Annotated in this window: 44 protein-coding genes; 24 read left to right on the top strand and 20 right to left on the bottom strand. The window is 54.9% G+C overall.

Going from position 1 to position 50,344, the window contains the following annotated elements:
• Positions 1-145 precede the first annotated feature (145 nt).
• The 4 genes from glmM (at position 146) to KK078_RS26030 (ending at position 4,451) form a co-directional block, all read left to right on the top strand.
• The gene (gene glmM, locus KK078_RS26045; protein ID WP_254093273.1) at positions 146-1,528 is read left to right on the top strand and encodes a phosphoglucosamine mutase; all 1,383 of its coding nucleotides are present in this window, start codon (positions 146-148) and stop codon (positions 1,526-1,528) included.
• Between the two features lie 66 nt (positions 1,529-1,594).
• Entirely contained in the window at positions 1,595-2,734 is a 1,140-nt protein-coding gene (locus KK078_RS26040) for a cysteine desulfurase family protein (protein WP_254093272.1), read from the top strand.
• Positions 2,735-2,771: 37 nt separating this feature from the next.
• Entirely contained in the window at positions 2,772-3,716 is a 945-nt protein-coding gene (locus KK078_RS26035) for a beta-propeller fold lactonase family protein (RefSeq protein WP_254093271.1), read from the top strand.
• A gap of 291 nt (positions 3,717-4,007) precedes the next feature.
• On the top strand, positions 4,008-4,451 hold the full coding sequence (locus KK078_RS26030; RefSeq protein WP_254093270.1) for a cold-shock protein: 444 nt from the start codon (positions 4,008-4,010) through the stop codon (positions 4,449-4,451).
• A 4-nt stretch (positions 4,452-4,455) separates the two neighbouring features.
• On the opposite strand, the gene KK078_RS26025 is transcribed toward KK078_RS26030, so the two are convergent.
• On the bottom strand, positions 4,456-6,243 hold the full coding sequence (locus tag KK078_RS26025; RefSeq protein ID WP_254093269.1) for a MutS-related protein: 1,788 nt from the start codon (positions 6,241-6,243) through the stop codon (positions 4,456-4,458).
• Positions 6,244-6,255: 12 nt separating this feature from the next.
• Positions 6,256-6,738, bottom strand: coding sequence for a GAF domain-containing protein (locus KK078_RS26020; RefSeq protein ID WP_254093268.1), 483 nt, complete (start codon positions 6,736-6,738; stop codon positions 6,256-6,258).
• Positions 6,739-6,764: 26 nt separating this feature from the next.
• On the opposite strand from KK078_RS26020, the gene KK078_RS26015 reads away from it, so the two are divergent.
• Positions 6,765-7,475 carry a CTP synthase C-terminal region-related (seleno)protein gene (locus tag KK078_RS26015; RefSeq protein ID WP_254093267.1) on the top strand — a complete coding sequence of 237 codons (711 nt, stop codon included), beginning with the start codon at positions 6,765-6,767 and terminating at the stop codon, positions 7,473-7,475.
• Here the strand turns inward: KK078_RS26015 and ribD are convergent.
• Entirely contained in the window at positions 7,456-8,502 is a 1,047-nt protein-coding gene (gene ribD / locus KK078_RS26010) for a bifunctional diaminohydroxyphosphoribosylaminopyrimidine deaminase/5-amino-6-(5-phosphoribosylamino)uracil reductase RibD (protein ID WP_254093266.1), read from the bottom strand. The two genes, KK078_RS26015 and ribD, sit on opposite strands and share 20 nt — an antisense overlap.
• A 46-nt stretch (positions 8,503-8,548) precedes the next feature.
• Here ribD and prmC point away from each other — a divergent pair, with 46 nt between their 5' ends.
• Complete coding sequence (gene prmC / locus KK078_RS26005; protein WP_254093265.1) at positions 8,549-9,388, top strand: peptide chain release factor N(5)-glutamine methyltransferase; 840 nt, start codon at positions 8,549-8,551, stop codon at positions 9,386-9,388.
• Between the two features lie 8 nt (positions 9,389-9,396).
• Here the strand turns inward: prmC and KK078_RS26000 are convergent, their stop codons facing one another.
• From KK078_RS26000 to KK078_RS25965, 8 genes are read right to left on the bottom strand one after another with little or no spacing between them, the layout of a single operon-like run.
• Positions 9,397-9,750, bottom strand: coding sequence for a 2Fe-2S iron-sulfur cluster-binding family protein (locus tag KK078_RS26000; RefSeq protein ID WP_254093264.1), 354 nt, complete (start codon positions 9,748-9,750; stop codon positions 9,397-9,399).
• A 9-nt stretch (positions 9,751-9,759) separates the two neighbouring features.
• Positions 9,760-10,494: an iron-sulfur cluster repair di-iron protein gene (gene ric, locus KK078_RS25995; protein ID WP_254093263.1), complete on the bottom strand. Its 735-nt coding sequence runs from the start codon at positions 10,492-10,494 to the stop codon at positions 9,760-9,762.
• Between the two features lie 36 nt (positions 10,495-10,530).
• Entirely contained in the window at positions 10,531-10,935 is a 405-nt protein-coding gene (locus KK078_RS25990; RefSeq protein ID WP_254093262.1) for a group III truncated hemoglobin, read from the bottom strand.
• Positions 10,936-10,957: 22 nt separating this feature from the next.
• A complete protein-coding gene (locus KK078_RS25985; protein WP_254093261.1) occupies positions 10,958-11,365 on the bottom strand; it encodes a cytochrome C in 408 nt (135 codons plus the stop codon).
• Entirely contained in the window at positions 11,362-11,628 is a 267-nt protein-coding gene (locus tag KK078_RS25980; protein ID WP_254093260.1) for a hypothetical protein, read from the bottom strand. The genes KK078_RS25985 and KK078_RS25980 overlap by 4 nt, the downstream gene beginning before the upstream one ends.
• A 4-nt stretch (positions 11,629-11,632) precedes the next feature.
• Positions 11,633-12,661, bottom strand: a complete 1,029-nt coding sequence (locus KK078_RS25975; protein WP_254093259.1) for a cytochrome c — start codon at positions 12,659-12,661, stop codon at positions 11,633-11,635.
• 12 nt (positions 12,662-12,673) lie between these two features.
• A complete protein-coding gene (locus tag KK078_RS25970) occupies positions 12,674-14,455 on the bottom strand; it encodes a cbb3-type cytochrome c oxidase subunit I (RefSeq protein ID WP_254093258.1) in 1,782 nt (593 codons plus the stop codon).
• Positions 14,456-14,501: 46 nt separating this feature from the next.
• On the bottom strand, positions 14,502-14,936 hold the full coding sequence (locus KK078_RS25965; RefSeq protein WP_254093257.1) for an RrF2 family transcriptional regulator: 435 nt from the start codon (positions 14,934-14,936) through the stop codon (positions 14,502-14,504).
• 158 nt (positions 14,937-15,094) lie between these two features.
• Here KK078_RS25965 and KK078_RS25960 point away from each other — a divergent pair, with 158 nt between their 5' ends.
• Positions 15,095-15,871, top strand: coding sequence for a Rossmann-like and DUF2520 domain-containing protein (locus tag KK078_RS25960; RefSeq protein ID WP_254093256.1), 777 nt, complete (start codon positions 15,095-15,097; stop codon positions 15,869-15,871).
• A 120-nt stretch (positions 15,872-15,991) separates the two neighbouring features.
• Here KK078_RS25960 and KK078_RS25955 read toward each other — a convergent pair whose 3' ends face one another.
• Positions 15,992-17,779: a M2 family metallopeptidase gene (locus KK078_RS25955; RefSeq protein WP_254093255.1), complete on the bottom strand. Its 1,788-nt coding sequence runs from the start codon at positions 17,777-17,779 to the stop codon at positions 15,992-15,994.
• A 472-nt stretch (positions 17,780-18,251) separates the two neighbouring features.
• On the opposite strand from KK078_RS25955, the gene KK078_RS25950 reads away from it, so the two are divergent.
• The 7 genes from KK078_RS25950 (at position 18,252) to KK078_RS25920 (ending at position 31,751) form a co-directional block, all read left to right on the top strand.
• Entirely contained in the window at positions 18,252-19,532 is a 1,281-nt protein-coding gene (locus tag KK078_RS25950) for a sensor histidine kinase (protein WP_254093254.1), read from the top strand.
• A gap of 128 nt (positions 19,533-19,660) precedes the next feature.
• Positions 19,661-21,199: a glycine--tRNA ligase gene (locus KK078_RS25945; RefSeq protein ID WP_254093253.1), complete on the top strand. Its 1,539-nt coding sequence runs from the start codon at positions 19,661-19,663 to the stop codon at positions 21,197-21,199.
• A 162-nt stretch (positions 21,200-21,361) separates the two neighbouring features.
• A complete protein-coding gene (locus KK078_RS25940) occupies positions 21,362-22,687 on the top strand; it encodes a deoxyguanosinetriphosphate triphosphohydrolase (protein WP_254093252.1) in 1,326 nt (441 codons plus the stop codon).
• Between the two features lie 560 nt (positions 22,688-23,247).
• On the top strand, positions 23,248-25,710 hold the full coding sequence (locus tag KK078_RS25935; RefSeq protein WP_254093251.1) for an efflux RND transporter permease subunit: 2,463 nt from the start codon (positions 23,248-23,250) through the stop codon (positions 25,708-25,710).
• A 149-nt stretch (positions 25,711-25,859) separates the two neighbouring features.
• Positions 25,860-29,333, top strand: coding sequence for an isoleucine--tRNA ligase (gene ileS, locus KK078_RS25930; RefSeq protein ID WP_254093250.1), 3,474 nt, complete (start codon positions 25,860-25,862; stop codon positions 29,331-29,333).
• 22 nt (positions 29,334-29,355) lie between these two features.
• Positions 29,356-30,048, top strand: coding sequence for a lipoprotein signal peptidase (locus tag KK078_RS25925; protein WP_254093249.1), 693 nt, complete (start codon positions 29,356-29,358; stop codon positions 30,046-30,048).
• Between the two features lie 191 nt (positions 30,049-30,239).
• Positions 30,240-31,751, top strand: a complete 1,512-nt coding sequence (locus KK078_RS25920; RefSeq protein WP_254093248.1) for an APC family permease — start codon at positions 30,240-30,242, stop codon at positions 31,749-31,751.
• A 74-nt stretch (positions 31,752-31,825) separates the two neighbouring features.
• Here KK078_RS25920 and KK078_RS25915 read toward each other — a convergent pair whose 3' ends face one another.
• The gene (locus KK078_RS25915) at positions 31,826-32,245 is read right to left on the bottom strand and encodes a nucleoside-diphosphate kinase (protein WP_254093247.1); all 420 of its coding nucleotides are present in this window, start codon (positions 32,243-32,245) and stop codon (positions 31,826-31,828) included.
• A 153-nt stretch (positions 32,246-32,398) separates the two neighbouring features.
• Here KK078_RS25915 and KK078_RS25910 point away from each other — a divergent pair, with 153 nt between their 5' ends.
• The 7 genes from KK078_RS25910 to secDF all read left to right on the top strand — a co-directional run bounded on the left by KK078_RS25910 (position 32,399) and on the right by secDF (position 40,110).
• On the top strand, positions 32,399-33,418 hold the full coding sequence (locus KK078_RS25910; RefSeq protein ID WP_254093246.1) for a DHH family phosphoesterase: 1,020 nt from the start codon (positions 32,399-32,401) through the stop codon (positions 33,416-33,418).
• 48 nt (positions 33,419-33,466) lie between these two features.
• Positions 33,467-34,369, top strand: coding sequence for an FKBP-type peptidyl-prolyl cis-trans isomerase (locus KK078_RS25905; RefSeq protein WP_254093245.1), 903 nt, complete (start codon positions 33,467-33,469; stop codon positions 34,367-34,369).
• Positions 34,370-34,386: 17 nt separating this feature from the next.
• Positions 34,387-35,328, top strand: a complete 942-nt coding sequence (locus KK078_RS25900) for an FKBP-type peptidyl-prolyl cis-trans isomerase (RefSeq protein WP_254093244.1) — start codon at positions 34,387-34,389, stop codon at positions 35,326-35,328.
• Positions 35,325-35,927, top strand: coding sequence for an RdgB/HAM1 family non-canonical purine NTP pyrophosphatase (gene rdgB, locus KK078_RS25895; RefSeq protein WP_254093243.1), 603 nt, complete (start codon positions 35,325-35,327; stop codon positions 35,925-35,927). Before KK078_RS25900 ends, rdgB begins: the two co-directional genes overlap by 4 nt.
• A gap of 10 nt (positions 35,928-35,937) precedes the next feature.
• Positions 35,938-36,567 carry a uridine kinase family protein gene (locus tag KK078_RS25890; RefSeq protein ID WP_254093242.1) on the top strand — a complete coding sequence of 210 codons (630 nt, stop codon included), beginning with the start codon at positions 35,938-35,940 and terminating at the stop codon, positions 36,565-36,567.
• A gap of 126 nt (positions 36,568-36,693) precedes the next feature.
• On the top strand, positions 36,694-37,044 hold the full coding sequence (locus KK078_RS25885) for a hypothetical protein (RefSeq protein ID WP_254093241.1): 351 nt from the start codon (positions 36,694-36,696) through the stop codon (positions 37,042-37,044).
• Positions 37,045-37,140: 96 nt separating this feature from the next.
• Positions 37,141-40,110, top strand: a complete 2,970-nt coding sequence (gene secDF, locus KK078_RS25880) for a protein translocase subunit SecDF (RefSeq protein WP_254093240.1) — start codon at positions 37,141-37,143, stop codon at positions 40,108-40,110.
• Between the two features lie 294 nt (positions 40,111-40,404).
• Here secDF and KK078_RS25875 read toward each other — a convergent pair whose 3' ends face one another.
• The 3 genes from KK078_RS25875 to mltG form a co-directional block, all read right to left on the bottom strand.
• Positions 40,405-41,406: a YihY/virulence factor BrkB family protein gene (locus tag KK078_RS25875; protein WP_254093239.1), complete on the bottom strand. Its 1,002-nt coding sequence runs from the start codon at positions 41,404-41,406 to the stop codon at positions 40,405-40,407.
• A gap of 75 nt (positions 41,407-41,481) precedes the next feature.
• Positions 41,482-41,886: an acyl-CoA thioesterase gene (locus KK078_RS25870; protein ID WP_254093238.1), complete on the bottom strand. Its 405-nt coding sequence runs from the start codon at positions 41,884-41,886 to the stop codon at positions 41,482-41,484.
• 2 nt (positions 41,887-41,888) lie between these two features.
• Positions 41,889-42,944, bottom strand: a complete 1,056-nt coding sequence (gene mltG, locus KK078_RS25865) for an endolytic transglycosylase MltG (protein ID WP_254093237.1) — start codon at positions 42,942-42,944, stop codon at positions 41,889-41,891.
• Between the two features lie 72 nt (positions 42,945-43,016).
• On the opposite strand from mltG, the gene KK078_RS25860 reads away from it, so the two are divergent.
• A complete protein-coding gene (locus tag KK078_RS25860; protein ID WP_254093236.1) occupies positions 43,017-43,646 on the top strand; it encodes an L-threonylcarbamoyladenylate synthase in 630 nt (209 codons plus the stop codon).
• A gap of 62 nt (positions 43,647-43,708) precedes the next feature.
• Entirely contained in the window at positions 43,709-44,593 is an 885-nt protein-coding gene (locus KK078_RS25855; RefSeq protein ID WP_254093235.1) for an SMP-30/gluconolactonase/LRE family protein, read from the top strand.
• Positions 44,594-44,737: 144 nt separating this feature from the next.
• Here the strand turns inward: KK078_RS25855 and recO are convergent, their stop codons facing one another.
• Genes recO through KK078_RS25840 form a run of 3 tightly spaced genes read right to left on the bottom strand, consistent with a single transcriptional unit; the run spans position 44,738 to position 48,213 of the window.
• Positions 44,738-45,406 carry a DNA repair protein RecO gene (gene recO, locus KK078_RS25850; protein ID WP_254093234.1) on the bottom strand — a complete coding sequence of 223 codons (669 nt, stop codon included), beginning with the start codon at positions 45,404-45,406 and terminating at the stop codon, positions 44,738-44,740.
• A 1-nt stretch (position 45,407) separates the two neighbouring features.
• Entirely contained in the window at positions 45,408-47,606 is a 2,199-nt protein-coding gene (porZ, locus tag KK078_RS25845; RefSeq protein ID WP_254093233.1) for a type IX secretion system anionic LPS delivery protein PorZ, read from the bottom strand.
• 13 nt (positions 47,607-47,619) lie between these two features.
• Positions 47,620-48,213, bottom strand: a complete 594-nt coding sequence (locus KK078_RS25840) for a thymidine kinase (protein WP_254093232.1) — start codon at positions 48,211-48,213, stop codon at positions 47,620-47,622.
• Between the two features lie 111 nt (positions 48,214-48,324).
• Between KK078_RS25840 and KK078_RS25835 the strand changes: the two genes are divergently transcribed.
• The gene (locus tag KK078_RS25835) at positions 48,325-49,431 is read left to right on the top strand and encodes a hypothetical protein (protein ID WP_254093231.1); all 1,107 of its coding nucleotides are present in this window, start codon (positions 48,325-48,327) and stop codon (positions 49,429-49,431) included.
• 3 nt (positions 49,432-49,434) lie between these two features.
• Here KK078_RS25835 and KK078_RS25830 read toward each other — a convergent pair.
• Positions 49,435-50,344: energy transducer TonB (locus tag KK078_RS25830; protein ID WP_254093230.1), on the bottom strand; the 910-nt coding region annotated here is incomplete at its 5' end.

Below are 50,344 nucleotides of genomic sequence, written 5' to 3'. Positions count from 1 at the left end.
TCCCCCAACAGTCACAAAATATAGTACGGCTGGCAGAGAAGGTAACACGCGGGGTCTGGTTGATGCAATGCCCTTGCTTAAAATGATGCTTTATACCGCCGATTTTCTACTATTTTTGCCGTCCGCTTTAAAACCAATCGAACACGTGACGCTAATAAAATCAATTTCGGGTATCCGGGGTACCATCGGTGGCAAGACCGGTGACAACCTGACACCGGTAGATGTTGTAAAGTTCGCGGCTGCCTATGGCACCGTACTGAAGAAAAAAAAGACAGCCACGCCCAAGGTCGTGATCGGCCGCGATGCGCGCCCCTCGGGCGAGATGGTGAGCTCGCTGGTAACGGCTACGCTGCAAGGGTTAGGTATAGACGTGGTGGACCTGGGATTGTCTACCACACCCACCGTCGAAATGGCGGTGCCGTGGGAGAACGCTGCCGGCGGCATCATCCTTACCGCCAGCCACAATCCTGTACAGTGGAACGCGCTGAAGCTGCTCAATGAAAAAGGCGAGTTTATCTCGGCCCAGGACGGCGAGGAAGTGCTGAAGATCGCCGAAGCCGAAGGTTTCGACTTCGCCGCCGTGACCAAGCTCGGCAGCTATGTCAGGAAAGAAGAATATCTAAAAAAACATATCGATGCCATCCTGGCCTTGCCGTTGGTAGACGCCGAGGCGGTAGCCAACAAAGGGTATCGCGTGGTGGTGGATGCCGTGTGCTCTACCGGCGGTACCTCGGTGCCCATGTTGCTCAAGGCGATGGGCGTGACGGTAAAAGAACTGCACTGCGAGCCGACGGGTCACTTTCCGCACAACCCCGAGCCGCTGCCCGAGCACCTGACGGACATCATCCGCGAGATCAAAAAGGGCAAGTATGACCTGGGCATTGTAGTCGACCCCGACGTTGACCGCCTGGCCCTGGTGGGTGAAGACGGTACACCGTTTGGCGAAGAGTACACGCTGGTAGCGGTGGCAGACTATGTATTGAGCATGAAAAAAGGCAATACGGTGTCTAACCTGTCCTCTACGCGTGCACTGCGCGATGTAACAGAGAAGGCAGGCGGCCAATACTCGGCCGCCGCAGTGGGCGAAGTGAACGTGGTGACGATGATGAAAGACGTGCACGCGGTGATCGGTGGCGAGGGTAACGGCGGTGTGATCTACCCCGACCTGCACTACGGCCGCGATGCGCTGGTGGGCATTGCCCTGTTCCTGACGCACCTGGCCAAGTCTGATACGACGGTATCACGCCTGCGGGCAAAGTACCCGTCTTATATAATCTCTAAGAATAAGATCGAGCTGACCCCGGGCATTGACGTAGACAAGGTGTTGGAAGAAGTACAGAAGAAGTACAAAAATCAGCCTATTAATACGGTAGACGGAGTGAAGATTGAGTTCGACAAGGAATGGGTGCACCTGCGGAAATCGAATACGGAGCCCATTATCCGCATTTATGCCGAATCGGACCTGGAGGCGAAAGCTGACAATCTGGCGCGTAAGATCATTTCCGACATAAAGGAAATCATCAGCTAAAAAATACTACGGCATTTCCCCAATGCGCCTTACCTTTGGGGTCGACTCATTAACATTTAGCTACCCATGCGCATTTACCTGGACAATGCTGCCACCACCCCGCTCGATCCGGCGGTTTTTGAGGCTATGAAGCCTTTTATGCTGGAAGATTTCGGAAATCCGTCATCGACCCATGCCCACGGACGCAAGGTGCGGGCAGCCATTGAATCCGCCCGGAAAAAAATTGCCGAACTATTAAACTGTACGCCCGGTGAGATCATCTTTACTTCGGGCGGTACGGAAGCGGACAATTCGATCCTGGCCAGCGGCCTGCAGACCTACGGCGTGCAGACCATTATATCGTCGCCCATCGAGCACCACGCGGTGGAGCACACGTTGCAGATCCTGGCCGCGCAGCGCAAGATCACCTTGCGCATGGTGACCCTGGACGACAAGGGCCATGTGGACATGAGCCACCTGGAGGCCCTGCTACAAGAAAACCCGCGGGCGCTGGTGTCGCTGATGCACGCCAACAACGAGGTGGGCAACCTGCTGGACATCGACCGGGTAGGGCAGTTGTGCGACCAGTACGGCGCGTACTTCCACTCCGACACGGTGCAGACCGTAGGCCACTACCGCCACAACCTCGGCGCGCTGAAGGTGCACGGTATCGCGGCGGCGGCGCACAAATTCCACGGGCCCAAGGGTGTGGGCTTTATGTTTATCCGAAAGGACAAAAAGATCCAGCCGTTCATGCACGGCGGTGCCCAGGAGCGCAACATGCGCGGCGGTACCGAGAACGTGTACGGCATTGTGGGCCTGGCGAAAGCATTGGAAATCGCTTACCGCGATATGGATGACCATAAAAAACACATCGAGCAATTAAAGATCAGCATGATCGGACAGCTGAAGGAACAGATCCCGGGTGTGACCTTCCACGGTGACTCCGACAACCTGAACCGCAGCCTGTACACCGTGCTGAACGTCAGCCTGCCCGAGTCGGAAGAGAACGACATGATGTTGTTCAACCTCGACCTGCAGGGCATCTCGGCGTCGGGCGGCAGTGCCTGCTCGAGCGGGGCCACGACAGGCTCGCACGTGCTCGGTGCATTGTATCCCGACTCCAAACGCGGTGCGATACGTTTTTCCTTCGGCAAATACAACACGCAGGAGGATGTAGACGTTGCCGTTAAGAAGCTGGCCGAGCTGGTAAAAGTACCGGCGTAACCACACCCATAACCCGAATATTCCCTAGTTGAACTTCATGAGCTTTACCCGATCGTTTTCTTCTGCTGCTGTTCTGGCGCTGGTCATATTGCTGGCGTCGTGCGCGGACACCAATACGGACCCGACATTTCCCAAGGCTACACACCTGTACTTTACCGATTACTCGGGCCGGCAGGTGGGCGTGGTAGACCTGAACAACATTGGGACCTACACCACCCTGTATGATGCCGGCGACGGCCTCGACACGCTGGCCGGTCTGACGATCGATTTTACCAACGGCCACATCTACACCGTAGAAGAGACCAACAACCGCGTTTTGCGTCTGAATGTTGACGGTTCGGGTAGTCCCACCGTACTCTACGACGAGGAGGACAGCGTCAATATGCCGACGGCCATTGCCATCGACTTACAAAACAGCGTGCTGTATTGGGCCAACTCGGGTACCGGTCAGTTAAAAAGCGGTCCGATCGCCGGGGGCGACGCTTCGGGCTCGATGTACAGCTACCGCCAGTACATCGACTACTGCTACGGCCTCGTGATCGACACCCGCAACCAATTGTTGTATTTCTCAGACCTGGGCGACCAGGCTTCCATCTGGGCGGCGCGCACGGACGGCACCGGCACACGGGGTGTCCTCTTTGGCAGCAGCGTCCTCAGCCTTCAGAATCCGTCGGCGCTGTACTACGATCAGCCGTCGGGCTCTTTGTTCTGGGCCGACGAGGGATTGCAAAAAATTATCCAGGGCACCATCAATGGCGGCACGGCCGTGCTGTACGATCGCGAAGACGGCATTACCCGCCCCGACGCAATCGCGGTAGACCGTGGCAACAGCCTGATCTATTGGTCGGAAACCTTCACGGACCCTGATACAGGTTCAAAAACACATCAGATCAAACGTGCAGCCCTGGACGGCAGCGGCACACCCGAAGTGGTGGTAGACGGTGTCGAGTCCTATGGCATGGTACTGCGTTTTGCGAACTGATACGTCGCGGCCGGGCGGTCTGCAGACCGCGTGGGGCAGCAGTTCAAACGATTATTCCCATATTTCCAGGTAACTGTTTCGGAACGGCTAAAATTAAAGTAGTCGTAACACGACTATTGTCGTTGTTATGATGTATTCCGTTCCAGGAAATCGTATCTTTACAAAGCTTCCCAGGCTCAAGTCAACAGGAACGTTTTGACGCGGTGGACTGTCTTTTTCGCTCGCGCAACTTTCCGCCGATAAACGTTGTTGGCTATGGAGTACAGAGGTATTTAACCCTAAAAGCAGCCTATGGCAGAAACATTCAGTAAAAGAGAAAACGAAAAAAAGAAAGAACAAAAGAAAAAAGAGAAGGAACAACGAAAGGCCGACCGCAAGGCAAATGCAAAAAGCGGTCAATCGTTGGACGACATGATGGCGTATGTGGATGAAAATGGCAACATCACATCAGAACCGCCTGATCCGACCCGGAAGAAAACCGTCATTAACGAAAACGACATTGTCATCGGTTCCCGAAATATCGGTGGGCAGGAGGCACCCGCTGCCCGTAAAGGACGCGTTTCGTATTTCAACACGTCAAAAGGGTACGGGTTTATTAAAGACCTGATGACGCAGGAAAGCATCTTCGTACACGCCAACTCACTGACAACGCCTATTAAAGAAGGTGATATGGTGTCGTTCGAAACGGAGAACAGTGCAAAGGGCCTGAACGCCGTTCAGGTTAAAAAGATCTAACCGGTCAGTTGGGGATAATCCCCATTTTCTTCATTAAGAATGTGGCGTTCATTTTCTGCGCCAGTCCCGGCTTGAGTTTATAATCGAACGAAAGCTGGTCATTCTCGATAGTAGCTTCAAAGCAATAGCTTTTCACCTGCTCAGGATACTCCTGCTCAAGCTCGCCCAGCGCCAGGTCGTGTGTAGCGATCAGCGCCAGGCAGGGATGGGGCAGTAGTTGTTTTACCAGGGCGATAGAGCCTGCTTGTTTGTCTGTCGAGTTTGTGCCTTTTAAGATCTCGTCCAGCAGAATCAACAGCGGGCGATCCTGCCGCAATTCATCCATAATCGTCTTGAGCCGGTTCAGCTCGGCATAAAAATAGGACTGATGGTCCTTTAACGAGTCGGCCGTACGCATGCCGGTGCGCAGGCCGATGACGGGACAGCGAAATTCCGCGGCACACACCGGGGCGCCGTTCAGCGCCAGGACCAGGTTGATGCCGATCGTGCGCAGGAATGTGCTCTTGCCCGCCATGTTTGCCCCCGTAATCACCAACACAGATTGTTTTGCTCCCACCGCGAGGTCGTTGTCTACGCGCTCGTGGGCACTGATCAACGGGTGCCCGAGGGCCATCACTTCTATGGCCAGTTTTTCCTGGATTGTAGCATAACGGAATGCCGGGTGATTAAAGGCAAAGGTGCCGAGGCTGCAGAGCACTTCCATCTCGCGAATGGCCTCCAGCCAGGGAATGAGCTGGTCGGCGTGCTGCGCTTTCCATTGCTCCAGATTATAGACACACCGCAGGTCGTACAGGAACAAGCTGTTCATGACGAGGCTGGTCATGGCGTTGAGCCGTGCGTCGAGCGCGCTGACACGCGCCGCGAGTGTGCGTACATGTATATCGGCTTCGTGTGCCTGGCGTGTGAGCTGTTGCAGTAAGGGAGCGTCGAAGCGCTCGCGCTGCATCTCATGTAACAATCGCGCGTATTTGCGGAGGATGTTTTTCTTGCGGCTTATATAGTCATGAAAAGCATTGATCTTTCGGATGTGAAAGCCCAGGAAGGCCCATTGCGATAACGCAAACAAAATTGCCCACGGCTTAGCCTGTGCCAGAAAGAACGAGGCGATCACCAGCAGTACCGTGACGACGGGCATGATGACGAGGCCGTAGCGATAAACGACTTTGCCATATAAGAACGCCGGTTGCTTTAGCCAGGCTTCCAGCTGCTCCCGGTCGCCGGCCTTTTCGTCGGCGCTCATGCCGGCCGCCTGAAAGTGCTGGCGAAAGTCGGTCGCCCCCGCAAGGGCCTGTACCGCCTGCTGATAGGCCTCGATGTCTCGTGCCGAGGATAACGGATGGGCCAGCCGGTAGGCAAATTTTTTCTTACCACTCAGAGTGTTACACCGATTGACGGCCTGGAATAACGAGCCTTCGCCAAAGACGTCCAGGTCGTGGGTATAGGGATGGTGCGGGTCTGTGAACTCGATACCTGACGGAAATGCCGAATGATCGCCGGCGAGTGACTTGCGTTCGCCTTCGTTCAGGCGTACCAGGTTTTCCAGGTGGACACGCTGGTCGAACAGTTGCGCGTGATATTTAACGAGCGCGATGAACGCGGCCAACAACGCCAGGGCACCGTAGAGGTATAGATCTTCTTTTGCCAGGCCGATATACAGCACGATCAGAAACAACACGGCGGTGGCCAGGCGTATGTTTGAGACGTTGTTAATCTTCTTGCGAAGCGTTGCCAGCGCAGCGGCAAATGCAGCGTGTCGCCGGGCATAAAAGGTATCGAGGTCGGCAGAGGTCATGCGGGCAGCGATTTATAAGATGCCTTCGATGATGCGCATGATCTTTTCCAGGTACTGCTGGTCGATGGCATCGAAGTCGCCGAGCTTGTCGCTGTCGACATCCAGCACCAGCGCTACTTCGTTATTCTGAAAGGCCGGTAATACGATTTCCGATCGTGATGCCGAGCTGCACGCGATGTGCCCCGGAAAGGCATCGACGTCGGGAACGAGAATGGTTTTTTGTTCTTTCCAGGAGGTGCCGCATACGCCCTTGCCAAAGTCGATGCGGGTGCAGGCGATCGGTCCCTGGAAGGGGCCTAGCACCAATTGATTTTGTTTGACGAGGTAAAAGCCTACCCAAAAGAATTCCATCGACTGCCGCAGGGCCGCGGTGATGTTGGAAAGGTTGGCGATCAGGTCGGGCTCGCCCGTGACCAGCGCTTCAATTTGGGGAACCAGTGTTTTATACCGTTCTTCTTTGTCGGTAGAGGTTGAAATGATAAGCTCTTCTGCCATACCCGCTAAACTATTAATTTCCCCCCATGAAACCCATCCATATTGCCCTGATCGGCGACTTTAACGAAAAAAAGCATACCCATCTGGCGTTGAATACATGTGTCGAACATTGCCAAGGAAAATTACACTTTCCTGTAAAAACCAGCTGGATCCCCACCACGGCCATTCCGGACCCCGCGGAGTTATTGCGGGACTATAACGGCCTGTGGATCACCCCGGGGTCGCCATATGTAAACGACGAGGCCGTCTACGACGTCATTCGCTGGGCGCGTGAAAGCAATTTTCCCTTGCTGGGCACGTGTGGTGGTTTTCAATACATGGTGGTGGAGTATGCGCGGAATGTGCTCGGAATCACAGACGCGGCACATGAAGAGAGCGATCCCGGCATGGAGCAGCTGGTCATCGCTAAACTGAGCTGCTCGCTGAAAGGGCAGCAAGAGGAGGTCAGAATCACGGACAAACAATCCTGGTTATACCGGGTGTTGCAACGGGAGGTGATCACCGGTTATTTTAATTGCGCTTATGGTGTGAACCCGGCCTATACCGACCGGCTGCACCAGCATCCTTTTGTGTTCACAGCATTTTCGGAAAATGGTGCTGTGCGGGGCTTGGAACTGAAAGACCATCGTTTTTTTGAAGGCACATTGTTCCAACCGCCGCTGGAGTCTACGCCGGAGGCCCCCAATCCGCTCATCATGAATTTCTTTGAACACTGCGCTACACCGGTAGTGGCCTGAACCGCTGCAGCAGGTCGGTAGCGACCCATATTTGTTCGGTGAGTGTACCGTGTAACACGGGAGCGCTGACCCCTTTGCCAAAATGCTGGGGAGAGGTGAATACCCGGGCCTCGTCCCACAGTCCGCGTTCTATAAATAGCTGAAGCGTTGTGGTGCCGCCCTCCACCACTACCGACTGGATCTTTTGCCGGTGCAGGTCGTGCAGCAGGTTCAGGAGCAGATCGTCCTCATCCAACCGGACGAACGTGATGTTAGGACGCTCTTCGTGTTTCAGGACGTTGTAACACAGGGTACGTTGTGTGCCGTCGAACAGGTGCAGATTACCGGGTAATCGCAGGTAACGGTCTATGACCACGCGTACGGGATTGCGTCCGGTCCAGTCGCGTACGTTCAACTGCGGGTTGTCATGCGCGGCGGTGCGGCCGCCTACCATAAAGGCATCTTCTTCGGTTCGCCAGCGGTGCACCAGTTGCCGCGCGTATACATTGCTGATCCACTTGGAGTCATGATTCTGCCGGGCGATAAATCCGTCGGCGGTCTGGGCCCACTTGAGTATGATATACGGCCGGCCCTTTTCCATGGCAGTAAAGAAGCGTTGGTTGAGCAGCCGTCCTTCTTTTTCGAGTATACCGGTGATGACTTCGATGCCGGCTGCGCGTAATTTCTTAATGCCGTTGCCGGCCACCAGTGGGTTTGAGTCGAGGTTGGCGACCACGACCCTGGCAGGACGGTGTTCTACGAGCATGTCGGCACACGGTGGTGTCTTGCCAAAATGCGAGCAGGGCTCCAGGTTGACGTATACTGTGCTGCCGGCCACCAGGCCTTTGTCCGTCAGGTTTTGCACGGCGTCAACTTCGGCATGCGGACCGCCGTAGCGATGATGCCACCCTTCACTGATGATCTGATTGTCGCGTACGATCACACACCCTACCAGCGGGTTGGGGCTTACGTGGCCGCGACCCAGTGTGGCGAGCTCCAGCGCGCGGCGCATAAAAAACTCATCGTGCGAGTGATCGTGCTTTTCCATTGATTATACTTGCAAAGATTGCCAGCCCATGACGAATTCCAAAACAATGCTTCACGATTTCGTGCGCCGCATCACGTTGCGCGACGACCCGGATGAGATCCAGGGCATTGCCTACCAGGTGTTTGAACACTTGTTCCACCTCTCGCGCACGCACGTGCTCATGGGCAAAGAAATATCCCTTACCGCTGCCGAAGAAGACCGGTTGGAAGAAATCGCGACGCGCATCAACCGCCACGAGCCGGTGCAATATGTGTTAGGAGAAGCGTATTTTTTCGGGCGCAAGTTTATGGTGAACAAAGCGGTATTGATTCCACGTCCCGAGACCGAAGAATTGGTGCAGGCAGTATTACATCACCCGCTGCCCGGTGGACCGGATGCACGCTCCATCCTGGACATCGGTACGGGGAGCGGCTGCATTGCCACGACCCTGGCGTTAGCGTTACGCCCGGTAAAAGCCTATGCTACCGACGTCAGCCCGGCAGCGCTTCAGGTCGCTGCGCAAAACGCCAATGCCTTGCAGGCGCCGGTATCGTTCCTGCCGCACGATATCCTGGCAGAACCATTGCCCTTTACAAACCTGAGCGCCGTTGTCAGCAACCCGCCCTATATCACGGAACGCGAGCAGGCCTCCATGCAAGCCAACGTGCTGGACCATGAGCCACACCTGGCGCTGTTCGTACCCGATGACGACCCCTTATTGTTTTATCGCGCCATTGCTACCCGGGCATTCCCGGCTTTATTATCAAAGGGCCTCCTGGCCGTGGAGATCAATGCGCAGTATGCGACCGATGTCGAGCGTGCTTTTGGTATAGCCGGCTTTATCGATATGAAGACGGTGCGGGACATACCCGGCAAAGACCGGATCGTGATGGCGGTGAAGCCCTGAGCGAAGTATCAATATAGTCCGGGCTCCTCGTCCTGCATGATCTCTACCCGCAGTGCGTGGAGGCGTTCGTCAATCGGCATGTGGCATGACAGCCGGCTGGTAGGCAGTACGCCCGTCATTTTACCCAGTGTGTTAGGTTCGTTGCCGGAGCGTATCAGCAGTGTCTCTTCGGCATCTTCCGGCAGGCGTACGTGGCAGGTGCCGCAACGGCCGATGCCCTTGCAATCGCCGAAGTTTACCACGTAGAGCTTATCGTAGATCAGCGCCATCAAGCTGCGGTATTCGTGGGTATAGGTACGAAGGACGTGTTCGCGTCCTTCGTACAGTACCGTTACAGTGATATTAGCTCGATGTATCGACATGGTTATGGATCAGGCGGAGCGAGGCCCGTTCAGCGCTTCTTCGAGTTGAACGGCCTTGGCGAACAGAATGTTGTTTTCCAGGTGGATGTGCAGGTGCATATCCTTTTCATAATCTTTTAACATTTTATAGGTAACGGTGTAGGTAGAGCAGGCATCAGCCGGCGGGGTGTAGTCGTTGCTGAGGGCGGCCATCTTCTGAAGTTGCTGGCCTTCGTCCAGGTGGTCGGCTTCCATGGCATGGATGGGGGTGCTGACGCTGCCAAAGATCGATGACGTTACGGGCTCGTGGGTTTCACCCGCTTTTACGAGGCGTTTGATATACGGGAACAACATGAGCTCTTCTTTCTTCATGTGTACCGCCAGCGCACCCGACGTTTCTTTGAAGATGCGGTTGATCTCATATAGCTCCGGGTGACGGTTGCCGTGCACGGCGCAGATCTTGTCGAGGTAACCCTGGATGATGGGTGTCTTCTCTTCCACGTAGTGGTGGTGACGTTGGTAAATATAATCGGCGAGTAAGTCGAGGGGCCAGGCGTCGAAGTTTACGCTGTCGCCGCCGTCGGTTTCGAGGGCTTGCAGGGCGACGAGCACCTCGGTGGGGTCGTGTTGACTGTTGCGGCAGGCTTCTTCCAATGTCTGGCTGCCCATGCAGCAAAAGTCCAATCCGAATTTTTCAAACACTTCGGCGGCGCGGTATTGTTTTTTGACGATCTCACCCAGGGTGAGGGTTGTTAGCGTTTCCATGTGGCTGGTGGTTTAAATTCGTATGTTATTTCTTTCTCACGGTGCTTTGCGGATCGGCGGCAGGTCGTGCAGGGTCTTCTCTTTGCCCGCGTGGATGCGGCCGTAAAAGGTATGGGCCATGATCATGGCGCGGCGCTTGGCCTCGTCGGCAATCACGCCCTGGAACCGGTCGTCAACGGTAGCGTAGAATAAGTTGATCCATTGTTCGAAGTGTTCCGCCTCTAATGGAAGTGCAGCGTGCCTGGCAAAAGGATTTCCTACATACCCACGCACGCCAAACAGCGCTGCATTCCAAAAGCGGTACATGATCTCGAGGTGTGGCTGCCAGTCGTGTATACGTGCATGAAAGACTGGCCCCAGCAACGAGTCTACCCGTACTTTGTCATAAAAGGCGTCGACGAGATCTTTTATGTCGTCTATATTCTCAATGTCTTTCTTCATGGTTTTGCAATTGTGGTAGCAGCTATAAGGTGACTTGTAGCGAAGTGATAAAATAATACGCGGCCCAGCCGGCAAAGAGTACGATGGCGGCCCAGATCCACGCGGGCGCGCTGCGGGGCGTTTCACTGCCCTCGATGAGGAACTTGTGCTGATCGCCTTTGCCGTAGGCGTTGATCATGAGCGGCAGCACACCGTCTACGACGTCATGTGCCTTGAGGCCTTCAATGCTAATGGCAGGACCGTTGCGGACGGTGAAGGGTATTGTGCGGATACCTTCTTTACCCGATGGGTCCTGGCCCACGATCCTGAGTACATGCTCGCCGTCTACCAGCTGGCGCGTGTCTAGCTCAAAATGAATGGGCGTGTAAAAGTCGCCCAGGGGAGCGGTGTCGTCGTCGAGGAAGAGACGTACTTTGCTTTTCTCGCTCATACGGTGTCGTGTGTTAAGATACTATGCTTGATATGGTCTGCTTGTTGCTCGCCAGGTTTGATCAGCCACTTGACGGAGTAAAAGAGCGTGACGAGTACTACGGCCGCGATCGCGACGACGATGACATAGTCCCAGTTGCTTTGTGGCCCGGCGCCGTGCGTAATGCCGCGCAGCACCTTGGGTTGTTGTTTCTTACACACGTCGCAGGCGAACGAGGCGCTGTACAGCGCGACGGCGATCGGCGTGATGATGATCTTCTTCATGTTCTTATGGATTATTCTTTTTTGATTCCAGCATGGCGATGATATCTTTTACTTCCGCCACCGATACTTCGCGCGCCTGGTTGCCCCAGCTGGTGCGCTCGTGGTGGATGATGGCCGCGATCTCTTCGGGCTTCAGGTGATTGATGGTGCCGATGGCGGGCATCTCTCCATATTCTTCGCGGGCATTATAGCCGTGCAGGATGATGTCGATCAATACCTCCGGGTCGTCGTCCTGCACGATGGCGCTTCCCTTCAGCGGCGGGAACGCACCTTTGAGACCCGCGCCTGTGGCCTGGTGGCAGGCCTGGCAGTTCGCGGCATAGAGGGCGGCTCCGTCTGCTATCGCTTCCGTAGCGGCGGCATCGGCTGATACATTGGCCGGTGCAGCAGCGGGAGCTTGCGATCTATACAGGAAGGCGGGCGCTGCCGTGCCGTCGGGCAGCGGTGCCTGTTGCAGCGATTGCAAGTAGGCAACCAGCTGCAGCGCTTCGCGCGTGGCCACGACCGTACCGTGTTGGTCGCGCATAAACTCCGCAGGTACATTTACCACCTTGTCACCTTCTTCAATATCCTCCTTGATCTGAAACATCCACGGGTATGCGGGCATCACCGATTCTTCTACGACCGCGCGCGGGTTGTAGAGGTGTAACAAGTGCCACTCGAGGCTGGGCAGGCGGGTGCCGATGTTGGTCAGGTCGGGACCCGTGCGTTCGGTGCCCATGAGAGTGGCGGTGTTCATCCACCAATGCATGCGTGTGTTGTGCGCGTAATCGGCGGCAACGTTGGGACGTGAACCCCAGACGTTGTCCATGGCAACGTTGCGCACCTGTTGGGAGTGACAGGCCACACAGCCGTTGGCAATAAAGACATGCTTGCCGGCCAGCGCGTCGTCGCTTAAGGGCTCGGTTCCCGGCAGCGGCGCGTTGTTCTCCTGGTTATATAATGCCGGCAGGATTGCGACGACCAGGGACAGGCCCGTAAAGAACAGAAAGGCTGTGGTATATAAGTATGTGTGATTGCGGAAGAGTTTCATATCGATAAAAGATTAAGCCAGAACTTCGCGTATAGGGGTTGCTGCGGGCCGGGCGGCGCGTACGCCAACCACCATGCGATAAAAATTATAGGCAAAGAGGATATGTGACAGCCACATGAGCGAGCCGCCAATGGCGCGCCACAACCAATACGGAGCCATGAGCACGACGCTTTCGATAAAGGGTTTACCTTCCATCCACATCAGGCCGCGCAGCGTACCACCGATCATGAGCGGGATGGTATAAAACATCAGTCCCAGGAATGCCAGCCAGAAGTGTGCGCCTACCAGCCACTGCGGCGGCTCGTGGCCGGTGAGGCGTGGCACCAGCGCATAGATGCTGGCCCACAGTAAAAAGGCAATGATGCCGTACATGGTCAGGTGCGAATGGGCTACCGTAAAGTCGGTAAAGTGCCACAGCAGGTTGGTGAACCGGAAGGCCTCGGCGGTTCCCTGAAAGGAGCCGGTGAAGTAAAAGATGATGCCTGTTACATAAAACGGCAGCGTATAGCTGCTGGCAATCTTGTTCCAGCCACCTTTTAGGGTCATGAGGAAGTTGGTCGTGCCGGCAATGACCGGTATCAGCATGCCCATGCTGCCGACGATGGCCACGGTTTGCAACCACCAGGGTATCGAGCTGAACACAAAGTGATGCGTGCCGATGAGGGTATAGAACAGGATCTGCGCCCAGAATGCCAGGATGCCCAGGCTATAGGAGTATATCGGTTTGTTCAGCTGCTGCGGCAGGAAGTAATATACCAGTCCCAGGTTGAAGAGCATGAACCACATGCCCACGCCCTGGTGCATATAATATCCTTGTACGATCGTTTCACCCAGGCCGTTTTGCCACGTGGGCCAGTATGCAATGACGCTGATGACGAGGGTAAAGATGATGGCGGACAGGATGTACCAGTTGGAGATGTATATCTCTGTTGTGGTGCGTCGTGCGACGGTGCGCAGGAAATTGATAAGAGTAATGATCAGGCCCAGGCCGAAGAGGGCCATGACGGGCCACACATATTCGCGGTATTCGCCACCGGCGTTGTTGATGCCATTCATCAGACACAGGCTGCCGAGCACGACGGCCGTGTTGATGAGGATGAGCGTCTGCCAGCCCTGGCGCAGGCTTGCGATCGTGGTATTGCTCACTTTGGGCACGACGTAATATGCCAGGCCGAGCATGGCGAGCGAAGACCAGCCCCAGAACACCGCGTTGGTGTGTACGGGCCGCAGGCGGCCGAAGCTGAGCCACGGCACGGTGTCGGCATCGGGCGATACGAGTTTGATGCCGAGGTATTCGCCTACCGTCGTGCCGAGGACGAGCCAGAACGTAGCGGTGCCCAGGTACCACAGGATGAGGTGTGTGAGCTTGGGATCGATCGCCGGTCTGGCCTGTGCTTTTTTCTTTTCGGCTACAAACGGTATCGCGTGATCGTTGCTGGCGTGTTGAATGATGCCCCGGCTGTCGTCTGGCGCGTACTGGCCGGCCAGTTCACGGCCGCTGAGCTGGTACGGCACGGCAGGGTTACGCTGCGGGTGGGGGAAGTCGATGGCTTCGGTCTGCACCGCGGGTTGCTGCTGCCATTTCAGACGAAGCAACGTGCGGCGTACCTGCAGTACCATAAAGATAAACGCGGCCAACAGCGGGACCAGGATCAGCACCAGTGTAATGAGTATGCCGGGCTGTGTCAGCAGGGGAGCATTTTGTTCAGCCGCGGTTTGTGCATAGCCTGCCCGTGGCCATGCGGTGACCATCGGCAAAACGAAGCAGGTGAGAAGCGATCGTACAAGATTCATAACCGTATATATTAAGACTCTTTTGTCCTTTATTAGTGTAAATTTTTTAGATCCGTTTCAGGTGCAGAACTCCCTTTTCCAGGAGCTCATTGAACTCGCCCACCTGGGTAGTTTCTAAAAGTGATCGGATCTTGTTGCGGATGAGCTTGAACTCATCGTGTATGGGGCAGGGTTTCTTTTCGTTGCATTCGGTCAGGCCGAGGCCGCAACCCGTAAAGAGATGGTCGCCATCAATGGCGCGCACTACCTGGGCCAATGTTATTTTCGAGGCTTGTGTGTCCATATAAAAGCCCCCATGCGGACCTTTGACGGATTGTACCAGGCCCTGCCGGCTAAGCGCCTGCATGATCTTGGCCATGAATGCCTCGGGCGAGTCGATACCCTGGGCAATGTCTTTCAACCCGACGCGCTCTCCTTGCCGCGATCGTTGGGCGATGTAGATCATCGCGCGTATGCCGTATTCACAAGCCTTTGAGAACATGCCGTTAAGTGGTTGTTATGACGTTGAACGGGGCAAAGATACAACGGGTTGATGAATAAAGGATATTTTTGTCTTTTTTATTGTCTGTTGGCTGTTCCGTCAGCGGGATGCGGTTTTTTCCGGAAAAAGGGCATTTTTACAATCGAAAAGAAACAAGTATGCAGGTATCGATCATCGGTTCGGGCAACCTGGCGTGGCATTTGGCGCCGGCCCTGGACAATACGGACTTTGCTGTACGCGAGGTGTACAGCCGAAATCCCGCGCATGCCGCCGCCCTGGTGGAGAAACTCTACGAGGGCGAGGTGAAGGCGTCGCTGGACTTTTCCACCAGCGCTTCGCGCATTTTTATCCTGGCGGTGACAGACGATGTCATTGAAGACATTGTGCAAGAGATCATCCTGCCGACCGATGCCATCCTGGTGCATACGTCGGGTAGCCGGCCGCTGAACGTGTTGGGGTATGCGGCCACGCCGAACATTGGTGTGTTTTATCCGCTGCAGACGTTTAGCAAATCCAAGAAGGTAGATTTTAAGGAGATACCGCTCTTTATCGAAAGCGATAATAAGGAGACGGAAAAGGTCTTGCTGAAGATGGCCAGGGCGCTGGGGCGCGATGCGGTGAAGATCACGTCGCACGACCGGAAAGCATTGCATGTGGCGGCTGTGTTTGCGTCGAACTTTACGAATCACATGTTGCTGCTGGCGCAGGAGATTATGAAAGATAATAGTCTCAGCTTTGATTGGCTGAAGCCGCTCATTGCCGAGACTATTAATAAAAGCTTAAGCATCGGACCGGAGAATGCACAGACCGGGCCGGCTAAGCGTGGGGATTTTGAGATACTCGATAACCATATGCTCTTTTTGCAATCTGATCCTTCAGTGGCGGAGGTGTATAAGCTCGTGAGCCAGCATATTGTGGATCGGTATCATAGTTAGGCATGCTCCACGGCGGTCGGGAGACCTCCATCCGCCAGCCGGTGGATACCAGTCTCCGCCCCGAGGCGGGGGCGAAGACCGGCGCCAGCATTCAGGTTCGTGCGACGCTATGACGGTCCCCTAGAGCTGCTCGGGTAGGGTATATTTGCGGCCCTGGTTTTCTTTTTTGAGCCATTGCATGAGAGGCTCGAAGTAGCGTACCATGGCGGTTGCGTTCATGTCTTCGCCGGTGGCTTCTTTGAGCACGTCGCGCCAGTTTCTGGAGGCGCCGGGGGCCATGATCTTCTTCAGGAACTCGCCGGTCTCTTTGTTGCCAAAGTAGTTGGTGGCGCGGGCATCCTGGTGCAGGATCTTTTCGGCGATGTGCTGGTGCAGCTGGAATAAGATGACATATGACAGCGCATAGTCGTAATACTGTGCGGCGTCATCGTTGATGTGCGTCTTGGTGGCGGCGTCGCAGTATATTTCGTCGCGGTCGGACGGCGGCACGATGCCCTGGTATTGTTTGGTCAGCTCCCACCACTTTTTGTTGAACTCGCTTTCGGACAGGTTGTCGGCGTAGAGCGCTTTTTCAAACTCGCTCATGGTGCCGGCGGCGAACGGTATGAAGACGGCAAAGTTGAGCGCTTCCTTTAATAAGATTTGAATGGAGTCGGTTTTTGTGCCGGGGGCGATCAGTCCGCGGCCGATGAGGTACGGCTTCTGCATGGCGGCCATGCCCATCATGCTGCCGATCGCTTCGTGAAAGGCGCGGTTGGCCCCTTCGCGCAGCAGCGGTGGCACCTGGGGTGTTGTATAGCTTTGGTAGTAATAAATGTGTCCCAGTTCGTGGTTGGATGTCTCGAACCACTCGGCGTTGGTCTCGATGCTCATCAGGCTGCGGAGGTCGTTCTGCAGGTCGACATGCCAGGCAGACGCGTGGTTGTTTTTCTTGACGACAGAGTCGGGCGGATAGGGGTATAAGCTCGACCTTTCCCAGAACGACGCCGGTAGTGCTTCAAAGCCCAGGCTCTTATAGAATGCTTCCCCTTCCTGCACGATCCACTGTGGTGTTTTGGCGGCCAGTACGCTGTCTACGTTCAGGCCCTTGACGTCCAGCATGGCGCTCCAGTCCTGGCCCCAGCGGTTGGGCAGCCAGTGCGCGGGCAGGTAGTCGGGTACTTCTTTGGCGCCATACTTTTTGGCCAGGGTATACCGGGCGTAGGTATGCAGCTCGCGGAACAGCGGGCGCAGCTCCTGGTTGAGGCGCTTCATGAGCTCCATCATTTCGGGGGTGGTAAGTCCATAGTCCGATACCTGGTAGGAAAAGAAGTCGGGATACTTCAGGGCCTGCACGGTTTCGTTGCGCAACCGGCGCAGGTTTACCAGGCCGGGCTTTAGTGCTTTGCCTACTTCCTTGCTGGCGCTCCAGGCGGCCAGTCGTTTTTGCTCATTGTTTTCCGTCTTGAGGATGTTGTCGATGTCGTTCGTCGACACGGGCTTACCGTCCAGGGTATACGCAAAGCCGAAGAGCTTTTCGGTCTGGGCCACCGAGGCGCGGATCTTTTCTTTTACCAGGGCGCTTACCGTCTGCGGATCGCTGCCGGCCTTATAGAGTATAATTTCCAGCTGACGTACCTGCAAAGGGGAAAGTTTGTCTTTCTGTGCCAGGAATTTTTGAGCCTGTTCGATGTTCTCTACGCTGCCGGTAAAGGCGGCCAGGGCTTCGTCGGCCACGCGCGAGTTGTAGGCGTTGACCGTATCGCCTTCTTTGATGTCGATGTTGGTTTTCCAGGCGGCCTGGGACGACGCGGTATAGCGGTCCACATAGGTTTTGGTATACTGATCGATGAACTTTTGGGCGTCTTGTTGCGGATTGGAACAGGCACCCCATAAAACGATGGCCAGCAGAGGTAAATACCGTCTCATACACGTAATTGGGTTTGGTGATCGGTGAAGGTATATAAAAAGTGACGGCTTGGGCAAGGGGACCGGGGCGTCGGGGTCCACAAATGTAGAAATTGCCGAGGGTGAAGGGTGTGTCTCAACGAGAGGGGACAACGCAAACTTCGCAACCATCGTATAGGTTGTGCATTTTTTTTGAAATAGTGCTTTTGGTGCCAGGAAACGAGCTATATGCCGGCAGAAATTACGGTTGGTGTGTAACCGTGTGTGCAGGGTCCCTCCCGGGGTTATCGGCCGATCGACGGGATTACTGCCCGCATTATCCCTGAATAACTATAGGTTGTCCGTTTTACCTTGATCGCTTTGTTGAGGTGCATTTTTCCCAAACTGTGAATTTCCACAAAAAAACTTGCATGGCTACCAGCCACCCACGAAAGCTAAAATCTACCCGGAGCGATCCGCCTACTTTTGCCCAGAGGCAAATATTACTGTGGGTATGTCGCTGAAGAAGAGAGTACGGAACATTATCATCGGGGAGGACCGGTACATCGAGTCGTGGGGAGAGTATAAGCAAGTTATGCTGTCGGGTCACTTCGCGCTGATCGGGATCTTGTTGTGCCTGGTGTATATGTTGTTCGACTTTTCGTCCGGCAACTACGTGTCGATCCCCGTGTTTGTGACGGCGATATTTTTCCTGGCGCTCTCCATTTTTATACATCGCCAGGGCGACCATGGGCTGGCCAACTACTTCATGCTGCCCACGATCAACATTACAGTCTACCTTTTTGCCGCCAGCGAATCGCCCAACACCGGGGCGTTTATGTTTTTTATCGTGGTGGCCGTCGCTGCCTTTGCGGTCTTTAACTACAAAGAGCGTCTCGTCTCGATCCTGTTTGCTGTTTTCACCTATATACTTTTTGCGCTGGCATATTTCATCGACTTCAGCATCATGCCGAAGCGTGAGTACACCGAAGAGATGCTGCTCTTTCATGTGGTGGTGAATTTCACGGTTGCATTGCCGGCCACGACCATGGGCGTCTACCTGCTCATCAGCCTGAATCACTACAACGCCATCCAGCTGGTGCAAAGCAACGAGATGCTGACCAAGACCAACTCCGAGCTGGACCGTTTTGTATACAGCACGTCACACGACCTGCGTGCGCCGCTCAGCTCGGTGCTGGGGTTGATCAACATCGCCGACCGCACCGAAAACCTACAAGATGTCAAACGGTACCTGTCCATGATGAAGGACCGTGTGCACTCACTGGACAAGTTCATCCGCGATATTACGGACTACTCCCGCAACAACCGGCTGGAGATTGTGCGCGAGAAGGTCAACCTGTCGGAGATGGCACACGAGATCTGGGACAGCCTGAAGTTCGCCCCGGAAGCGGAGCGTATTCACTTCCAGGTGGAGATCCCCAAAGACGCCGTGGTGGAGTCGGACAAGAACCGTCTGCGCGTGATCATGGGCAACCTGATCTCCAACGCCATACGGTATCACGACCTGGCCAAAGCCGAGCGGTTCATCAAGCTGCAACACCAGATGAACGGCAAGGTGTTCTACCTGCGCGTGGAAGATAACGGCCAGGGCATTGCACCGGAATATCACAGCCGGATTTACGACATGTTCTATCGCGGCAACGAGCAGTCCAAGGGCTCGGGTCTCGGGTTGTATATTGTAAAGGAGGCCCTGGTGAAGCTGTCGGGTTCGATCCACCTGGAATCGGCGCCGGGCAAGGGGTCGATCTTTACCGTAAAATTGCCGAAGCGTTAACATCATCTTGCTTTTTCGGGAAAACCGGCTCCTAACGACCGGAAGGATTCCTTTTTCAGACCGGGCTTTTAACAAATTCCCACGGCCTGTGCGCCGCAGACTGTGGACTAATATTATCTTTGCCCGCTATGGCGAATGAAGACAACCTTTTCAAGAACGTGATTGCCCATGCCAAGGAGTATGGGTTTATTTTTCCATCCAGTGAAATTTATGACGGGCTTAGCGCCGTATACGACTATGGTCAGAACGGTGCCGAGCTGAAGAATAATATCAAGGAATATTGGTGGAAATTCATGACGTTGCTGCACGATAACATCGTGGGCATTGACGCTGCCATCTTCATGCACCCTACTACCTGGAAGGCCTCCGGCCACGTCGATGCCTTTAACGACCCGATGATCGACAACCGCGACTCGAAGAAGCGCTACCGCGCCGACCAATTGATCGAAGGGGTGATCGAAAAGCTGGAAGAGAAGATCGAGAAGGAAGTTGAAAAGGCCGCCAAGCGCTTCGAGAATTTTGACCGGGCGATGTTTGTGACGACAAACGCCCGCGTGGTAGAATATCAGAAAAAGATCGACGAGATCAACGCCCGTTTGAAAGATGCGATGGGCAACGGCGATATGGCTGCCATGAAGCAGCTGATCGACGATCTGGAAATCACCGATCCTATTTCGGGCACCCGGAACTGGACGGATGTGCGCCAGTTCAACCTGATGTTCTCGACCGAGATCGGCTCCCTGGCCGATGACGCCAACAAGATTTACCTGCGTCCCGAAACGGCGCAAGGTATTTTTGTCAACTTTCTGAACGTACAGAAGACGGGCCGCATGAAGATACCTTTTGGTATTGCCCAGATCGGTAAGGCCTTCCGCAACGAGATCGTTGCCCGCCAGTTCATTTTCCGTATGCGCGAGTTCGAGCAAATGGAAATGCAATTCTTTGTGAAGCCGGGCGAAGAAATGAAGTGGTACGAGTACTGGAAGGCTAAGCGGATGAAGTGGCACCAGACCCTGGGCCTGGGCAGCGACAACTACCGCTACCACGACCACCTCAACCTGGCACACTATGCCAACGCGGCGTGCGACATTCAGTTCAACTTTCCGATGGGCTTTCGCGAGCTGGAGGGTATACACTCCCGCACGGACTTTGATTTGAAGGCACACGAAAAATACTCGGGCAAAAAGCTGCAATACTTCGACACGGAAGATAACCAAAGCTATATCCCCTACGTGGTAGAGACCTCGGTGGGTCTTGACCGGATGTTCCTGTCGGTACTTTCCAAGTCGTATGTGGAAGAGAAGCTGGAAGACGGTAGCGAACGGGTGGTATTGCGCATACCCGCGCCGCTGGCCCCGCACAAGGTGGCCATCCTGCCGTTGACGAAGAAGGACGGTCTGCCCGAAAAGGCCGAGGCGATCATGAACGACCTGAAATACGACCTGCGTTGCTTCTACGAAGAAAAGGATGCGATCGGCAAGCGCTACAGAAGACAAGACGCGATCGGTACGCCGTATTGTGTCACGGTCGATCACCAGACGCTGGAAGACGACACCGTTACGATCCGCGACCGCGACTCGATGAAACAAGAGCGTGTGAAGATCGCCGACGTGAAGGCCAAGCTGATCGACGCTTGCTCGATCAATAACCTGCTGCGGAAGATCTGATCCGTTTACGAACAAATGAATATCAATCGGCGCCCGGCTCTCCCGGGCGCTTTTTTTGTGTCCTGGCAGCTTCTGTGCCTGGCCGGGGCACGTCAAAGACCGGCTGGGTTTTGTGCTGACGGCAGAAAACAATTAATCTTGCAGCAAAATTTACCTACACCTATGGAGTGGAAGCAGCTTTTTTCGCCGCAACGAGCCGGGCAGTCGCCGGTGGTGGCGTCGGAACAATCGCGCAGTGCCTTTGAACAGGACTACGACCGGATCATTTTCTCACAACCCTTCCGGCGGCTGCAGGACAAAACCCAGGTACATCCGCTGCCGGAATATGACTTTGTTCACACGCGCCTGACGCACTCGCTGGAAGTGTCCAGCGTAGGGCGCTCGCTGGGCAAGCGGGTGGGCGAGGACCTGTTAAAGCGCCACCCCGAGCTGGCCAAAGAGTTTTCGCTGTATGACCTGGGCAGCATTGTGGCGGCGGCGTCACTGGCCCACGACCTGGGCAACCCGCCGTTTGGCCACGCCGGCGAAGATGCTATCTCCGACTTTTTCCTTTGTCACGCGCAGGGCCAACAGTTTAAGGTGCATGTAACGGAAGCCGAGTGGTGCGACCTGACGAAGTTCGAAGGCAACGCGCAGGGCTTTCGGATTCTCAACAAAAATCAATACGGGCTCAAGCTGACCTATGCCACGCTGGGAGCTTTTACCAAATATCCGTGTCCCGCGCTGTTTCCGGGCCGCGACAAGAGCAAACGCAGCCAGAAGAAATTCGGCTTCTTCCAATCGGAGAAGGATATCTTTCACGCGGTGGCCGGGCAACTGGGGCTGGTCGCTACCAGCGACATCAGCTGGAACCGCCACCCACTGGCCTTCCTGGTAGAGGCTGCCGACGACATTTGTTACAGCATTATCGACCTGGAAGACGGCTGCAGCCTGGGGCTGGTGGGGTATGACGAAGCGCGCGCGTTGTTTGAAAACGTGCTGACAAAAAATAAGTCCAAGCTCGGCAAGCTTGACGAGATCAACGGCCAGCAGGAAAAGATTGGCTACCTGCGCGCCCTGGCCATCGGCGACCTGATGGGTGAGTGTGCCACGCTGTTCCTGGAGCATGAGCAGGAGATCCTGCACGGTAGCTTTGATACGGCGCTGGTGGATAAATGTCCGTCGTACCAGGCTTTGGAGGAGATCATCAAGGTGTCGGTCGAGAAGATCTACCGTGCACGCAAGGTAGTGGAGATCGAGGCGGCCGGGCACGAGGTGCTGCCGGGGCTGCTGGAGGAGTTTTCGAAGGCGGGGATGTATTTGATGGAGGGGAGGAAGTCGCGGAAGTATGAGAATTTGCAGAAGCTATTCCCGGCGGAGATCGAGGTGGCTATACGCACGGAGAAAAATGTATATAACATGCTGCGGCTCGTCATCGACTTTGTGTCGGGGTTGACGGATCGGCATGCGTTGTCGTTGTATCGGAGGATCAAAGGCATTTCTTTCTAATCGAAGGATTGCGCCAGTCACGAACGCCCACTGGCGCAAGTTTGAGCGCCGATCCGCCAGCTGGCGGAAGAGGCGCGGAACTTGTGCCTATACGGTAGGCAGTTTGTAACTGCCGTCAGCCGGCCCTTCTGCCAGCCTGTCACAGACTGGCTACCGTATAGGCACAAGAGACGCGCTGCGCGCTAACTCTTGCGCCAGCAAATACAGCCGAGCCCTATCCCTTAAACAAAAAGGCTTCAGCATTCCCGGAATGCTGAAGCCCTTTGAAGATTGGAAAAAGCCTATTATTACTTGCCTGCTTTCTTTTCGCGCTTTTCAGCACGTTTTTCTTTCAGGGTCTTTGCCGGTTTTTTCTTCTCTTCTTTCCGGGCATCTTGTCCTTTTGCCATAGCTATTAATGTTATTTGGTAGTCAAAAATAGTAAAAAAATGCCCACAGTTGTATGGCTGGGGCCTGGTAAATAGCACGTTATGGGCGGCGCGAACGGGTGTATGGAGGGTGCGCCGACTTCCGGCCAAAATTCTTAGCTTTGGCCCCTCGGAATACTGACATAAACAGCTATGTGGAATAGGATTGCCCGGTTTATCATTCAATACAGGTTGCCTTTGATCGTGCTCATCGGTCTGGTGACGGTGGTCATGGGATATTACGCCTCGCGTGTGCAAATGAGTTATGACTTTGCCCGCACGGTACCGCTCTCGGACCCCGACATGATCTACCTCACCAAATTCAAGGAGCAGTTTGGTGAAGATGGTAACATGATCGCCGTGGGGGTAAAAGACAGCAACGTCTATAAACTGAAGAACTTCGAGGCGTTCCGCACGCTTTCTGCCGACATCAAAAAGATCGCCGGTGTGAACGAGGTGCTCAGCCTGCCGGTCATGAAAATGATCGTGAAAGACACCGCGGCGCAGCGGTTCACACTGACGCCGGTATTCCCCGAAAAACTTTCCAGTCAGGCCGAGCTCGATACTGCCCTGATGGTAGCCTACAACCAGAAGGTATATATGGACCGCATCGTCAACACGCACAACGGCGCGGCGATGATGCTGGTGTGGGTGCAAAAGGAGGTCATGAACTCTTCCCGGCGCGAGGCGCTGGCGCAGTCCTTGCAAGAGGCAGGCAAACGCTTTCACGACAACACGGGCATCGAGCTGCATTACGCCGGTCTGCCCTTTATCCGCACGCTCGTGGCCAACGAGGTGAAACGTGAGATGCAATTTTTTCTGTATGCTTCGGCCATCGTGACGGGCCTGATCATGTTCCTGTTCTTCCGGTCGTTCCGCGCGGTGCTGTTCTCGATGATCATCATCGGCATTGTGGTGGTGTGGACGCTGGGTACGCTTTCGTTGTTCGGCTTTAAGATCACCTTGCTTAGTGGTCTTATTCCACCGGTGATCGTGACGATCGGCATCACCAATGCGATCTATCTCTTAAATAAATACCACCTGGAGTTTGCCAGGACCAACAACAAGATCGAGGCGATCGCCACGGTGGTGCAGAAGATGGGCCTGGCTACGTTCCTTACGAATCTTACGGTCGCCATCGGCTTCCTCACGCTGCTGTCGACGGATATTATCATTTTGCGCGAGTTCGGTATCGTGGCGGGTATCAACATCATGGTGTTGTTCCTGGTCAGCCTGGTGATGATCCCGAGTGTGTTCTCGTGGTTGCCGACGCCGTCGGAAAAACATTTGCGCCACCTGAACTTCCGTATGATGGGTGGCTTCCTGAAGGGTATTGATGTAGTCGTACATCGCCGGCGGCCGCTGATCTATATGGTGTCGATGGCGTTTGCGATCTTCTCGGCGTACGGCATGATGCAGCTGCGCTCGGTGTCGTACATGGTGGATGACATTCCGGAGGAGAGCCAGATCAAGAAAGACCTGCATTTCTTCGAGGCGAACTTTACCGGCGTGATGCCGCTGGAGATCGTCGTTGAATTCAAGACAAAGAGACGCCGCCCGGTGCTGGATGTAAAGAACCTGCAGAAGCTGGAGGAGTTTGAAAATTTTCTCGACTCGCTGCCCGAAGTGTCGCGGCCGGTGTCGGTGCTGAGCCTGATCAAGGCTTCCAAGCAAGCGTTCTATAACGGCAACCCAGCACGGTATGCGCTGCCGTCGAAGAGCGAGGGCGCGTTTATTCTACGGTATATGAAAGGCCAGACCGATCCGAGCGCGGGCGGGCAAGGAGGCGGCGATAGCAAGGGGCTGTTCAAGTCGTTTGTAGACTCGACGTTCACCAAGGTGCGGATGTCCAGCCAGATTGCCGACGTGGGTTCTATTCGCATGGACTCGCTGGTGCACGACGTGATCGAACCGCGGATGCGCTCGATCTTTGTCTCGACCGAAAAAGACTCGGTGGTCGCGACTGTGACCGGGTCCACCAAGATCTTTATCAAGGGTAATAAGTTCCTCGTCGACAACCTGCGCGAGAGCCTGCTGCTGGCGTTCATTCTCATCACGCTGTCGATGGCGATCCTGTTTGCCAACGTGCGCATGATCGTGATCTCGCTGGTGCCCAACCTGCTGGCATTGATGATCACGGCGGGCCTGATGGGCTACTTCGATATTCCGCTAAAGGCCAGCACGGCGTTGATCTTCAGCATCACGTTTGGTATTTCGGTCGACAACTCCATTCGTTTCCTGGCGAAGTACCGGCAGGAGATCCTGGCCAATAATTTCTTTATTCCCGTGGCGGTGACAGATGCTATCCTCGAGACCGGTAAGAGCATTATGTATACTTCCATTGTGCTGTTTGCGGGCTTTATCATCTTCACGTTCTCGTCGTTTGGCGGTACCATCGCACTGGGCTTGCTGACGTCGGTGACGCTGATCATCTCGATGTTCACCAACCTGATCCTGCTGCCGGCGCTGATCCTGACGTTTGACAAACCGAAGAAGAAAAAAGGTGAGCACCTGCCGATCGACGACTTCGACTCCAGCTTTTACGGCGAGTCGGAGGATGAGGAGATCGACCTGGACAAGATCCAGATCCACAACCGGCATTCGGCGGCCGAGTAAGCGGAATAAGATGCTGGCGGTGGTGCCCCGGAACCATAGGAAATTTGGTGGGGTGTGCCGTTCTGAGTCACGGAAATCGTAAATAACAAATATCTTTGCGGTCTTAAAATCGAAGTAGTACCCATTAACGCGTAAGATCGTACCTCGAAATGGCCGCCAGATACAATGACCTGAAAGATTTGAATTTTGCGCAGATTGCTGCGGAAACCCTTGAATTTTGGAAAAAGGAAGGGATTTTCGAGAAATCTGTGACCAATCGTGAAGGGGCACCGTCGTTTACCTTCTATGAAGGCCCGCCCTCGGCAAACGGCACCCCCGGCATTCACCACGTGATGGCCCGCACGGTAAAAGATATTTTCTGCCGTTACAAAACCCTTCAGGGTTTCCAGGTAAAACGCAAAGGCGGCTGGGACACACACGGCCTGCCGGTAGAGCTGCAGGTGGAAAAGCAGCTGGGCATCACCAAGGACGACATCGGTCGTAAGATCTCCATCGAAGAGTACAATCGTAAGTGCCGTGAAACGGTGATGATGTACAAAGACCAGTGGGACGACCTGACCCTGAAAATGGGCTACTGGGTCGACCTGGAAAATCCGTACATCACCTACGAGAAAGAATACATCGAGTCGCTGTGGTGGTTGCTCAAGCAGTTCTACAACAAAAAGCTGCTTTACAAAGGTTATACCATTCAGCCGTACTCGCCGGCGGCCGGCACCGGCCTGAGCTCGCACGAGCTGAACCTGCCCGGCTGCTATAAAGACGTGAAGGATACTTCCATCGTGGCGCAGTTCACCGTGAAGCGAGACGCGAAGTCGGAGTTCCTCTTTCCCGATGCTTTTGGCGACAAGGTATATATCCTGGCCTGGACGACCACCCCGTGGACGCTTCCCTCCAACACGGCCCTGGTGGTAGGCGAGAAGATCAACTATGTGCAGGTGAATACCTATAACCCCTATACGCACAAGCCTGTGAGCGTTGTGGTGGCAAAAGACCTGCTGGGTAAATATTTCTCTGAAAAGAACAAAGACCTGGCGTTGGATACCTACAAGGCCGGCGACAAGGCTATTCCCTACAAAGTCGTACGCGCGTTTACCGGCAAGGACCTGGTGGGCATGGCGTACGAGCAGCTGCTGCCATACGTGCAGCCGCTGTACGATGCCGACAAGGCGTTCAAGGTGATCGCGGGCGACTTTGTTACGACGGAAGACGGTACGGGTGTAGTTCACTCGTCGCCTACGTTCGGGGCAGACGACTTTCGCGTGTCGAAGCAAAACGGGATACCGCCGATCACGATCCGCGACGAGGCGGGCAACGAAATGCCGACGGTAGACCGTAAGGGTAAGTTTATCGATGCGATCGGCCAGCAACTGCAGGCCGGCGTGGCGCGCTACGGCATCAAGACACACAAGCCGCTGGGGCCTTCTGATTTTTACGTTAAGAACTATACCAACGAGGACGAGGCGAATCCGGATTACAAAAATACGGATGTGATCATCTCCATCATTTTGAAAGAGGAGAACAAGGCCTTCAAGGTTGAGAAATACGAGCACACGTATCCGCACTGCTGGCGCACGGACAAGCCCGTGTTGTATTATCCGCTGGACTCGTGGTTTATCCGCACCACGGCGCTGAAAGATAAGATGGTGGCGCTGAATAAAACGATCAACTGGAAACCGGAGTCGACCGGCACAGGCCGCTTTGGCAACTGGCTGGAGAACCTGGTAGACTGGAACCTGTCGCGTTCGCGCTACTGGGGTACGCCGCTGCCGATCTGGCGCAGCAAAGACGGCAAAGAAGAGATCTGTATCGGCTCGCTGGAAGAGCTGAATAGCGAGGTAGCCAAGGCCGTGAAGGCCGGGCACATGGCGGCGGCGTTGTCGCCGGACTTTGATCTGCACCGTCCGTATGTGGACGACGTGGTGCTGGTGAGCGCGAGCGGCCAGCCGATGTACCGCGAGCCCGACCTGATCGACGTGTGGTTCGACTCGGGGGCCATGCCGTATGCGCAGTGGCACTACCCCTTTGAGAACAAAGAGGTCTTTGAAAAGAATTACCCGGCAGACTTTATCGCCGAGGGCGTCGACCAGACGCGCGGCTGGTTCTTTACGCTGCACGCTATTGCGGCGATGATCCAGGAGAGCAGCCCGGAAGTACAGGCGGTGAATAAAAAGACGGGCAACGGCGGCGTGGCGTTTAGGAACGTTATCTCCAACGGCCTGGTGCTCGACAAGAACGGCAACAAGATGTCGAAGAGCAAGGGCAACGTGGTGAACCCGTTCGAGACGCTGAGTAAATATGGCGCCGACATTGTGCGGTGGTATATGATCGAGAATGCTCCGCCGTGGGACAACCTCAAGTTCGACTTTGAGGGCATTGCCGAGGTACAGCGCCGTTTCTTCGGGACGCTGCAAAACACATACTCGTTCTTTGCGTTGTATGCCAACATCGACGGTTTTGTAAAAGACGAACAGAATGTGGTGCGGTACGATAAGCTCACATCGCTGGATCGCTGGATCATCTCCAAGCTGCAGTCGCTGATCACCGAGGTTACGAAGGCATACGAAGAATACGAGCCTACGCGCGCGGCACGCGCGATCCAGGAGTTTGTAAACGATCATCTGTCCAACTGGTACGTGCGCCTGAACCGCAAGCGTTTCTGGAAGGGCGAGATGAGCGAAGATAAGAAGGCGGCCTACGAAACGCTGTATGAATGTTTGCTGGTAACGGCGCAGCTGATGTCGCCGATCGCACCGTTCTTTAGCGAATGGTTATACCGCAACCTGACGGACAACATCCGCGAGGCGGCTATCACAAAGCGTACACCGCTGCGCCACCTGTCTGTTCACCTGACGGACCTGGTGCAGGCGGAGGCCAATCGCACGGATGCCGAGCTGGAGAAGTCGATGGCGTATGCGCAGCAGATCTGCTCGCTGGTTCACTCCATCCGCAAGAATGCCCGCATCAAGGTGCGTACGCCGCTGCAGCGTATTCTGCTGCCGGTGCTCGATACAGCGTTTGCCACACGCATTAAGACGGTGGAGGAGATCATCCTGGCGGAGGTGAACGTGAAGGGCATCGAGTATATCGACGATACATCGGGTGTGCTGGTGAAGAAGGTGAAGCCTAATCTGCCGAAGCTGGGTAAACAATTCGGTCCGAAGATGAAAGAGGTTGCCGCGGTGATCGGTACCCTTACCGCAGACGACATCCGTACCCTCGAAAAGCAGGGCGCGCTGGCGAAAGGTGGCTTTGACCTGGTGCTGGAAGATGTATTGATCTCCTCGGAAGATATACCGGGCTGGTCGGTCGCCACGGAAGGCGGTGTGACGGTAGCCCTGGATATTACGTTGACAGAGCCGTTGCGCCGCGAGGGTATTGCCCGCGACTTTGTAAACCGCGTGCAGAACCTGCGCAAGGACATGGGGCTGGAGGTGCTCGACAAGATTACGATCGAGGTCGGTAAGCCCGACGACGCGGTTACGGCAGCATTGACGGATTTTAAAGAGTATATCAGCACGGAAACACAGGCCCTGACGTTGGATTTCCGCGAAGCTTTGGCGGAGGCCACTGAAGTGGACATGGACGATTTTACGCTTACGGTAAAAATCAGCTTAAAGAAATAACCTGGTAAAAGGCTTGCAGCCCATGAAAATATATAAATACTTTATCCTCGCCCTCGTTGTCATCCTGATCGACCAGGCTTCAAAAATGTTGGTGCATCACTACATGGATCTGCACGAAGAGATCACCCTCATAGGCAACGAGCGCTTTGGCTTCAAGCTGCATTACTTATTGAACCCGGGTATGGCATTTGGCATACGCTGGAACAACGAGTTTGGCAAACTGGCGCTGACGGTGTTCCGCATCGTGGCGATGGGCGGTATCGGCTATTATTTGTGGAAGATGGCGCAACGCCATGCCCACACCGGTTTTCTGTGGTGTATGGCGTTGATCCTGGGTGGCGCCGTTGGTAACGTGATCGACAGTACGTTTTACGGTGTGTGGTTTAATAACCATCCGGTCGAATCGTCCACACCGTGGTTTCACGGGCAGGTGATCGACATGCTGTTCTTTCCCTTGTTTGATCTGACGTGGCCCCGGTGGGTACCCGTTGTGGGCGGCGAGTATTTCTTATTCTTTAGTCCGGTATTTAATATCGCCGATTCTTCCATTTTTGTCGGCGTCGTTATTATCCTGCTGTTTCAGCGGCGCTTTTTTGGCGAGCACATCAGCGATACGGTGCCGCCGACATCCGATACTACACACCCCGAAACGCACGTTCCTTCGTCGGAAGAAACGATCGAAAAGCCCGCGGACTCTACCTCTTCGTCGCGTTAACAGTAGCGCAGACACCTCTACCGGGCCTGTAGATTTAATACAGGCCCGCATACCGTCAATCATAAAATTTGTCGAATCGATGCTACTGCCCGTTAGCCAAGTTCATTATTATTATTACTTTTAAGGCCGATAAGTATTTTACGGATAACTCATAGTCAATTATCCCCTAACCTTAAACCTATAACATTATAATGAGTTTGTTTATTAAGAAGCCGTTGGAGCAGCTGCTTGCACAGGCTGACGAGGGAGAGAAAGGATTGAAGCGAACGTTGGGCGCTGGAAACCTCGTTGCTTTGGGCATTGGCGCGATCATTGGCGCTGGTCTTTTCGTACGTACCGCGGCAGCGGCCGGTCAGGCTGCGGGTCCCGCCGTTACCATTTCCTTTATTGTTGCCGCGGTAGGCTGTGCCTTTGCAGGCTTGTGCTACGCGGAGTTTGCCTCGATGATCCCGGTTGCCGGCAGCGCGTATGCCTATAGTTATGTAACGATGGGCGAGCTTACGGCGTGGATCATTGGATGGGCGCTGATCATGGAATATGCACTGGGTGCCGCTACGGTTAGTATCGCCTGGAGTGAATACCTCAACAAGCTGCTGGGAGGGGGCATACCGTATGAATGGTGTCACTCGCCTTTTGAAAGCTATACCGACTCGCTGGGTGTACTGCATCAGGGGTTGGTCAACTTGCCGGCGCTTGTCATCCTGCTGGCGCTGACGATGCTGCTGATCAAGGGTACACAGGAATCGGCTATGTTCAATGCCGTTATCGTGTTTATCAAAGTAGCCATCGTGTTGCTGTTCATCGCCATCGGATGGCAATTCATCAATCCCGCAAACCATACTCCTTACCTGATCCCCGAAGGTACGGCCCCGGTGGTAGACCAGGCGGGTAAAGTCATTGCCGACTACTCCGGTGTATTTAAACACGGTTGGGGTGGTGTACTGGGCGGTGCGGCCATTGTATTCTTTGCCTTCATCGGTTTCGACGCGGTGTCTACGGCGGCGCAGGAAGCCAAGAACCCGAAGCGCGACATGCCGATCGGGATCCTCGGCTCTTTGCTGGTGTGTACGATCCTGTACGTTTTGTTTGGCCACGTATTGACGGGTGTTGCCAACTGGCAGGACTTTGTCGATCCGGAGAAAGGCCGTGAAGCTTCTGTAGCGTATGCGATCAGTACGTATATGCACGGCTATGATTGGCTGGCTACGGCGGTGACGGTTGCCATCCTGGCAGGTTTCTCGTCGGTTATCCTGGTGATGTTGATGGGTCAGAGCCGTGTGTTCTATACCATGAGCAAAGACGGGTTGATCCCTTCGATCTTCAGCGATCTGCATCCGAAATTCAAGACCCCGTATAAAGCCAACTGGATCCTGTTCATCTTCGTAGGTTTGTTCTCAGGCTTTGTGCCGGGCCACGTAGCAGGTGACCTGACCAGCTTTGGTACTCTGTTTGCGTTCGTGCTGGTGAGCATTGGCGTATGGATCCTGCGGTTTAAGTCGCCGAACATCGAGCGTCCGTTCAAGTCGCCGCTGTCGAGTCCTTACTTCCCGCTGGTACCCATTCTGGGAGCCCTCATCTGCCTGGGCATGATCATCGCCCTGGACCGTCAGACGCTGACTGTAGCGTTTGTCTGGATGGCGGTCGGCCTGGTGGTATACTTTGGGTATAGCAAGCACCATAGCAAGCTGCAACAGAAAAAGTAAGCGGCGGTAACGCAATAGCAATAAAAAAAGGCTCCCGAAAGGAGCCTTTTTTATTGTTGCAATATTTCTATGAATTAGAATTGCTCGAATGCCGAGAAGAAAAAGCTGCCTTCGATGGCGGCATTCTCGTCGCTGTCAGAGCCGTGGATGGCGTTCGCCTCGATGGACTCGGCAAAGTCGGCGCGGATGGTGCCGGGTGCTGCTTTCTTCGGATCGGTGGCGCCGATCAGCTTGCGGAAGTCTTCTACGGCGTTGTCTTTCTCGAGGATCATGGGCACGATGGTGCCAGACGACATGTACGCGCAAAGGTCTTTGTAGAAGGGGCGTTCTTTGTGGATCGCATAGAACTGGCCGGCCAACGCTGCAGAAAGTTGTGTTTTCTTCATCGCGATGATCTTAAAGCCTGCTTCTTCGATCCGTTTAATGATCGCTCCCGTATTGCCAGCACCGACGGCATCGGGCTTCAGCATGGTAAAAGTTCTGTTTGTGGCCATGTTTTCGTTATTGTTATTTCGTTTGGTTTATGGTTGCGGCCGGAGATGATGTTTTAAACGGCGCCCGGCAAGCGGCCGCAAAAATAGAAAAAAAGGTGGTCTGTGCACTGTTAAAAAAAATACTCATTTTTGCGCCCTGCTATAACCCTGACCATGCAAAACATCCAGGCCTTTAAGGATTATATGGATCAGCCACGGAAAGTGGTTATTCTAACGCATTTCAAGCCCGACGCCGATGCGCTGGGCTCGTCGCTGGGGTTAGCCGGCTACCTGAAGAAAAAGGGCCACGCCGTGCAGGTGATCACGCCCAGCGATTACCCCGACTTTATTGCCTGGATGCCGGGAAACAGCGAGGTGCTCGTTTTCCAGAAAGAGCGGCCGCAGAAGGCCCGCCAGTTTGTGGAGGGCGCCGACATCATTTTCTGCCTGGATTTCTCGAGCCTGAACCGCATTCACGAGCTGGGCGAGCTGGTAAAGGTCGCAGCCGCCCGCAAGGTGCTGATCGACCACCACCTGGAGCCCGAAAAGTTTGCCGAGTTTGAGCAGTGGGATGAAACGGCGGCGTCTACCGCCGAGCTGGTGTACCAGCTGATCGAGCAACTGGGGGACAAATCGCTGATCGATGCCTCTATTGCGAACTGCCTGTACGCCGGCATTATGACCGATACAGGCGGCTTTCGCCACCCCAACACCACGCACAAGGTATTTCAGATCGCGGGCGAGCTGGTGGGCCTGGGGGCCGAGCCGGCGAAGGTCTCGAAGCAGATCTACGACACCAACTCGCTGGAGCGCCTCCGGCTGATGGGCTATGTGCTGAGCGAAAAGCTGCAGGTGCTGCCCGAATACAGAACGGCGTATATGGCGCTGTCGGCCGAAGACCTGAAAAAATTCAGCTCGCAGACCGGGGACACGGAGGGGCTGGTGAATTACGGGCTGTCGATCAAGGGCATCCGCCTTTCGGTCATGATCTCCGACCGGCGGGATAATATCAAGCTGTCGTTCCGGTCGCTGGGAAGTTTTTCCGTGAATGACCTGGCGCGTAAGCATTTTGAAGGGGGAGGCCACCGCAATGCCGCCGGCGGTCAGACCAATCTGACATTGGACCAGACGTTGCAGAAATTTCTGGACCTGCTGCCCGCCTACAAAGACGAGCTCACGGCGGATGAACCGTAAAAAAGTGTTACCACATTCCAACTTTATACTCTAAATTCTTGTCTAATCATGAAGATGACCAAACTCGCGAACGTGCTGCTGGGACTGCTGTTACTCTGCGTAGCAGCATGCAAAAACGTTGAAACGAAAGAAACTCCCAACGGTTTTAAGTACCAGGTAGTAGAAGCCGGTGACGGCATCGTGCCAAAGCAGGACCAGCTGCTGGTATTTGAATACGTCATGAAAGATTCCAAAGATTCTGTTTGGATCGATACCTACGAAAACGGTTTCCCGGGCGTGATCCGCATCCAGGACACGACGACACTGAAGACCGAGATCGGCATGATGCAAATGTTCCGCCAGTTGTCGGACAACGACAGCGTCACGATCACCCGTCCCGCAAAGGAATTCTTCAAAGACGTATTGGGCCGCCCGCTCACGCCGGAGGTCGACTCTACGCTTACCATCACGTGCAACCTGCGGGTGATCGAAATCCTCGACATGCAGAAGTTTAACGAGTTCCAGAGCAAGCTGTTCGAGAAGCGCAAGGGCAAGCAGAAGGCTAAAGACGAGAGCGCGATCGACAAATACATCGGCGAGAAAAAGATCGCCAACGTGAAGACCGATACAAGCGGCATTCGCTATGTGATCCACAATACTGCCGGCGGTAAGAAGCCGACCGCTGCCAGCTGCGTGGAAGTGAAATACGAAGGCAAGTTCCTGAAAGACGAACGGATCTTCGATAAGAATGAAAAGATCTCCTTCTCCCTGGGCCAGGTAATTCCGGGCTGGAGGATCAGCATCCCGATGCTGGGCATTGGCGATTCGGCAACGTTCTATATTCCTTCTGCACTGGCCTACGGTCCGCAAGGTTATCCGGGCGCTATTCCGCCGGATGCCATTTTGATTTTTGACGTGGCACTGCTGGGTGTAGGCGATACCTACGACCAGGAGTCACACGGCTGTAAGTAGAAAACATCCATACCATCATGAAGAGAAGTGTTCATAGATTTTTCGGAATTGCCTTTGTAGCCGCGACGCTGCTGGGCGTGACCAGCTGTTTGGATACGCCGGATATTGAAGATCCGAGCATTCAGCTGCAAAAGGATATCCAGACGATCGACAACTACATGTTGAGCGAGGGCATATTTGGTTACCAGGAAGACGAGTATGCCAAGATCCGCTTTGTCATTAAAAAGCTGGGCACCAAGCTGCCGGCGCGCTCGACCGCGACGAAGATCACGGCGGACTATAAAGTGTTCTCCATTCCGCCCGGAGCAGCGCCCTATGAGCAGGGACAAGTAACCAGTACCCAGCTGGGCACGCTGATCCAGGCCTGGCAGACCATGGCCATGAAACTGCCCGTGGGCACGATTGCCGACATCTATACACCTTCTGTATGGGCCTACGGTACGCAAGGCAAGGGCGACATTGCGGCGAACACGCCGTTGTTGTTCGAAGACTTCGAGTTGATCAGTGCCGAGATCAGCACCGCGGAGCAAAACCAGTTCAAGGCAGACACGACGGCCATTCGCACGTACCTGGAGGGAAAAGACTATACGGACGTGATCTATGACACGACCGGTATCGCTTACCGCATCACCACACAAGGCGCCGGGTTGCAGCCGAGCTGGTTCAGCAAGGTAACGTTCAAGGTGCAGTACAAACTGCTGACGGACGACACCCGCGCGGTGACCGACATGCTGGAGCTGAAGCCTGTGGAAAACTCAACAGATAGCCGCCCCGTGGATTATATCCAGGGCCTGATGGTGGGACTGCAGAAGTTGCGGGAGGGCTCGAAGGCGACGTTCTACATTCCGTCGGGATTGGGCTTTGGCGTGCAGGGTGCCACCAACAACGCCGGTACTACCGTTATTCCGGCGAATGCCAACATCATTGTGGACGTAGAAGTGATCTCGGTCGGTCAATGATCAGACTTTGTTTCGCCTCCAACAATAAGCACAAGCTCGAGGAGATCCGCCAGGCCTTGTCCGACAACCGGCGGATTGTAGGAGGTCACGTTGACCTGTTAAGTTTAAACGACATTAAATGCTTTGAAGAGTTGCCCGAAACCCGTGATACGATGGAGGGCAACTCTTTACAAAAAGCGTCCTACGTTTTCGATCATTACCACATTCCGTGTTTTGCAGATGACTCAGGTCTGGAGGTAGAAGCCTTAAAGGGCGCTCCGGGCGTGTATTCGGCGCGTTACGCAGGCGCACACCGCAGCGACGCAGACAACATCGACCTGCTGCTCAAAAATCTATACGGCGATACCAACCGCCGGGCGCGTTTCCGCTCGGTCATTACGCTGGTGGGTCTGGACGAAAAGCCCGTATACTTTGAAGGCATCATACCCGGCACCATCATCGCCGCGCGACGCGGCACGGGGGGCTTTGGCTACGACCCGGTGTTTGTTCCCGAGGGCCACAGTCGTACCTTTGCGGAGATGAGCCTGGAGGAGAAAAATGCCATGAGCCACCGCGCGATCGCGGTACGTAAGCTGGCCGACTATCTCCAAGGCCGCTAACGCACGGAGCATGAAACCTGTTTACACCATCGGCATTACCGGCGGCAGCGGCTCCGGTAAAACACATTTCATCAAGCAACTGGCCGGCCGGTTTCAGCCCCACGAGATCTGCCTCATTTCCCAGGACCATTACTACAAGCCCATTCACCAGCAGGTACGTGATGCCGAGGGCATTGAAAACTTCGACCTGCCCGAGGCCCTGGACCGGGAGGTCTTTCACCAGGATCTGCTCAAGCTCAAGCGTGGCGAGACGCTGTTGAAACAAGAATATACGTTTAACAATGCGGGGGCGAAGCCTGTGATGCTGGAGTTCACGCCGGCGCCGCTGTTGATCATCGAGGGACTGTTCGTGCAATATTTTCCGGAGATCGAGCAGGAGCTGGATCTGAAGCTCTTTATTGAAGCCAAGGATCACCTGAAGCTCAGCCGCCGCATCCGGCGTGACAGCGAGGAGCGGGGCTACCCGTTGGACGATGTACTGTACCGCTACCAACACCACGTCATGCCCATCTACGAGGCGTACATCAAGCCGCTGCAACACAAGGCCGACCTGGTCATTCCCAACAACCATCATTTTGAACGGGCACTGGACGTGCTCACGCTGGCCCTGAAGCACCACATTTCGCAGCAGGAATCGTAGGGCGTCACGGCTCAAAAAAGCCCCTTTCTGTCCACAGGAAGGCTTAAAAACGCGATATTTGGCCATCTTCAAACGATGTCTTGCACATTGCCGGCAAATGCCTACTTTTGTACCCCTTGTAGAGACATGGCAGGAAAAGCTGACATACGATTTGGAACCTTGGCAGCCGGCGTTTTAACGGCGCTGGTGATCATCGTTTCACAGCTTTTTTACTTTCAGACGGCTGCCCATCATCCGAAGAAAGAAGTAAAGACCGAGCAGCAGGATCCGTCCACGCCAGACGGTACGTACATCACACTGCCATCGAGCACCTTGCCGTCATCCTCCCACGTCGTTTTCCAGCAACAGGTTTTCTGCCTTTTCACCGTACTGGTGGAGACGGTAGAGACATCCGAGCCTGACCGCCGCGTTTCACCGACACCCAGCCGGTTTTTTAGAACGCTTTTCAGGACCATCATTTCTCCGAACGCGCCGTAAGGCTTCTGCGTACCGTACTTGCCTGAACTGACCGGTTTATGCCGGCAGGCTCATCGCTATTCTTTATCACCTGTATTTTACTTTTTACCAAACCATATGCAAAACAAAGGATTAGTAATTTCTCTCGCGGTAGTGATCACACTACTGTGTTTCTACTACCTGTCGTTTACGTTTGTGTCCTACAACGTACAACGCAAGGCAGTAGCCGCCGCCACGGATGCGAGCGGCAACATCGACATCAACAAAAAGCAGGCGTACCTGGACTCGGTGTGGACCACGCCGGTATACAACCTGCTGGGTGCGGAGTTCACCTACAAGGAGGTAAAAGACTCTGAGCTTAGCCTCGGTCTCGACCTGCAGGGCGGTATGCACGTTACCCTGGAGGTATCGCCCGCCGACATTATCAAAGGCCTGAGCGGCAACAACCAGGACTCATCGTTCGTGAACGCCCTGCGTGTAGCCTCCAAGCAACAAAAGACCAGCCGCGAAAGCTACAGCACACTGTTCTTCCGCGCCTATCGTCAGGCCAACCCTGACAAGCGCCTGGCTTCTATTTTTGCAAACTCTTCTACCCGTGATAAGATCGCTACCAACGACGATGACGACAAAGTGATCAGCGTTGTCAACAGCGAAATTGAAAGCGCCATCGATCGTTCGTTTACGATCCTCAGCAACCGCCTTGACCAGTTCGGTACGTCACAGCCCAACATTCAGCGTCTGCCGGGCACGGGCCGCATCCAGGTAGAAATTCCGGGTGCCGACAACCCGCAGCGTGTACGCAAGCTGTTGCAAGGTGTGGCGCGTCTCGAGTTCTGGGATGTGATCGAACCCAACACCCTGAATACACAGCTGCTCGCCATCAACGATGTGCTGGTAAAAGAACAAAAGGCTGCCAAGACGGCTGTTGGCGCTGACGACAAGACGGGCACAGAGACCAGCGCTTCCGGTGACGACCTTTCTTCCCTGCTCGGCGATAGCACCAAGACCGCTACGGCGGCTGATTCGGCTGCCGCGCAACGTGGCCTGGACTCTTTGCAGAACCTGGCAAACGTATCACCGCTCTTCGCCCTGAGCTCACCTCCGGGCGCGTTCCGCTACGCGCTGAAAGACACGGCGAAGATCAACGACATCTTCCGTCGTCATGACATCCGCAACCTGCTGCCCCGCACGGTGGGTGTGTTCTGGGCCAACAAGCCTGACAAGATCGGCAACGATGAGTCACTTGAGCTTTTCTTCCTCGACATCGGCCGCGACGGCAAATCCCGCCTGACAGGTGAAGTGATCACCGATGCACGCGGTGACCTGGACGAGTACGCCCGTCATGCGGTAAGCATGAAAATGAACGCCAAGGGTACACGCACCTGGGCCAAGTGGACAGCGGAAGCTGCCAGCAAATCGCCGAAAGGCAGAATCGCCATCACCCTTGATAACACGGTATATTCGGCTCCGTCTGTAAACGGCGAGATCCCCAACGGCAACTCGCAGATCTCCGGGAACTTTACCGACGTCGAGGCGAAAGACCTTGCCAACGTATTGAAGGCTGGTTCTCTGCCGGCGCCGACAAAGATCGTAGAAGAATCATCGGTCGGCCCCACGCTGGGTGCCGAATCGATCCGCAATGGTATCCTTTCGATCATCGTAGGCTTCCTGATCATCATCTTCTTCATGATGGTGGTCTATAACACGTCGGGCTGGGTTGCCGACCTCGCGGTAATTCTGAACCTGATCTTTCTGTTGGGTGTCCTGGCGTCGTTGAACGCTGCCCTCACACTGCCGGGTATCGCCGGTATCCTGTTGTCGCTCGCCATTGCGGTGGATGCGAACGTGCTGATCAACGAACGTGTAAAAGAAGATCTGAACGCCGGTAAGAGCCTGGAGGCTTCGATCCGCGCGGGTTACAAAGGTGCTTTCTCGGCCATCATCGACTCGAACGTTACGACCTTCATCAAAGGTCTTGTGCTGCTGGCGTTTGGTTCCGGTCTGATCTACGGCTTTGCGCTGAACCTGATCATCGGTATCGTGTGTTCGTTCTTTACGTCGGTGTTCTTTACCCGGGTTATTTTCGAATACTATACCCGTCGTGGCAAGAAGATCAGCTTCTCGCGCAGCTGGTCCAAGACGCTGTTCCGCAGTATCAACATCGACTTTATCGGCAACCGTAAGATCTATTATACCATCTCGGGAGCCATTGTCGTGGCTGGTATCGCAATGATCGCTGTCAAAGGCTTTAACTACGGTGTAGACTTCAAAGGTGGCCGTACCTACATTGTAGGTTTCGAGAAATCAATCTCCGCTCCGGATCTGCGCAACGCGCTGGAGGCTTCGTTCGAAGAAGCTCCGGAAGTAAAGACTTTCGGCGGCTCGACGAAATACAAAATAACGACCAGCTACCTGGTGGACGACGACTCTGACGAGGCCACTGTAAAAGCTGAACAACAGCTGGAGAAGGGCTTGGCGAAACTGACCGACAACAAGAGTGAAGTGCTGAGCTTCTACAAAGTAGGGCCGACGATCGCTAACGACATCAAGGTGTCGGCTGTATGGTCGCTGCTCGTGGCGGTGGTGCTCATGTTCCTCTACATCCTGATCCGTTTCCGCAAGTGGCAATTCGCCCTGGGTACGGTCGTGAGCTTGTTCCACACAGTATTGGTTGTGCTTTCGCTCTTCGTATTGCTGGAGCCTATCATGCCGTTCACCATGGAAATCGACCAGGCTTTTGTCGCGGCGATCCTGACAGTGATTGGTTACTCGATCAACGACTCCGTGGTTGTATTTGACCGCGTGCGCGAGTTCCTTTCGCTGAAGAAAAGCTCCGAGAGCACTTCGATTGTCGTAAACAACGCCCTGAACGACACGCTGAGCCGTACGCTCATTACCGGTATGTCGACGCTGTTCGTGCTGGTGATCCTCTTCCTCTTCGGCGGTGAGACGATCAAAGGCTTTACGTTCGCGATGTTGATCGGTGTATTGATCGGTACGTATTCGTCGCTGTGTATCGGCACGCCGGTACTGGTTGACTTCTCTCCTGAAGAAAAACAAGCGGAGCCGAAGCCGGTTGCGGCGTAAGCAAGCGCTTTGTGATATAGAAAAGGCCGCCTTGGAAGAGGCGGCCTTTTTGTTTTAATGCCGCAGGAACGACAAGGTTCTGCAGGGCCAACGGCACACCAAAGCCGGGGCTGTCGCACTGATATGGCAGTGTTACGGCAGAGTTGCGGCACAGTTAAAGCAGCTCTATAAGCGTTGCTATATCTCTGCTGTAAGGATACGGGGACGGTGGTCTAAAAATGGCACGAACGCGCCTTATCCGGGGCGGGACGCGCTCCCGCTGACGCTCGCCAGTAATGCAACGTGCTCTCTGTATTACCGAAAGCTCTTCCCGAGCTTCTCCTGCTTCAGCTTGTCGCGGAACTTCCGCGCATTCCAAAGCGCCTGCTGACGGATGGCATGGTGGAGGGTGGCGTTGATCTCATATCCCACCAGCAGCACGACCGTAACCAATTGCACCCATACCATGATGGCAATCAGCACGCCGATCGAGCCGTAGACTTTGTTGTAGGTGGCGAAGTTGGTGATGTAGTAGGAAAAGCCATAACACACCAGCAGCGTAAGGAGGGTGGCGATGAAGGAGCCGATGGAGAAGAAGCGCCAGTTGTAGTGGATCGCGGGGCCGAAATAATAGAGGGCCGAGATGGCGATGAAGAAGACGATGAAGATGACCACAAAACGCAAGGCAAACAGCAGGAATACCGTAAAGCTGGTGAGGTGGAGCCAGGAAAATTGCTCGAAGTATTCCAGCACCAGCTGCCCTACGACGAGGAGGATGATGGCGAGGAATACAACGAATGCCAGGTTGAAGGTGAGGCCGGTGGCGATGAGGCGGGTTTTGAGGCCGCTGCGGCGCTCGATGGTGCGGTAGCAGGCGTTGAAGGCGCGGATGAGGGCCATGGTGCCGTTGGTCGAGAGATATATCGAAAATACAAAACCCAACGACAGCAGGCCGCCGCGTTGGTTGCTGACGATGTCCAGTACGGTGGGGGAGATCACGTCGTACATGCTGGTGGGCAACATCTCGCCTATAAATTCCAGGATGCTGTGTGTGGTGATTTCCGGAAAGAGCGGTGTGAGGTACGGGATCAGGGTGAAGAGGAAGATGATGGCCGGGAAGATGGCCAGGATGAAGTTATAGGCCACGGCGTTGGAACGGTCCATGATCTCATCTTCGGCCAGGTTGTGAAAGAACAGCTTGATGATCTTATACAACGAAACGTTCTCGTATTTCTTTAGACGTACTTTCCGCAGCCGGGTAATGAAACGCCGGCCCGGATTCCACTGGAGGATAAGTCGTTTGTGTTTATACTTCATCGTGCGCTGTACGTTTGGCCGTATACGATGTGCTACGGTTGCTAAAGCTAACGACTGCCGGCTAATTACAAAAGTCTAAAAATACGGGGCAAGCAGATCTTCCATGGCCTGCGGCGGGCGGCATGGGCGACTCGTGGCCCTGTTGACGAAAACCAGGAGGGTTTCGCCCTGGTTGATCAGTTTATCGGCCTCGTTAAAGATCTCGTATTCGAACCGGATGCGGATGCCGGGCTTCTCGCGGATGGTGGTGACGATGCGCAACAGCTCGTCGTAACGGCCCGGTGCCAGGTATTTGGCATGGTTTTCCAATACCGGCAGCATGACGCCCATCTCTTCCAGCGCCTTGTAGCTCATGCCCAGCTGACGCATGGCTTCCACCCGCGCTACTTCGTAGTACATGGCGTAATAGCCATAATACACATAGCCCATCTGGTCGGTCTCGCCGTAGCGTACCCGCACGGTTGTTTCGGAACGATACATACTTAGTGCTGTTGTCTTCTCAGAGCTTCGCCCTTTTTCTGTTCGATGGTCAACGCCTTCTGGTACCGGGCGGCGTTGCGCATGTGCTCTTCGTAGCTGTTGGTGAAATTATGGGCGCCCGAAAAATCTTCTTTCGCACACATATAATAATAATCGGTAGGGGTATAATTCAACACGGCGTCGAGGGAGTGGATCTCGGGCATGTTGATGGGGCCGGGCGGCAGTCCGGGATATTTATAGGTGTTGTAGGGCGAGTCTATTTCTTTGTGGCCGTTCAGGACGCGCTTCAGCGAAAAGTCGCCTACGGCAAACACCAGGGTGGGGTCGGCTTGCAGGGCGATGCCTTTGCGCAGGCGGTTGAGGTACAGGCTGGCGATGACGGGGGCTTCGCTCTTGCGGATGGACTCGGCCTGTACGATAGACGCCAGGATGGAGATCTCCATGGGCGTGAGGCCGGCTTTCCTGGCTTTCTCGATGCGCTCGGGGGTCCAGAAGCGGGTGTACTCTTCGTGCATGCGGTTCACCAGGCCGTCGGGCGAAATGTTATAGTACACTTCGTAGGTATTGGGGATGAACATGGCCAGTACGTTATCTTTTGTAAAGCCATCGCGGTTGTTCATCGTAAACTTGACGACGGCCGCCTCGAACTCTTCGGGTGTCATGCCCAGGTTGCGGGTGATGCGTTCGGCCAGGTCTTTCACCAGCCGTACGTTGTTAAACGTTATTTTCACGGGCTCCTGCTTGCCCGCCCGCAATACGCGCAGGGCCTCCAGGTTGGTCATGTTGCTGCGCAGTACATACCGGCCGGCTTTGATCTGGTTGGCATAGCCGGTCAGCTTGGCCAGGAAGCTGAAGGAAATGAGGTCGTTAACATATCTTCCTTTGTGGAGTTTTGCCTGGAGGTCTTTAAAGGAATCTTTTTCGTCGACGACAAGAAGTTTGTTTTCCATCTGCACCAGGATGTTCGGCGTATACACGATCTGGTAGGCGTAATACGCAAACGAAATACCCAGGACGGAAACTACAAGAAAAAGAACGAGACGTTTATTCGGTTTCATAACACTAATGAGATGCAAAAATACTAAAATGCCCCGGAACCGCGCCCGGGCGGGAATGGTTATCTTTCCAGCATGGCAGCCGAATTAGTACGCATTCACCCCCGAAACCCCGAACCCCGTAAAATTGAACAGGTTGTAGCGGTATTAAAACAGGGGGGCATCATTATCTACCCCACGGACACGATCTATGGCATCGGGTGCGACCTGATGAACCGGAAATCGATCGAACGGCTGTGCCAGATCATGAATATTAAACCGCACAAGCTGGATCTTTCGTTCATCTGCAACGATCTCAGCCATATCTCTGAGTTTGCCAAGCGCATTGACACCCCGGTATTTAAGATCCTCAAAAGGGCGCTGCCCGGACCCTATACGTTTATCCTGGAATCGAGCAGCCGCGTGCCCAAAATATTGGATGTGAACAAAAAGACCGTAGGCATCCGCATCCCGGACCATAACATTCCGCGCATGCTGGTAGAACAACTTCAGAATCCGCTTATCACGACGTCCATCAAAGACGACGATACCATCAAGGCGTATACCACCGATCCGGAAGAGATATACGAGGACTTCAAGCACCAGGTGGACGTGGTCATCGACGGCGGCATCGGTGGCAACGTACCCTCCACCGTCGTGGATTGTACCACGGACCCGATGACGATCATCCGCCAGGGATTGGGTGATATCGAACAGTATTTATGAACGGTTAGGTGACATTGGCGCGTATTGTGTAAAATTGTCATAGACTAAAGAAACCACTGCCCATGCGAACGACCTACGCGCTGACGCTGGCACTGTGTGCGTTTAGCACATGCCAGGCACAGCAATCCTCTGATCTGTTTCAATCGCGCGATTTCACCGCCGAGAATCTCTTTACCGAAAACATCGAAGGTCCTGCCTTTGACGCTGCCGGCCAGCTGTATGTGGTAAACTTTCAGCAAGACGGCACCATCGGCCAGGTATCACCTGCCGGCGAGGTATCGCTCTTTGTAAAATTGCCCGAGGGCAGCACCGCCAACGCCATCCAGTTTGGCCGCGACGGCACCATGTACCTCGCCGACTTCAGCGGCCACAACGTGTTGCAGGTGGATATGAAAACCAAAGCCGTGCGTGTCTATGCACACACCGACGGCTTCAACCAGCCCAACGACATTTGCATCAACCGCCGCGACCAGCTCTTCGCCTCCGACCCCAACTGGAAGGAAAGCACCGGTAAGCTCTGGCGTATAGACAAGGGTGGTAAGCCCGTACTGCTCACCGACAAGATGGGCACCACCAATGGCATCGAGCTGAGCCCCGACGAAAAGACGCTTTATGTAAATGAAAGCGTTCAAAAAAAGATATGGGCGTTTGATGTTGACAAGCAAGGCAATATTTCCAATAAACGACTCTTTGCGGAGTTTCCCGACTTTGGGTTTGACGGAATGAAGTGTGATAAGAAGGGCAACCTGTATGCCACACGTTATGGCAAAGGCGTCGTGGTGGTACTGTCGCCGCAAGGGAAAGTTATTCGCGAAGTGGCGTTGAAAGGGAAGAAGTGCAGTAACCTCGTGTTTGGGGGTAAGGATGGGAAGCAGGTGTATGTTACCTTACAAGACAGGAAGGGGATGGAGACGTTTACCAACGACATAAAGGGCAAAGCTTATTAAGTAAAAAGGCCCTGGCGCAAGTCTGAGCGAAGCGGAGACTTGTGCCTACACGGTAGGCAGTTTGTAACTGCCGTCGAACCGGCACTAATGCACTGACGTCAGTCACCGCTTCGCTCAGAAATCGCCAGATACTAATGTATATAGTTAGTTTAGCACATCCCGTAACACAGGAAGAGATTTTACTTCGCCGATCGTTTCAATATGATCGGTATAAAATTTCAGGATGAGCTCGAGCAGCTCACGGCGTTGGATGTTGGTGAGCTGTAGCGGGGCGTTGTACTCTGTATCGATCAGTGTTTCCAGGAGCGCTTCTATTTCTTCGGAAGCGAAACGCCCGCCGACTACTTCATTTTTGTTATGGGCGCCAAAGCCGAGGTAGCGGCTTAGTTTTAAGAGAAAGAGGAGGTGAAAGTTTTCGACGCCCTCTGTTTGACTATCCAATGCGATCAGCGAGCGGATCAGGAATTGACATAGGTCTGCTGCGTGGCTCTCTTCTTTGATGGTCTTGTTGATCATCTCGTTCAGGAACATGGCGATGGCCGACTTGCGCACGTCCGTGGGTATAGATTGATACGGATAAAGGCATTTGATCTCTTTGATGCGGTTGATGCCGGCGTTCTCTTTGTGATAGACGACCAGGTCCAGCAGCATCATCGGCTGGTATAGTGCAATGCGGCTGCGGGCTGATTTGCTGCGCACGCCGTTGACGATATAGGCCTGCATGCCAAAGAGCTCGGTGAAAATGTTGACGATGATGGAGGTATCGCCGTATTTGGTAAACCGAAAAACGACGCCGTGTGTTTTGTGCAGCATGTTAGTCGACTACGGCGATTTTGCCCACGGCGTTTTCACTGCCGTCGGGTGTAGAGGCAAAAACAAGGTATATGCCGGTGGCGGCGCGTTTGCCGTGGTAGTCCTGTACGTTCCAGGAGGCGGTGCCGCCCTGTGCCTGTGTCTGCCACACCATCTTGCCGCTGATGTCGGTGATCTTGACAACGGCGTCTGTCGCCAGGCCGCTGATGGCCACGGTGCCCATAAACGCCGGAGTGACGGGGTTGGGAAAGATCTTGACCTGTTGAAACACTGCGGTACCTTCCGTGGCATCGCCGCGGAACGAGACCAGGCCTTTGTCGGTGGCAAAAAATACTTCGCCGGTCTGGGCATTGATCTCGATGTCGACAATGTTGTCGGAGAGCAGCGGACTGTTGGCGGTGGTGAAGTGATGAACCAGGGCTTCGCCGGTGGGGTTGAAGAGCCAGACGCCGCGGCCGGTGCCCATCCACTTGCGGTTGCCGCCGTCGATGGCGATGCTTGTTACCTGGTCGTCGCGCAGCAGGAAGCGGTTCTCAAATATAGGTCGTGAAGCGTCATTCGTCGGGTCGAAGAAGTACGATACACCCGTGGCCGTTCCCGTCCAGACGAGACCGTCGCGGTCGGTCACGGCGGTAAAGACGTTGCGGTTGGGCAACGCGCCCGAGCCGGCGGTCTCGGTGATATATTCCGAACCTCCGGTGGCGAGGTCGTATACCAGGATGCCGCCGTCTACTTCGGGATCTAATACAGCCCACACATAACCAAAGGGGTCGAGGGCGAGGTCGATCGGGTAGCGTGCGCCCGTAAAGGGTGCTGTTACGGACTCCCAGGTATTGTCGGGCTTGAGCAGGTGTAAGGGGGTACTGGTGCCGTAGTTTGCTACCCAGAGGCCCTCGGTGGCGGGTGCCAGCGCGGTGATCTTCACGGCGCTGCCGTCGCTTTTCAGCGGGCTGTTGCCGGATGTCAGCACCTTGATGGTGCCTCCCTGGTTTATTTCCAATCCCCCCTGGAACGACGCTGCATAGACGGTGGACGTATGGGCGTCTACCGCGACGTCGGTAATGTCGGGCAGCGTGGCCGTTGTGGAGGTCCAGGTGCCGTTCTCAAATTTGTTGATGATCCCGGCATGGTTCAGCGGCTGCCGCGAGGCGGTATAACCGCCCGAGACGGCATAAAGCACGCCGCCAGCGTACGTAAGACGCGATGCGGGCGGTCCGGCGGGGCCGTTGGCCAGGTATTGTTGAAATGTACCGGTGTCGTTGGAGACCAAACCGTTGAGGCCGTCGCCGATCCAATATTTACCACGATCTTCTATGATCGTTAAAGGTTGTTGAATCAGGGCGTCGGTGATCTGTGCCGGTTCCTCCGCGACGGTAAAGCGCCAGATCTTCTCGTTTTCAATGACGAGCAGGGCGTCAGGCGTGGCGGTCAGGGCCCGGAATGTGCTGCCGGCAAAAGCACTTTCTTTTACCCAGCTGCCGGCGTTATACCGGTATAATCCCTGCGTATCGACGGCGGCGTACAGGGTACCTTGATAGATCGCGACCGCGCGGGCAGCGGCGCTGAGCTCGCCGTTTTCGAAGCGTCGCCAGTTGCGGAAGTCCAGCAGGTTGGACCGTGTGCTGCCGGCCAATACGCCGTTTGCCGTCGCGAGAAAAATGCTGTCGTCGCGTATGGCGGCAGCGTTGATCTGCAGCGTACCGCCGGTGGTGCCCAGGTCGCGCCACGTCTCTTTTACTTCGGCGCGTGGCAGGTCGAGCACCAGCACGCCAAAGTCGGTGGAGAGGTAGGCCAGGCTGCCCTGTACTAAAATATGGTTGATGCGCCGGGACCCCGTAATGGTGGACTGGCGCAGTGGGTCGAGGGTCTTGAGGGTATTGTTCCAAAGAATATCGATCAGGCCATCGTCGTAGGCAACGATGAGCTGTTTGGTGCCGGCGTCGGCCTGAATGGCCGTGATGGTGCCGCCGTGGAGGCCGTCGAGCTTGGAAATGACGGTAAGGCTTTTGTCTTCGCGTGCGAATTTCATGATCGCGTTAGCGGAGGCGCCATATACGTGCGCGTCGTCGGCGGTGACACGGGCGATGTTGTTGAAGGAGGCGTGGATACGCCAGGTGCCCAGCGGAATGTTTTGTCCCGTGGCCCAGAGGGTGGGCAGGAAAACGGCGGCCCAGCAAAGGAGATGGCGGAAGTCTTTCATTCCCAGAAAATTTCTATCGGTCCGGATCTTTTTTTCGTTCTTTCATGCCTTGCACAAATGCCTGCCGGCTTCGTGCCTCGTATTCGGTGCGCTGCCCCAGCATGACTTGATGCTCATGCCCGGTCAACCGAAAGGAAAACGACGCCAGCTCGCCGGTTTGTGCGCAGATGGCGTGAACTTTTGTGACAAATTCAGCCACCGCCAGCAGGTTCGGCATCGGCCCGAAGGGTTTGCCTTCAAAGTCCATGTCCAATCCGGCCACAATGACCCGCTTGCCGGCGTTGGCCAGGGCGTTGCATACATCGACGATCGCGGGGTCAAAAAATTGTGCTTCGTCGATGCCCACCACGTCGCAGTGCCCGGCCAGCAGCAAAATGTCACTGGCAAAGTCGACGGGGGTCGAGCGAATGGTCCGTTCGTTATGCGAAACGATGTGCTGGTCGTGATACCGCTTATCGATCACGGGCTTAAAAATCTCTACCTTCTGACGGGCGATAATGGCGCGGTTCAGGCGACGGATCAGCTCTTCGGTCTTGCCGGAGAACATGCAGCCGGCAATGACCTCTATCCATCCGCCGCGTCTTCCCAGCTGTGGTTCGATAAACATGCGCTAAAATTAAGAGACTTTGTACATACGACCTACACGGTGTGTGGTCGTTTCACTGAATATCCATTAACTTTAAGGCCAGAGAAAGCTGTAAAATCACAAAGGAAACTCATGGACGAAAAGATCAGTCTGGAAGCGATTGCCCTCTATGGAGATATGTATGCCGATGCCGTGCTGAAAGGATTCTTCGCATCCCAGGATAAGATCACCGGACCCGAAATCCTGAAGTTGTGCAACGTACACCAGGTCAACCTGTTTGTGATCCGCGAGCTTTTGCGGAGCTGGAAGGACGAATCCAAAAAGTTGAAGAGCCCGTACTTCGACTACGAGCATCCCGACGTGCGCGAGGCGTTGGAGGATTTTATGGGCACGCTCTCGCAACATATCTCGATCGACCGGCAGCATTTCGCGCCCCTGCTGAAGAAGGCCTCAGGCCAGGCCCTCATGGCCATCTTCGACCCGTATGATTTTTACGTCATGATCCTGACCGGTAAGAACAACAAGCTGGAGGTAGCTTCTTTCCGCGACGAGATCAAATACATGAAGGTCAACAAGGCCCCGCTGGAACGCATGCTGCAGCGCATGGAGCAACGCAACATGACCGAGCTGGCCGGCAACGAGGCCTTTGCCGTGCTGGACGAGATCCTGGAAGAGGTGAATTTTACGCCCGAGGACGTAGAAGACTATATCGAGCAGTTTTCGGCCGTCGTGCCGCTGGATCCGGCGAGCTTTTATGTATCGACGGCGCCCGTCGCGCCGCCGGTAAAGCCGGTTTCGCCACCCCCACCGGTGGAAGTGCGCCGGCCCGCGCCACCCCCGCCGCCGCCACAGCCGCTCATTTCGACGCCGCCCATGTCGCAACAGCAGGCGCCGCCCCAACCCAAGCAACATAACACCTTGCGTCCGCCGGCCCCTGCAAGCGCGGCCGCATCGCTCAACGAAAAACACAGCCGCGAGAACCGCAGCACGCTGGGCCATAACCTGCACAAGATCTCACGCATCAAAGACAGCCTGACGATCAACCAGAAGTTTATGTTCACGAAGGTGCTTTTCCACGGCGACTTCGAACTGTTCAGCAAGGCCATCGATCGCCTCGATCAGCTCGATACGATCCAGTCGGCGATGCGCTACATTGAAGAAGAGCACGCGTCTACGTGGGATCGCGACAGCGAAGAGTTTCATGAGTTCATGGAGCTTGTAGAGAAGCGCTTTATCTAGCGTCTACTTCTTTTTCGGCAGGCGGAACTTCAGCCGCACTTTTACATTATCCTTTACCGCTTCGTCCGCCCGTTTGGAGGGTTGCCACCTGGGGCCGTTCTTGATGAGGCGTATAACCTCTTCGTCGCAGCCGTAGCCGATGCCTTTCAGCACCTTAAATTCTGAAAGCCGGCCGGACGATTCTACCGTGAACTGGATCGTCACTTTGCCTTCCACTTCGTTGGCCAGTGCCTGTTCGGGGTAATGCAGATTTGTTTCCAGGTATTGTTTGAATGCGCCGCGGCCGCCGGCGGGTGTTGCCAGCTGGAAGGTGGTGATATCTTCTTTTACCGGGCCATTGTCGGTGCCAAATCCCGTCACGACGACTTCACTCAGCTGTGACACGTCCTGGTCTAACTGTACGTCTACCTTGTCGGTATCGCCCAGCGGCACTTCTTTGCTTTCCATGCCGATAAACGAGAAGGCCAGCGTGGTATTCTTTTCATCTTCCACGCGGATCTGATAGTTGCCGTTGACGTCGGTCACGGTTCCCTGTTCGGAGCCGAGTACCATGACGTTCACGCCCGGTATACCGGTACCGTCGTCCGACAGCGTTACTTTGCCGGTGACGGTTTTTGCCGATGGAGCAGACGGCGCAATAGCGATGCCGGCTACACGGCCCGAAAGGGGTGCGGGGGTATCGGTATTGGCCCGTTGCTTCCTCTCGTTTTCATCGGTTTGTTGCACGGTCAGGGCTTTACGTTTGCGTGTAGCGGCCTCGCCGTCGTCGGCCGGCTCGGTCTTCAACTCCGCGGCGGCAACCGATTCCTCCTTCAACGCTGCCACGGTCGGCTGCTGTTCTGGTTCCACCAGGGGCACAGCAGATTCTTTGGTATCTGCGATGGAGCGTGATGCCGGTGGAACGGACTCAGCG

This window comes from Dawidia soli (genome assembly GCF_018598185.1).
In the GTDB taxonomy this organism is placed as follows: domain Bacteria; phylum Bacteroidota; class Bacteroidia; order Cytophagales; family Cyclobacteriaceae; genus Ohtaekwangia; species Ohtaekwangia soli.
The sequence above is the reverse complement of the archived record's forward strand: the minus strand, read 5'-3'. Positions and strand labels throughout refer to the sequence as shown.

Bases quoted from the DNA above. Each gene is read 5' to 3' on its own strand.
- KK078_RS26040 (WP_254093272.1), top strand. From the start codon at position 1,595: ATGCGCATTTACCTGGACAATGCTGCCACCACCCCGCTCGATCCGGCG.
- KK078_RS26035 (WP_254093271.1), top strand. From the start codon at position 2,772: ATGAGCTTTACCCGATCGTTTTCTTCTGCTGCTGTTCTGGCGCTGGTC.
- KK078_RS26030 (WP_254093270.1), top strand. From the start codon at position 4,008: ATGGCAGAAACATTCAGTAAAAGAGAAAACGAAAAAAAGAAAGAACAA.
- KK078_RS26025 (WP_254093269.1), bottom strand. From the start codon at position 6,243: ATGACCTCTGCCGACCTCGATACCTTTTATGCCCGGCGACACGCTGCA.
- KK078_RS26020 (WP_254093268.1), bottom strand. From the start codon at position 6,738: ATGGCAGAAGAGCTTATCATTTCAACCTCTACCGACAAAGAAGAACGG.
- KK078_RS26015 (WP_254093267.1), top strand. From the start codon at position 6,765: ATGAAACCCATCCATATTGCCCTGATCGGCGACTTTAACGAAAAAAAG.
- ribD (WP_254093266.1), bottom strand. From the start codon at position 8,502: ATGGAAAAGCACGATCACTCGCACGATGAGTTTTTTATGCGCCGCGCG.
- prmC (WP_254093265.1), top strand. From the start codon at position 8,549: ATGCTTCACGATTTCGTGCGCCGCATCACGTTGCGCGACGACCCGGAT.
- KK078_RS26000 (WP_254093264.1), bottom strand. From the start codon at position 9,750: ATGTCGATACATCGAGCTAATATCACTGTAACGGTACTGTACGAAGGA.
- ric (WP_254093263.1), bottom strand. From the start codon at position 10,494: ATGGAAACGCTAACAACCCTCACCCTGGGTGAGATCGTCAAAAAACAA.
- KK078_RS25990 (WP_254093262.1), bottom strand. From the start codon at position 10,935: ATGAAGAAAGACATTGAGAATATAGACGACATAAAAGATCTCGTCGAC.
- KK078_RS25985 (WP_254093261.1), bottom strand. From the start codon at position 11,365: ATGAGCGAGAAAAGCAAAGTACGTCTCTTCCTCGACGACGACACCGCT.
- KK078_RS25980 (WP_254093260.1), bottom strand. From the start codon at position 11,628: ATGAAGAAGATCATCATCACGCCGATCGCCGTCGCGCTGTACAGCGCC.
- KK078_RS25975 (WP_254093259.1), bottom strand. From the start codon at position 12,661: ATGAAACTCTTCCGCAATCACACATACTTATATACCACAGCCTTTCTG.
- KK078_RS25970 (WP_254093258.1), bottom strand. From the start codon at position 14,455: ATGAATCTTGTACGATCGCTTCTCACCTGCTTCGTTTTGCCGATGGTC.
- KK078_RS25965 (WP_254093257.1), bottom strand. From the start codon at position 14,936: ATGTTCTCAAAGGCTTGTGAATACGGCATACGCGCGATGATCTACATC.
- KK078_RS25960 (WP_254093256.1), top strand. From the start codon at position 15,095: ATGCAGGTATCGATCATCGGTTCGGGCAACCTGGCGTGGCATTTGGCG.
- KK078_RS25955 (WP_254093255.1), bottom strand. From the start codon at position 17,779: ATGAGACGGTATTTACCTCTGCTGGCCATCGTTTTATGGGGTGCCTGT.
- KK078_RS25950 (WP_254093254.1), top strand. From the start codon at position 18,252: ATGTCGCTGAAGAAGAGAGTACGGAACATTATCATCGGGGAGGACCGG.
- KK078_RS25945 (WP_254093253.1), top strand. From the start codon at position 19,661: ATGGCGAATGAAGACAACCTTTTCAAGAACGTGATTGCCCATGCCAAG.
- KK078_RS25940 (WP_254093252.1), top strand. From the start codon at position 21,362: ATGGAGTGGAAGCAGCTTTTTTCGCCGCAACGAGCCGGGCAGTCGCCG.
- KK078_RS25935 (WP_254093251.1), top strand. From the start codon at position 23,248: ATGTGGAATAGGATTGCCCGGTTTATCATTCAATACAGGTTGCCTTTG.
- ileS (WP_254093250.1), top strand. From the start codon at position 25,860: ATGGCCGCCAGATACAATGACCTGAAAGATTTGAATTTTGCGCAGATT.
- KK078_RS25925 (WP_254093249.1), top strand. From the start codon at position 29,356: ATGAAAATATATAAATACTTTATCCTCGCCCTCGTTGTCATCCTGATC.
- KK078_RS25920 (WP_254093248.1), top strand. From the start codon at position 30,240: ATGAGTTTGTTTATTAAGAAGCCGTTGGAGCAGCTGCTTGCACAGGCT.
- KK078_RS25915 (WP_254093247.1), bottom strand. From the start codon at position 32,245: ATGGCCACAAACAGAACTTTTACCATGCTGAAGCCCGATGCCGTCGGT.
- KK078_RS25910 (WP_254093246.1), top strand. From the start codon at position 32,399: ATGCAAAACATCCAGGCCTTTAAGGATTATATGGATCAGCCACGGAAA.
- KK078_RS25905 (WP_254093245.1), top strand. From the start codon at position 33,467: ATGAAGATGACCAAACTCGCGAACGTGCTGCTGGGACTGCTGTTACTC.
- KK078_RS25900 (WP_254093244.1), top strand. From the start codon at position 34,387: ATGAAGAGAAGTGTTCATAGATTTTTCGGAATTGCCTTTGTAGCCGCG.
- rdgB (WP_254093243.1), top strand. From the start codon at position 35,325: ATGATCAGACTTTGTTTCGCCTCCAACAATAAGCACAAGCTCGAGGAG.
- KK078_RS25890 (WP_254093242.1), top strand. From the start codon at position 35,938: ATGAAACCTGTTTACACCATCGGCATTACCGGCGGCAGCGGCTCCGGT.
- KK078_RS25885 (WP_254093241.1), top strand. From the start codon at position 36,694: ATGGCAGGAAAAGCTGACATACGATTTGGAACCTTGGCAGCCGGCGTT.
- secDF (WP_254093240.1), top strand. From the start codon at position 37,141: ATGCAAAACAAAGGATTAGTAATTTCTCTCGCGGTAGTGATCACACTA.
- KK078_RS25875 (WP_254093239.1), bottom strand. From the start codon at position 41,406: ATGAAGTATAAACACAAACGACTTATCCTCCAGTGGAATCCGGGCCGG.
- KK078_RS25870 (WP_254093238.1), bottom strand. From the start codon at position 41,886: ATGTATCGTTCCGAAACAACCGTGCGGGTACGCTACGGCGAGACCGAC.
- mltG (WP_254093237.1), bottom strand. From the start codon at position 42,944: ATGAAACCGAATAAACGTCTCGTTCTTTTTCTTGTAGTTTCCGTCCTG.
- KK078_RS25860 (WP_254093236.1), top strand. From the start codon at position 43,017: ATGGCAGCCGAATTAGTACGCATTCACCCCCGAAACCCCGAACCCCGT.
- KK078_RS25855 (WP_254093235.1), top strand. From the start codon at position 43,709: ATGCGAACGACCTACGCGCTGACGCTGGCACTGTGTGCGTTTAGCACA.
- recO (WP_254093234.1), bottom strand. From the start codon at position 45,406: ATGCTGCACAAAACACACGGCGTCGTTTTTCGGTTTACCAAATACGGC.
- porZ (WP_254093233.1), bottom strand. From the start codon at position 47,606: ATGAAAGACTTCCGCCATCTCCTTTGCTGGGCCGCCGTTTTCCTGCCC.
- KK078_RS25840 (WP_254093232.1), bottom strand. From the start codon at position 48,213: ATGTTTATCGAACCACAGCTGGGAAGACGCGGCGGATGGATAGAGGTC.
- KK078_RS25835 (WP_254093231.1), top strand. From the start codon at position 48,325: ATGGACGAAAAGATCAGTCTGGAAGCGATTGCCCTCTATGGAGATATG.